Origin of the sequence: Actinomadura verrucosospora (genome assembly GCF_039540335.1) — a bacterium.
GTDB classification, from domain to species: Bacteria; Actinomycetota; Actinomycetes; order Streptosporangiales; family Streptosporangiaceae; genus Spirillospora; species Spirillospora verrucosospora.
In genome coordinates, this window is sequence record NZ_BAABEV010000035.1 from 1 (window position 1) to 55,246 (window position 55,246).

Below are 55,246 nucleotides of genomic sequence, written 5' to 3' on the forward strand. Positions count from 1 at the left end.
CCGGGGCGGCGCCGCCCGCGCCCGCGCTCTCGGCGGCGGCGCCCCCGGCGGCGGTGCCGGCCCGCGGCGAGATCCCCGCGGCGGCGAGCGGGAACAGCATGGACAGCCCCGCCGCCGCCGCGGCCAGCGTGCGGACGCCGCGGCCCTCCCAGTCGTCCCCGTAGGCCGCGCGGGCGATGCTCTCGAGCTCGGCGACGAACTCCATGGCCCCGGCGTGCCGCTCCGCCGGGTTCTTCGCCAGCCCCCGGGCGACCAGCGGGCGCAGCGGGACGGGGAAGTCCTCCAACGGAACGGGTGCGGTGAGGTGCTGCCCGCGCAGCCCCACGACGCTGTCCGCGCCGAACGGACGCCGGCCCATGACGCACTCGTAGAAGACGCAGGTCGCCGCGTACACGTCGGCGGACGGGCCGGCCTCGCCCGCCTGCCACTGCTCCGGCGCCATGTACGACGGAGTGCCCGACCGCGACGCCGAACCTGCGGCCGACGCGATGCCGAAGTCGATGAGCTTGCTGCGCCCGTCCTCGGGCACCACCACGTTGGCGGGCTTGTAGTCCCGGTGGACGACGCCCACCGCGTGCGCCGCCGCCAGGCCGAGCAGCGACCCCTTCAGGACGGTCAGCGCCGCCTGCGGATCCAGCCGCCCGTGCTCGGCCAGGACCACCTTGAGCGAGACGCCGTCGACCGCCTCCATCACGAGGGCGGCGCCGTGCTCGCCCTCCACCAGCTGGTAGAGCCGGGCCACGTGCGGGCTCTCCACCCGGGCCAGCATCTCGGCCTCGCGCCGCAACGCCTCCAACGGGGCCGCGTCCGGCCCGACGACGACGTACTTCACCGCGACCGGGAACCCGGTCTGCTCGTGCCGCGCCAGAACGACGCGTCCCTGCGCCCCCGCCCCGAGTTCGCGCACCTCGCGAAAACCGGAGATCTTCCACTCGCCCACGTGCTCTCCTCGCCGCCCCGGCCGTGTTGATCATGTGACGCGACCGCCCGCGAGGATGTTCGGACGCGATCGTCTCCGCGCGGGCATCACATTTCGGGCCGCTGCTCCGTCATAGGGGAGAAGGCCGAGGTTCCGCACTGATCGAAGGGGTGGGTGTCCATGACCGCGCAGCACGAGGTCGACGAGGCCGGGATCCGCGGGCAGGTCGGCAAGATCGTCGAGGGGATCCGCGCCAAGGACCTGAAGGCCCTGGAGCGGCTCTACGCGGAGGACGTCGTGTCCTTCGACGTCGAACCGCCGCTCCAGCACGTCGGGATCGCCGCGAAGCTGAAGAACTGGACGAACGTGTTCACGTTCTTCGAGGAGGTGGACTACGAGGTCCGCGACCTGGCACTCACCGTGGGCGGGGACGTGGCCTTCGGGCACTGCTTCGGCCGGCTCAGCGGCACGCTGAAGAACGGAACGGCGACGAGCGGCATGTGGGTCCGGGCCACCTTCTGCTTCCGGAAGGCCGGCGACGACTGGCTGATCGCGCACGACCAGGTCTCCGTCCCCCTCGACATGGCGAGCGGCAAGGGCGTGACCGACCTCCACCCCTGAGACGCGTTGACCGGCCCCGACCCCGCCGGCCCCGGCCACCGCTGGGGCCGGTCCGTCTCGCGGGGACGTCGGCCTCGCCCGGTGTCTCACGGGACGGGCATCATTGCGGGCATGACGTTTCAAGCCAGCGGCAGCTTCGACATCGAGGCGTGGGACGCCGACAAGCCCTACGACGAGCAGGGCGGCAACCGGATGACCCGGGTCCACGTGGGCAAGACCTTCCACGGCGACCTCGTGGGGACGAGCTCCACCGAGCTGATCACGGTGGAGTCGCCGGCGGGGCCGGTCGCCTATGTCGGGATCGAGCACGTCCAGGGGATCCTGCACGGCCGGGAGGGGACGTTCGTCCTCCAGCACAGCGCGGGCAGCGAGGACGGGACGGCCGACACCCAGTGGCTGCGGTGGCTGATCGTCCCCACCTCGGGGACGGGGGAGCTCGCCGGGATCCGCGGCGTCGGCCAGATCTCCGTCACCGAGGACGGCGGGCACACCTGGGCGCTGGAGTACACGCTGGACTGAGCGCCGACCGGCGGCCGGTAATGTTCGGGTCATGCCCCCGGTCACCGGCGACGCCACGCGCGAGCGCATCATCGACGCGGCCGAAGTGTGCTTCGGCCGTTTCGGCGTGGCCAAGACCACGGTCGAGGACATCGCCGCCGCCGCGAAGCTGTCGCGGGCGACCGTGTACCGCAGCGTCACCGGCGGGCGGGACGAGCTGATCCTCGCCGTGGTGGTGCGCGACCTGCGGCGGTTCCTCGACCGGCTCGCCGAGCGGCTGCGCCGGGAGCGGTCGGTCTCCGAGGCGATCGTCGAGGGGACGCTGGACGCGCTGAACTACGTCCGCGAGGAGCCGGCGATCGCGCACTTCCTCGTCCCGGAGGCGGCGGGGCACATGCAGGCGGCGGTGGCGGGGGCGGCCGAGCACGTGCTCGCGCTGTGCTGCGAGTACGTGCGGCCCCATTTCGAGCAGGCGCAGCGCCAGCGGACGCTGCGCGCCGACATCGAGGTGGAGGGCACGGTCGAGTTCCTCTTCCGCATCATCACCTCGCTGATCGTGATGGACCGGGACCGGGACGCCGACGGGCTGCGCCGCTTCCTGCGCACCTACGTCGTGCCGGTTATCGCGGCGCCGGCATGACGACCTGGGACGGGACGCCGCGGAGACGGCGCGGCGAGAGGGGCCGGGAACGATGAATGGCACTGCGCGCGAGAGCCGGGGAGGCGCGGCGGTCCGGCCGAGCCCGGTGTTCCTCGCGGTCGTGGGGGCGACGATCCTGTGCGGCCTGATCGCCTGGCGCTACGGGACGATCCTGGACAGGCCCGGCCGGATCGCGGTGTTCGGGTTCGTGATCGCGGCGTGGGTGCTGTCGCTGTCCCTGCACGAGTTCGGGCACGCGTACATGGCGTTCCGCTCGGGCGACCGCAGCGTCGCCGACAAGGGCTACCTCACACTGAACCCGCTGAAGTACTCCGACGTGACGCTGAGCTTCCTCATCCCCGTCGTGTTCATCGTGCTCGGCGGCATCGGCCTGCCGGGCGGCGCCGTGTGGATCGACCGGCACGTGATCCAGGGCCGGCTGCGGCACAGCCTGATCTCGGCGGCGGGCCCGCTGTCGAACGCGCTGTTCGCCATCATGCTCGCGGTGATCTTCAAGAACTTCGCCGACGCCGACCACGCGCTGTTCTGGTCGGGGCTGGCGTTCCTGGCGTTCCTGCAGGTCACCGCCACGATCCTGAACCTGCTCCCGATCCCGGGGCTGGACGGCTTCGGGATCGTCGAGCCGTACCTGCCGCGCCGCCTGGCCGACCAGGCGAACGCCTACGGCGGCTACGCGTTCCTCGTCCTGATCGCGCTGCTGTGGCTGGGCCCGATCAACCAGGGCTTCTTCAACGTCATCTACTACCTCACCGACGCGATCGGCCTCGGCGAGTTCCCGTTCCGCGTCAACGGCTCGGTCGACCACTTCCCGATCGAGCTCGGGCACTACCTGTTCCAGTGGTGGAAGAGCTAGCCCGTCAGCCGGCGGACGATGCGGCGGAGCTGCTCGGTGTAGTGCTCCTGGAACTCGGGTGACTCGGGGTCCATCCCGAAGACGTGGCGGACGGCGAGCGGCTTGGTGACCGGCGCCGACACCAGCGCCATCACGGCGAACATGATCGCGGCCGGGTCCAGGTCGGCGGGCAGTTCCCCGGCGGCCTGGCGGCGTTCGATGTCGGACAGGTCCTCGCGGGGGCCGGGCGGGATGTCGTCCAGGTCCTCGGTGAGGGCGCGCCAGGCGTTCAGCCGCGTGCCGCGGGGGTCGTCCAGGACGTGCCGCAGGTACCGGACGACGATCTCGTCGAACGGGGCGGCGGGGTCGTTGAACTCGGCCTCGCGCTCCAGCCAGCGGTGGTGGAGCGCGCAGTACAGGCCGTCCTTGCCGCCGAAGTAGTAGTTGATCAGCTGCTTGTTGACGCCGGCGCGGTCGGCGATGTCCTGGACGCGGGCGCCGGCGTAGCCCTTGGCGGAGAACTCCTCCAGCGCGGCGTCCAGCAGCAGGCGCCGCGAGCGTTCGGCGTCGAGCGCGCGCTCCTCGGGGGCGGGGGCGCGGCGCGCCCGCCTCGTCGCCGGCCGCTTCGTCGGTTCCGTCACGTTCCCCATGGTAGCCGGGCTGCTGAGAAGTTCAACCATCCGACTGTTTGACAACTTCATCCATCTGGTTGAAGCTGGCCGCATGATCCTCGTAACCGGAGCGACCGGCAACGTCGGACGCCATCTCGTCGGCGAACTGCTCACCGCGGGCGCCGCCGTCCGCGCCCTGTCCCGGGACCCCGCCACCGCCGACCTGCCCAGCGAGGCGCAGGTCGCCCGCACGGACGAGATGCCGCTGGACGGCGTCACGTCGCTCTTCCTCAACCCGGCCGTGTTCTGGAACGGCCTCGGCGACGTGCTGGCCCGCGCGGTCGACCACGGCGTCCGGCGCGCGGTGATGCTCTCGTCGGCCGCCGCGCTGGACGACGACCCGTCCAACCAGCTGGCGGTGCACCACCTCGCGATCGAGCGGGCGATCGAGGAGACCGGGATGGAGTGGACGTTCCTGCGTCCTGGCGAGTTCGCCTCCAACGCGCTGGCGTGGCGGGAGGCGATCGCCGCGGGCGAGCCCGTCCGCGAGCCGTACGCGGCGGCGCGCAGCACGCCGATCCACGAGCGCGACATCGCGGCCGTCGCGGCGAAGGCCCTGCTCACCGACGCCCTGGTCGGCGCCAGGCCGGTGCTGAGCGGTCCCGAGCTGCTCTCGCATCCGGAGATGGTCGAGCTGATCGGGGAGGCCGCCGGCCGCCCGGCGCGGTTCGAGGAGATCTCCCCCGAGCTGGCGCGGGAGGAGATGCTCGGCCGCCCCTACATGCGCGAGGGCCTGGTGGACGTCCTGCTCCGCCTGCGCGCCCGCGCCGTCGACCGTCCGATGGAGCCGTCCGGCGAGGTCGAGCGGATCACCGGCCGTCCCGGCCGGACGTTCAAGGAGTGGGCCGCCGACCACGCCCACGACTTCCGCTGACCGCGTCCCGCGGGGCCGCGAGCCTCAGTGCTCGCGGCCCCGCCCGCGCTCGGCGCCGCGCTCGCCGAGAGACTCGATCTCGCGCGAAGCCCACTCGAACCAGTCGCGGCGCATCGCGGCGAACCGCTTGCCGTACTCGATGACCAGCCGCCCGTAGACGGACAGGTCGTCCTCACCCCAGTCGACGTTCTTCTCCAGGGCGGTCAGCTCGTCGAGGTACTCACCGACCCCCGCCGCGTGCCCGCGCATGTAGCGCTGGGCCTCCTCCGGCTCGACCATGCCGAGGAAGAAGACGCGCAGGAGCGACTCGTCCTTGCGGCTCCCCTTCGAGGGGACGTCCACCAGCCAGTGGCGCAGCTCCGCGCGCCCGGAATCGGTGATCCGGTACGCCCGGCGGCCGCGGGGCCCCTCCTCGGCGACCTCGATCAGCCCGGCGTCGGCGAGCTTGCCCAGCTCGCCGTAGAGCTGGCTCTGCCGGGCCGGCCAGACGTTCCCCAGCGAGATCTCGAACATCTTCAGCAGGTCGTAGCCGCTGGCGCCGTCCATCTCGGCGATGAGCCCGAGCACCGCATGTCGCAAACTCATGCCCCGTACCCTAACCCTTCACAGTTGACATGTCGAAATTGGAATGTCTATCTTCGACATGTCAAAGTTGGAATGTGAAGCCAGGAGCCCCGGCCATGTCGAAGTACTACGCCCGTACCTTCCTCCCCTGGATCCTGCTCGCGGTCGTCAGCGGCTTCGACGACCGCGCCGGGGCCGCCGCCGGGCTCGTCGCCGCGCTGGCCCTGCTCGGCCAGGACCTGCGCCGGGGCCGCCGCGCCGACTCGCTGATCCTGGAGATCTCGACCTCGGCGTTCATGGCCGCGCTCACCGCGCTCGCGTTCGCCGTCCCCGGCTCGCCGGCGCTGGACTACGGCGCCTCCCTGGCGATCGGGTGGCTGGCGCTCACCGCCTGGGCGACGCTGCTGTTCGGACGCCCCTTCACCGCGGGCGTCGCGCGCCGCCAGGTCACCGCCGAGATCGCCGCGACGGACGTGTTCCGGAGCGTCAACCGCGTGCTCACCTCCGTGTGGGCGGCGAGCTTCACCGTGCTGGCGGCCGCCCTCGGCTGCGTCCAGCACTGGACACCGGACGCGACGGCGCTGCTGGTCGCCGTGAAGGTCGCCGGTTTCACGGTCCCCGCCGTCTTCACCGCGCGGTACCCCGGGTTCGCGCGCAGGCGCCACCTCGACCGGGTCGGGCTACCGTGGGCGGAGGCGCCCGCCACGTCGCAGCCCGAGCCGTCCTCTCGCTGACCCCTCGCCGAGGAGCGGCCCGGAAAGGAGCACCGAGATGGGCGAGAACATCACCGAGCGCCCCGCCACCTGGCTGGACGGTCACCTGGCCCCCGTCCCCGACGAGACCGACGCCCGCGGCCTGGAGGTCACCGGCGCGCTGCCCCCCGAACTGACCGGCCGCTACCTGCGCAACGGGCCGAACCCCAAGCCCGGCGAGCCGAGCGGGCACTGGTTCACCGGCCACGGGATGATCCACGGCATCCGGCTGCGGGACGGCCGCGCCGAGTGGTACCGCAACCGGTGGGTGCGGACCGACGCCTACCTGAACGGGACGCCGTTCGTCCGCGACGACCTCACCTTCGACCGCCGCTCGGTGCAGGCCAACACCCACGTCGTCCCGTACGCGGGCCGGATCTGGGCGCTGGTGGAGGCCGGGTTCCCCTACGAGGTGACGCCCGAGCTGGAGACCGTCGGCGCCTGCGACTTCGGCGGGCGGCTCACCACCGCCATGACCGCGCACCCGAAGGAGGACCCGGTCACCGGCGACCTGCTGTTCTTCGGGTACGGGGCGTTCGCGCCCCACCTCACCTACCACCGGCTGACGCCGGACGGGACGCTCGCCGAGAGCCGCGAGGTCGAGGTGGCGGGCCCGACGATGATGCACGACTTCGCGATCACCGAGAACCACGTCGTCTGGCTCGACCTGCCGGTGGTGTTCGACGTCGACCTGGCGATGTCCGGGTCGACCGGCATGCCGTACGTCTGGGACGACGCCTACGGCGCCCGGCTCGGCGTGATGCGCCGGGACGGCACGGCCGAGGTCACCTGGTACGACATCGACCCCTGCTACGTCTTCCACGTCGGCAACGCCCACGAGGACGCCGCCGGACGGATCGTGGTGGACGGGGCGCGCTACCGGCCCGAGAACTTCGCCACCCTCTGGGAGGACATCGGCGGGACCGTCGACCCCGCCACCGGCGCGGCGCGCTCGCAGAAGGCGCACCTGCACCGCTGGGTCCTCGACCCCGCGACCCGCCGCGCCACCGAGGAGCCGCTCGACGACCGCGGCGTCGAGTTCCCCACGCACGACGACGCCCGCACCGGCAGGGAGCACCGCTACCTCTACACGGTGGGCGGCGAGTCGATCGTGAAGTACGACCTGCGCGGGCAGGGGACGTCCGCGCACGAGCTCGGCGACGAAGCGCACGTCGGCGAGGCGGTCTTCGTCCCGGCGGCGGGCGCCCGCGCGGAGGACGAGGGCTGGCTGCTGTCGATCGTCACCCGCGGCCAGGCGTCCGAGCTGCTGGTGCTGGACGCGGCGGATCTGGCGCCCGTCGCGAGCGTCCGGCTGCCGCGCCGCGTCCCGGCCGGATTCCACGGAAGCTGGATCCCCGACGCCCGACCCGGCACATAGGGTGGTTTACTAGCCGGTACTGCTGTGCAAGCAGTCACTTACCAGGCCCTCCCGGGAGGTTCCCCATGTCCGTGGCCACGGAGAACGCCGAGACCTTCGCGTCGCTGAACCCGGCCACCGGCGAGGTCGTCGCCGAGCACCCCGTCCAGGACGGCGCCGCCGTGGCCGCGGCGGTCGAGCGCGCCCGCGAAGCGGCCGGCTGGTGGCGCGCCCTCGGCTGGAAGGAGCGCCGGCTCCGGCTGCTGAACGTCAAGGGGTCGCTCACCCGCAACCTGAACCGGATGGCCGAGCTCATCCACCAGGAGACCGGCAAGCCGGTCCAGGACGCCCAGCTTGAGACGATCATGGCGATCACCCACCTGGACTGGGCGGCGCGCAACGCGCAGAAGGTCCTCGGGCCGCGCAACGTCTACCCCGGGCTCATGGCGATCAACCAGCGCTGCGTGCTGGAGTACCAGTCGCTCGGCGTCGTCGGGGTCATCGGGCCGTGGAACTACCCGATCTTCACCCCGATGGGCTCGATCGCCTACGCGCTCGCCGCCGGCAACGCCGTGGTGTTCAAGCCGTCCGAGTACACGCCGGGCGTCGGCGTGCTCCTCGCCGAGCTGTTCGCCGCGGTGATCCCCGAGCACCCCGTCCTGCAGACGGTCACCGGGCTCGGCGAGACGGGGGCGGCGCTCGCCTCCTCCCCGCACGTCGACAAGATCGCCTTCACGGGCTCGGCCCGCACCGCCAAGCGCGTCATGGCGGCCTGCGCCGAGAACCTGACCCCGATCGTCGCCGAGTGCGGCGGCAAGGACGCCTGCATCGTCGACACCGGCGCCGACCTCGACGCCGCCGCCGACGCCGCGCTGTGGGGCGCCATGTCGAACGCGGGCCAGACCTGCATCGGCGTCGAGCGGATCTACGTCGTGGACGAGGCCTACGACCGGTTCCTCGGCAAGCTGACCGAGAAGGCCCGCGACCTGCGTCCCGGCTTCGACCGCGAGGCCGCCTACGGCCCCATCACGATGCCGTCCCAGCTCGACGTCATCGAGCGCCACATCAAGGACGCGCTGGACAAGGGCGGCAAGGCGGTCGTCGGCGGCGCCGAGTCCGTCCGCAAGCCCTACGTCGAGCCGGTCGTGCTGACGAACGTCCCGGACGACTCGGCGGCCGTGTGCGAGGAGACGTTCGGCCCCACGATCACCGTCCACCGCGTGAAGGACATGGACGAGGCGGTCGAGAAGGCGAACAGGACCGGCTACGGCCTCGCCGGGACGATCTTCTCCGGCGACAAGTCCCGCGCGATGGACGCCGCCCGCCGGATGCGGTCGGGCATGACGTCCATCAACGCGTTCGCCGCCTTCGCCCAGGTCGCCGCCCTGCCGTTCGGCGGCGTCGGCGAGTCCGGCTTCGGCCGCATCCACGGCGCCGACGGCCTGCGCGAGTTCGCCCGCCCGAAGGCCATCACCCGCCAGCGGTTCGCGACCATGAACCTCACCACGTTCGCCCGCACCGAGAAGGAGATGGCGCGCGTCCTCGGCATGATCAACATGATCCACGGCCGCCGCTACAAGCGCTGACCCGGCACCGCCCCCGCCGGTCCCCGGCGGGGGCGCCGCCTAGACTCGGAGCATGAACGACCCCGCGCGGAGCCGCCTGGAGGTGGCCCTGGGCGCGCCGCCCCCGCCCCCGCCCGGTTTCCGGCCGTTCACCGACGCCGACGTCCCGGCCCTGGCCGCCCTGATGTGGGACGCCTACCGCGGCACTCCCGACGAGGCCGACGTGGGGAACGTCCAGGGCGCCGTCCGCGAGATCCACCTCACCATGGCCGGCGAGTACGGCACGTTCCTTCCCGAGGCGTCCTTCGTGGCCGACCATGAGGGCCGCCCGGTGGGAGGGGCTCTCGTCACCCTCTACAGAGCCGTCCCCTTGCTCGCGTTCCTCTTCACCGCCCCGGCCCACGCGGGCCGCGGCCTGGGTCAGGGGCTCGTCCAGGCCGTCATGCACGCCCTGGCCGGGCAGGGCCACGACACCCTCGCCCTGGCCGTGACCCGCCGCAACCGCCGCGCCCGCCGCCTCTACGACCGCCTGGGCTTCATCGAGACCGCCTGACCCAGAGGCGGCGCTCAGTCGGCCACGAGGCGCGAGCCCCAGCCGCCGGGGGCGTACTCGCGCTGGCGGCGGACGACGTAGCGGCCCGGCGCGCAGCCGGACGCGCCGTGCTCGGGGTGCAGCAGGTAGACGGTCGCGGACGCCTCGAAGACGCCGATCGCCAGGCCGCCGGGCTCCGACACCTGCGTCGTCCAGCGGCAGGTGCCGGGGTCGGCGACCAGCGTGTGCGGGTTGCCGCCCGCCACGCCCCGCAGCAGCTCGACGCCCTCGGGCGGCACGTCCGTCCACGTGGCGTTCTGCCAGGCCGACAGGCCCGAGGTCTCGGCCATGGGGACGACGATCAGATCGCCCTGCGCCTGGATCCCGTCGACGACGGGGATGCTCACCGACCGGTCGAGATGGTCGAGGACGGCGAGCCCGGTCTGCTGGGAGAGGGAGTCGAGAGTCACGCTTTCGAAGACCAAAGAGATCACCTTTCAGGTTCGGCGGACGAGTCGTGCGTACTGGCCGGCGGACAGCCCGTAGGTCCATCCGGCGGCGGCGAGCGGGTCGTCGAAGACGCCCGGGACGGCCAGCCCGTACCGGCGGCGGCTCCCGTCGCGCTCGACGGAGCCGTTGACGGCGAGCAGCACCCTGGCCTTCTCGCTCGGGTCGTCGGCCCCGAGGTCGTAGAGCCGCAGCTCCGAGCCGGGGTTGCCGGGATCCGGCGCGGCCGCGACGAGCCGCAGCCCGGCCCGGTCGATGTACTCGCCCCAGCCGATGTTCTCGACCGCGCACCGCCGGACCTCGATGTTGGCCTCCCGCGCGATCCGCTCGACGCTCGGATCCTCCGCCACCCAGGCCGGCACCCTCGTGCCGTGCCAGGCGTGCACGTCCCAGCCGTCGGCGTACCGGAGGGCGGGACCGTCCGAGCGGTGCAGGCGCACCTCGCCCTCGTCGCCCCAGACCTCCGTATGGATCTCGACGGGCCGCTCGGAGACGACGCAGACGTCCTCGCGCGGCCACCACCAGCCGCACGACCGGGCCGGCGTCGCCCACAGGTCGATCAGCCGGTTCTGTTCGGGCGTGAAGACCACACCGGAGGTCCGGCGGACCGCGTCATAGTTCGCGCTCCAGGAGGCGCACAGGGCCCCGTGCCAGGCGGTGCCCCTCTCGACCCTCTCGTGCGGGGACCGGAGCGCCATCCGGACCGTGTTCCTGGCCGAGCCGACGATCGGCATCCTCACCAGCTGCGACAGCATCGGGCCCAGCGACCGGGAGTTCCGCAGGACCTGAGCCTCCAGCTGCACGGACAACCCGCCGATCAGACGGCGGAAGCGTGCCGGAAGAGGCCATTCGGAAAGCCGGTCCGCGCTCTCGGGGGCCCGCGGCCGGACGCCGGGTGGGACGGTCTCCAGGGCCGCCAGCGGCGACGGGACCCAGTGGAAACGGGGTGGATCGAGACCGATCAGCCGGTACAGCTCGGATATGGCCGCCTCGGCGGCCGGACGGTCGGCGGGCGCGGTGGAGAGCAGATGCCCGAGCCACTCCGCGCGGACGGCGGCAGCTTCCCGCTGCGCGTCGCCGCTCACCGGACGAGGGCGGCAGCGCCCCTTTCATTGATCATGCGCAGGATGGTGACACATCGCGCTCCGCCTGTCCATACCCGGGCCGCCCGGACGCGGCTGAGCGTCCTACGCGGTCCTGCCGGCGGGACGGCCGGGTCTAAGGCGTCCTAGGCATGCCTAGATAAGGCGTCGTCCCGATGCTCAGGGTGGGGCCTTAGGACGAACCTTGTACATGTCGGGCCGAGAGGGCCCGGCGGGAAACAAGGAGAAGCGGATGTTCAGCCAGGAGTTCATGAAGGTCGTCATCGAGGACCGCGTACGAGTGCTGCGGGCGGAGGGGAAGAACAGCCGCCGCGCCCGTATCGTGAAGGCGCTCAAGCGGTGAGCCCCGCAGCCTGCGTCCCAGCGGCCACGCCCCCGTCGTCTCCGACGGGGGCGTTCCTCATTTCCGGGCGCCCGCGGGCGCGAGGGGGGCGCGGCCCCGGATCAGGTCGGCGGCGCGTTCGGCGATCGCGATGGTCGGGGCGTTGGTGTTGCCCCGCGGGACGGCCGGCATGACCGAGGCGTCGACCACGCGCAGGCCCTCGACGCCCCGGACGCGCAGTTCGGTGTCGCAGACGGAGTCGTCCGCGCCCATCGCGCAGGTGCTGGTCGGGTGGAACAGCGTCGCGGCCTCGCGGCGGACGAAGTCGGCGATGGCCTCGTCGGAGTCGACCTGCTCGCCGGGGGCCCACTCGCCACCGATCAGGGAGGCCAGCGGCCCGGTGGAGGCGATCTCGCGGGCCTGCCGGACGCCGGCGACCAGGATGTCCAGGTCGGCCTTGTCGGCGAGGTAGGCGGGATCGATCAGCGGCTTGGCGTGGGGGCTTGCGGAGCGGAGGGTCAGCGCGCCGCGGCTCGCGATCGCCACCGCGGTGACCATGACCGACAGCAGGCGCTCGGAGGAGTCGGTGAGGCCCTGGTTGACGAACGGGGTCGGCAGGACGTGGTACTGCAGGTCGGGGGCGGGCAGGCCCTCCACCGTCCGGGCGAACCCCCCGGCCTCGGCGACGTTCGAGGCGTAGGGGCCGCGCGCCAGGGCCTGATAGAGGGCGAAGGAGCGGGCGTTCGCCAGTTCCCAGAGGGGCTTGGTGCGGGGCGTGGCGAACATGACGTTCACGAACGGGTGGTCCTGGAGCCGCTGCCCCACCGGGGAGTCGACCAGGACGTCGATGCCGAGGGAGCGCAGGTGGTCGGCGGGGCCGACGCCCGAGAGCATGAGGAGCTGCGGGCTGTTCACCGCGCCGCCCGACAGGATCACCTCGGCCTCGGCGCGGGCCGACATCGTCTCGCCGCGCGCCTCGTAGCGGACGCCGACGGCGCGGCCGTCCTCGATCACCACGCGGGTGGCGAGGGCGTCGGTGACGACCGTGAGGTTCGGGCGGTGCTCGATCGGGTGCAGGTAGCCGGCGGCGGTCGACCAGCGGCGGCCGCGCTTGTGGGTGACCTGGTAGAAGCCGACGCCGTCCTGGTCGGCGCCGTTGAAGTCGTGGTTGGCGGCGAGGCCGTACGCCTTGGCCGACTGCACCCACGCCCGGGTCAGGGGGTGCCGGTAGCGCAGGTCCTCGACGCGCAGCGGGCCGCCGACGCCGTGGTAGGGCAGCTCGCCGCGCTGCTGGTCCTCGGCGCGGACGAAGTAGGGCAGCAGGTCCTCGTAGCCCCAGCCCTCGCAGCCGTAGGAGTCGCGCCAGGTGTCGTAGTCGTGCCGGGCCCCGCGGATGTAGATCATCGCGTTGGTGGACGAGCTGCCGCCGAGCGTGCGCCCGCGCGGCCAGTACACGCTGCGCCCGGCCGCGTGCTCCTGCGGGACGGTCGCGTAGTCCCAGTCGTACGGGCCCTTGATCAGCGCGGCCACCGCGGCCGGGATGTGGATCTCGGGGGCGTCGTCGGGCGGGCCCGCCTCCAGCAGCAGGACCTTCACGGAGGGGTCCTCGGTCAGTCGGGCGGCCAGGACGCAGCCCGCACTGCCCGCTCCCACGATGATGTAGTCGTACACGGCGGCCTCCGGGGTCTTTCCGAAACCCTACCGAACGGGCTTCTGCCAGCGGCAGGGCTAGGCTGCCCCCATGGCGAAGAACAGGGACAATCCCGTCGTGCTCTCCCGGATCTACACCCGCACGGGAGACGACGGCACCACCGCGCTGGGGGACGCGTCCCGCACGTCCAAGACCGATCCGCGCCTCGCCGCGTACGCCGACGTCGAGGAGGCCAACGCCGCGATCGGCACGGCGATCGCGCTCGGATCCCTGCCCGAGGGGCTGGTCGCGCTGCTGACCCGCGTCCAGAACGACCTGTTCGACGTGGGCGCCGACCTGTGCGCGCCCGTCGTCCCCGACCCGCAGTACCCGCCGCTGCGCATCGAGCCGTCCTACGTCGAGCGGCTGGAGGAGGCCTGCGACGAGTACAACGCCGACCTTCCGACGCTGCGCAGCTTCATCCTCCCCGGCGGGACGCCCGGCGCCGCGCTCCTGCACGTCGCGCGGACGGTGACGCGCCGGGCCGAGCGGTCCGCCTGGGCCGCGATCGAGGCCCACGGCGACGCCGGCGACACGCCCGAGGGCGGCGTGAACGCGCTGACGGCCAAGTACCTCAACCGGCTGTCGGACCTGCTGTTCATCCTCTGCCGCGTCGCCAACGCCGAGACCGGCGACGTCCTGTGGAAGCCCGGTGGCGAGCGCTGAGGCGTCACGGGGGTGGGGCTAACCCCACCCCCGGTTGACCGGCTCCCCTCCTGGCGGGCGCCGCCGCGCCTGGAGCAGGCTTGCCCTTGACGGGCCGTACGCCGACGACGGGGAGAGACCACGTGAGGACTCTGACAGCCACGGCCGCCGCGGCCGCCACGGCGCTGACCGCGGCGGCGCTGACGGGCTGCGGCAACGTGAGCGTCGGCCGGCACCAGCAGGACCACTCCTACTCCGCGCCCGCGGGCACCACCGGGTTGAGGATCACGGCGCACGGTGGGCGGGTCGAGGTCACCGCGTCCGACTCCCCCGGCATCAGGATCACCGAGCGGCTGCGCTGGTCCAACGACAAGAACAGGCCGAAGGCACGGCACGTCTCCGAGGGCTCCACGCTCGCCCTGTCGTCCTCGTGCGGCCGGAACGTGATGGGGTTCTCCGCGTGCGGGGTCTCCTACCGCGTCCAGGTCCCGCGCAGCACGCCCGTGCAGGTCGACAGCGGGGACGGGGCGATCGAGGTGTCCGGCCTCGCCGGGACGGTGCGGCTGCGCAGCGCCAGCGGCGCGATCAGGGCGACGGACCTGCGGGCCGCGACGGTGTCGATCAGCGCCGACGACGGGGCGGTGCGCGTGACGGGCCGCGTGGCCACCGCCGACCTGCGCAGCGGCAGCGGCGCCGTCACGGCCGGGAACCTCACCGCCGACCGGCTGAAGGCCCGCGCGTCCGACGGCCGGATGGAGGTGAGCGGGCGCGTCCGCGTCGCCGACCTCCGCACCGGCAGCGGCTCGATCACCCTGGACGGGCTCGCCGCCGACCGGATCACCGCCCGGAGCGACGACGGCGGGATCACGATGCGGCTGGACTCGCCGCCCGCCGACGTCCGGGCCGTCGCCGGGAGCGGCCCGATCCGGCTGCGCCTGCCGGGCGAGGAGGGCTACGCCATCTCGCTGTCCGCCCAGGGGGCCAGGCGGATCGACCCGGGCGTCCGCCAGGATTCGCGGTCCGCGCGGCGCCTCGACCTGCGCACGCGCGACGGCGACATCGCCGTGACGCCAAACTAGGGCATCACCGTCATACCGGACTAACGGTCACGCCGAACTTGACTCGGTCCACGGTCTCCGGACGGTCATCCATGGCGCTCGCAGCCAGTAGCCCGATGGAGACGCATCATGACCGACTCACCCGACGGCCTCGCCGAGGACCTCGCCGACCTGCGCGCGGTCGTCGAGATCCATGGTCACGGTCTCGCCAGGCACGCGGAGGTCATCAAGGGACTCCGCGATCGGCTCGCCTCGCCCACGTCGATCGACGCCGAGGACCCCGCCGCCCGGCCCGAGGACGAAGGCCCGGTCGTGCCGACCTTCCTCCTGTACCTGGACGGCCCAGAGCACACCCTCGAACTCGAGACCATGGCCACCTGGGTCAACGTCCTCCTGGTCCCCGTCTACGTCACCCAGGTGAGCCCGCTCCGGCCGTGGTGCTCGCGCTGGTGGGAGCATCCCGAGGCGCTCGCCCGCCTCCACGCCCTCTGGATGGCCTGGCAGGGGCTCACCGACGCGCCGGCATGCGGGCACACCGGCCCGAGCACCTGGCACCGCGACCATCTCGACCCCACGCTCGCACGCCTCCGCGCCCCCGACGGCCCCTTCGCGGGGTGCATGACCGATCCCGAGCGGCCCGTCCACAACGCGGGCCCCGCCACCCCGGTCGAAGACTTCGGGTTCCCTTCGGTGTGACGCCGGGCCGGCCGGGCCCGCCCGCCCTCAACGCAGCAGGTACGGGCCCTGCCACAGCGGGGCGTAGGACGGGTCCACGGCCGCCGGGCCGAAGCGGGCGCCGCCGTTCACCGCGACCGTCGTCCGGGCCAGGTGCTGCAGCACGTGCGCGATCCCGTCGGCGTTGCTGTCGAGCATCCTGAGGTTGACGTTCTTCAGGCGGTCGCACCTCGCGTGATAGCACGGGTCGTACGCCTTGCCCGCCCTGCCGCCGAACACCTTGGCCTCGGCGGCGGTCTTCACCCCTTCGGCGCCGGTGTCCATCCCGCCCGCCGGGATGCCCCGCTCGACGAACGGCCCGTAGTCGGAACGCCCGTCGAACCGGCTCTCCGTGACCGGCAGGCGGCGGCCCTGGAAGTACTGCCGGAACATCCGCTCGATCGCCCCCGACCCGGCGGGCGCCCGCGTGCCCGCGCCGGTCGAGTGGTCGCCGTCGTAGACGCCCCGGGTGCCGTTCGGCGAACCGAGCATGTCGAAGTTCAGGTTCAGCGCGATCCGCGCCCGCTGCGACACGGGCAGCGACCGCAGGTACTGCTCCGACCCCTGCAGGCCCTCCTCCTCGGCCCCCCACCAGGCGAACCGCACCCGGTTGCGCAGGCCGTCCCGGCCGAGCTGCTTGATCTTGGCGGCGACGGCGAGCAGGACGGCCGCGCCGGTGCCGTTGTCGTTGATCCCCGGGCCCGCCGGGACGCTGTCCAGATGCGCGCCGGCGACCACGACGTTGTCGGCCCGCCCCTGCGGGGTGTCGGCGATGACGTTGGCCGACGCCCGCCTCCCGTGCACGGCGTCGGTCCTGACCCGCAGCTTCAGGCCGCCCTTCCGCGCGGCCTTCACCAGCGCGGCGCCCACCGCGTGCGTCGGCCCGACGACCGGGACCGCGGCCGGCCGCGACAGCGTCCCGTTCAGCGGCCCCCGCTCCCCCGGCTTGTTGAAGATCACCACGGCGGACGCTCCGGCCGCCCGCGCGTTGGCGGCCTTGGCCGCGAACGTGCAGGTCCCCCGCTGGACGAGCGCGATCGAGCCCTTCGCGAAACCCTTGAAGTCGCCGGCCTCGCAGCCGCTCGTCCCCTCACCCTTGGACGGGACGTCCACCGCCGCCGCCGGCGCCGTCACATCGCCCGAACCCGAGTACGCGAGGGTGAGGAAGTCGGCCTCCCGCCTGTAGGACGCCTTGGACGGCGCCGTCCGCGCGAACGCCGCGGGCGTCCGCTCCCGCCAGTACGGATAGGTGAACTTCTGCACCCTCGGCGCGAACCCGTACTTCTTCAGCCGCCCGGTGACGTACCGCACGGACACGTCGTAGCCGGCCCTCCCCGCCGCGCGGTCGCCGCCGTTGTAGTCGGCGATCTCCTGGAACGCGGCCAGGTGGGGCCTGATGTCCCCCAGCGTGACCAGCGCGGCGAGATCGGGACGCGCCGGCGCGGCCCCGGCCGTCGGCAGGGCGGCGGGCAGGAACAGGGCGGGCAGCGCCACGGCCGTGCCGAACGCGAGCCTGCGGACGGCGGGATGCCTGCGGCCGGTGAGGAGCATGCGCACGTGCACTCCAGCGGACGGAGAAGGGAGCGGACCAGCGCGATCCTCACCCCGCGCCCCGGCCGCCTCAAGCAGCGGCGGCACGGCCAGGCCGATTCGATACCGGAGTCTTACCAGCTCATGCCCGGCCCGCCCCAGATCGTGCCCGCCCGTCCCCTCATTCGGAGGAGTGCAGGTCGACCGGGAAGCCCGGCGGAGCCGCCTCCAGCCAGGCCAGGAACCCGGTGAGGGCCGCAGCGCCCATCGCCAGCTCCACCACGAGGTCGCCGTCCCTGACCTCGATGACGCTCACGTCCGGCAGCAGGCCCTCGGCCTCCTCCCGGTCCGGGACGCGCCGGTTGGACACGACGAGGCCCCGGCGGTGGATCACCTGCCGGGGCCTTCTGCGGAAACCGAACACGCGGTGCCAGTGCAGGACATCGCCCTTGTAGCGGCCGATGCCGAGCCTCCACACTCCGGGGGCTCCGCCCTCCCGGGGCAGTTCGCGCAGGCTGCACTCCACGGTGCCGCCGCCGCGCGTGAACAGCCAGCGGCGCACCGCCATGGAGGCGAACAGCAGCGCCGCCCCCAGGACGAGCACGGCGAGCACCCCGCCGACGTCCAGTGCCAGGTGCTCGCCCAAGTCCCCCGCCGTTCGCCCGGACCTAGGCCTCGACGCCCGCCGCGCGCAGCCGCGCCCGGGCGCGCCGCTCCGGCGTCGTGTCCTCGCCCTCGGCGGACAGGGCCTCGTCGAGCGCCCGCTTGGCCTCGTCGACGTCGATCTCCTCGGCCCGCTGGACCTGCTCGGCCAGCACCGACACCTCGTTGGCGGCGACGGAGAAGAACCCGCTGCCGACCGCCGCCAGGACCGGCGCACCGCCGTCCGCGGGCTCGATCTTCACCACGCTGCCGTCGAGGAGGACGCCCAGCACCGGGGCGTGCCCCGGCAGGATGCCGAGCGAGCCCTCGATCGTCTGCGCGACCACCATCTTGGCCTCGCCGGACCAGACCTCGCGCTCCGGCGAGACCAGCCCGACCTTCAGGGTTGCCACGTCTTTCCCTCCGACTACTGGAGCGGATCCGGCGGGCCGGCCCGGGCGCGGAGCCCGGGCGCGGCCCGCCGGAGCGGACTACTTCTCCAGCTCCTTGGCCTTCTTCTCGACATCCTCGATGCCGCCGCACATGAAGAACGCCTGCTCGGGGAGATGGTCGTACTTGCCCTCCGCGAGCGCCTTGAACGAGGAGATCGTCTCGTCCTTCGGCACCGTCTCACCGGGCTGGCCGGTGAACTGCTCGGCCACGTACATCGGGTGCGACAGGAAGCGCTCGATGCGCCGCGCCCGCTGGACGGTGACCTTGTCCTCCTCGGAGAGCTCGTCGATGCCGAGGATCGCGATGATGTCCTGCAGCTCCTTGTACTTCTGCAGGATCCGGATCACTTCCTGGGCGACCTCGTAGTGCTCGTTCCCCAGGATCTGCGGGTCCATGATCCGCGAGGTGGAGTCGAGCGGGTCCACCGCCGGGAAGATGCCCTTCTCGGAGATGCTCCGCGACAGCGTCGTGGTGGCGTCCAGGTGCGCGAACGTGGTGTGCGGCGCCGGGTCGGTGATGTCGTCGGCGGGAACGTAGATCGCCTGCATCGAGGTGATCGAGTTACCGCGCGTCGACGTGATCCGCTCCTGGAGCACGCCCATCTCGTCGGCCAGCGTCGGCTGGTACCCCACCGCGGACGGCATGCGCCCGAGCAGCGTGGAGACCTCCGAACCGGCCTGCGTGAACCGGAAGATGTTGTCGATGAACAGCAGCACGTCCTGGTTCTGCACGTCGCGGAAGTACTCCGCCATCGTCAGCGCGGACAGCGCCACCCGCAGCCGGGTGCCCGGCGGCTCGTCCATCTGGCCGAACACCATCGCGGTGTCCTTGAGGACGTCCGCCTCGTCCATCTCCACCCAGAGGTCGTTGCCCTCACGGGTGCGCTCGCCCACGCCGGCGAACACCGAGGTGCCGCCGAAGTTGCGGGCGACGCGGCGGATCATCTCCTGGATGAGGACGGTCTTGCCCACACCCGCGCCGCCGAACAGACCGATCTTGCCGCCCTTGACGTACGGGCACAGGAGGTCGATGACCTTGATGCCGGTCTCCAGCATCTCGGTCTTGGACTCCAGCTGGTCGAACGGCGGAGCGCTGCGGTGGATGCCCCAGCGCTCGTTGACCTCCAGCGAGGCGGTCGGGACGTCCAGCGCGTCGCCGAGGGCGTTCCACACGTGGCCCTTGGTGATGTCGCCGACCGGAACCATGATCGACTCGCCCGAGTCGAACACCGGAGCGCCGCGGACGAGGCCGTCCGTCGGCTGCATCGAGATCGCCCTGACCATGTTGTCGCCGAGGTGCTGCGCGACCTCGAACGTCAGGGTCTTCTCCTCGCCGCCCAGGGTGACCTGGGCGTTGAGGGCGTTGTAGATCTCCGGAATGGCGTCGGCGGGGAACTCCACGTCGACGACCGGGCCGATGACACGGGCGACGCGCCCGGTCGCGGTCGCCGTCTCTACCTGAGCAGTCATACCCTTCTCACTCCCCGCCAGAATCGGCGAGCGCGTCAGCGCCACCGACGATCTCGCTGATTTCCTGGGTGATCGCCGCCTGCCGCGCCTGGTTCATCTGGCGCGTGTAGACCCCGATCAGTTCGTTGGCATTGTCGGTCGCCGACTTCATGGCCCGCCGGACCGACGCCTGGAAGGACGCGGCCGACTGCAGCAGCATGTGGAAGATGCGGCTCTCGATGTAGTTCGGCAGGAGCAGGTCGAGCGCGGCCTGGGCGGACGGCTCGAACTCGTACGCCGGCGGGACCTTGGCGGCCTCGGTCTCCGAGGTCTCCTCGATCTCCAGCGGCATCAGCCGGGTGACCCGGACGGTCTGGGTCAGCATCGAGACGAACTCGGTGTAGACCACGTGGATCTCCCCGACCCCGCCCTCGGCGTCGGTCTTGAGGAAGTCCTCGGCCAGCCGCCGCCCGATCCCCTCGGCGTTGCCGAAGTTCGGGCGGTCGCTGAACCCCTTCCAGGACTCGGCGAGGTCCCGGCCCCGGAACCGGTACCAGGTGATGCCCTTGTTGCCGACGACGTAGGGGACCGGCTCGCGGCCCTCGTCCCGCAGCGCCTTGATCAGCGACTCCGCCTCGCGGATGACGTTGGCGTTGTAGGCGCCGCAGAACCCGCGGTCGCTCGTGATGATCAGCACGGCGCTGCGGTTGTCGGCCGGCTGCTCCTCCAGCAGCGGGTGGTCGATCCCGACGTTGTGACTCACCAGCGCGGTCAGGGCCTGCGTGATCTGGTCGGCGTACGGCTTGGAGGCCGCCACCGCCTGCTGGGCCTTGACGATCCGCGACGTGGCGATCATCTCCTGGGCACGAGTGATCTTGGCGGTCGACTTGACCGTCTTGATCTTCTGCCGGAGTTGACGAAGCTGTGCGGCCATGGCCGTCAGCCCTTCTTGACGCGGGTGATCGTCTCCTGCTTGACGTCCTCGTCGTCGATCGCCTCGACGGGCTCCTCAGCGAGCAGCTCGCCCTCGCTGGTCTGGAAGCCCTTCTTGAACTCCGTGATGGTGTTCTTGAGGCTGGTGAGGCCGTCGTCGGACAGCTTGCCGGTCTCGCGGATGGAGGTCAGCAGGCCGCCCTCCTCACGCTCGACGTAGTCGAGGAACTCGCGCTCGAAGCGGCGGACGTCGGCCACCGGGACGTCGTCCAGCGCGCCGGAGGTGCCCGCCCACACGGACACGACCTCCTGCTCGACCGGGAACGGGCTGCCCTGCGGCTGCTTCAGCAGCTCGACCAGCCGGGCGCCGCGCTCCAGCTGGGCGCGCGAGGCGGCGTCCAGGTCGGACGCGAAGGCGGCGAACGCCTCCAGGTCGCGGAACTGCGACAGCGCCAGGCGCAGCGTGCCGGCGACCGTCTTCATCGCCTTGATCTGCGCGTCGCCGCCGACCCGGGAGACCGAGATGCCGACGTTGATCGCCGGCCGGACGCCCTGGTTGAACAGGTCCGTCTCCAGGAAGCACTGCCCGTCGGTGATCGAGATGACGTTCGTCGGGATGTAGGCCGACACGTCACTGCCCTTGGTCTCGATGATCGGCAGACCCGTCATCGAGCCGCCGCCCATGTCGTCCGACAGCTTCGCGCAGCGCTCCAGCAGGCGCGAGTGCAGGTAGAACACGTCACCGGGGTAGGCCTCGCGGCCCGGCGGGCGGCGCAGCAGCAGCGACACCGCGCGGTAGGCCTCGGCCTGCTTCGACAGGTCGTCGAAGATGATCAGGACGTGCTTGCCCTGGTACATCCAGTGCTGGCCGATCGCGGACCCGGTGTAGGGGGCGATGTACTTGTAGCCCGCCGGGTCGGACGCGGGAGCAGCCACGATCGTGGTGTACTCCAGCGCGCCGGCCTCCTCCAGGGAGCGGCGGACGTTGGCGATCGTGGAGCCCTTCTGGCCGATCGCGACGTAGATGCAGCGGACCTGCTTCTTCTCGTCGCCGGACTCCCAGTTCTCCTTCTGGTTGATGATCGTGTCCACGCAGACCGTCGTCTTGCCGGTCTGCCGGTCACCGATGATCAGCTGCCGCTGGCCGCGGCCGATCGGCGTCATCGCGTCGATGGCCTTGATGCCGGTCTGCAGCGGCTCGCTCACCGACTGCCGCTGCACGACCGTGGGGGCCTGCAGTTCGAGCGCGCGGCGCTCGGTCGTCTCGATCGGGCCCTTGCCGTCCAGCGGGTTGCCCAGCGCGTCCACGACGCGGCCGAGGAAGCCGTCGCCGACGGGGACCGAGAGGACCTCGCCGGTCCGGCGGACCTTCTGGCCCTCTTCGATCTTGCTGAAGTCGCCAAGGACAACGGCGCCGATCTCACGCACGTCCAGGTTCAGAGCCAGGCCACGGGTACCGTCCTCGAACTCAAGGAGTTCGTTCGCCATCGCGGAGGGCAGGCCCTCGACGTGGGCGATACCGTCGCCGGAATCGACGACGGTGCCGACCTCTTCGCGCGCGGCGGCCTCGGGCTCGTACGACTGGACGAAGCGCTCCAGCGCGTTCCGGATCTCGTCCGGACGGATCGTCAGCTCCGCCATGATTCCTCTCTTGCTCCCTATGGGGTCAGCTAGCCGGCGGGTCAGCCGGTGCCGAGCCGCCGGCGGACGTCGTCCAGCCGTCCGGCGATCGTGCCGTCGATGATCTCGTCCCCGATCTGGACCGAAAGGCCGCCGATCGCGGTGGGGTCGATCTCGATGTTCAGATGTACTTCGTGGCCGTAGGCGGCGGCGAGCACCGCGGCGAGCCGGGTCCGCTGCGCCGCCGACAACGGCGCCGGCGAGCGGACCAGGGCGACCAGCCGCTGCCTGCGCTGGGCGACCAGCTTGCCGTAGTCGGCGAGCCCGGTTTCCAGGCTACGTCCTCGCGGACGCAGCACGAGTTCCGTGAGCAGCGCCAGTGTCGCGTCGGTGACCTTGCCGTCCACCAGCGCGTTGACCAGCCCGGTCTTGCGCTCGGCCGGCAGGCCGGGGTCGGCCAGGGCGCCGCGCAGTTCCGGCTCCCCCTCGACGACCCGGGAGAACCGGAACAGCTCGTCCTCCAGGTCGTCGATGCGGCCGGCGGCCTCGGCGCGGGCCGCCTCGGCGGTGACCGCGAGGATCTCCAGCGCGTCCGACATCTCCGACGGCGTGGACCAGCGCAGCCGGGCGACGTCGGCGACCAGCCCGAGAGCGGCCGGCGACACCTTGCCCTCCAGCAGGATCTGGACGAGCTGCGCCTTCTCGGCCCCGTCGCGCGACGGGTCGGAGACCGCCCGCCGCACACCGTGCTCGCGGTCGATCAGGTGCAGCACCGCGAACAGGTCGCCGCCGAGCCGCGCCAGGTCGGCGGAGGGGATCACGGCCTCCAGCCGTTCCTTGGCCTCGGCCAGCGACGCCCTGCTCACCGCTCCCGTGATGGTCATGATGTGATCTGCTCCTGGGTGCGAGCGCGTTCCTCGAGCTCCTCGAGGAACCGGTCGACGACCCGGCTCTGCCGCGCGCTGTCCTCAAGGGACTCGCCCACGACGCGCCCGGCCAGCTCGACCGACATGGCCCCGATCTCGGCGCGCAGCGACTGCAGCGCCTGCTGCCGCTCGGCCTCGATCTGCGCCTTGGCGTTCTCGACGATGCGGCGCGCCTCGACCTGGGCCTGCTCCTTGGCCTGGGCGATGATCTGCGCGCCCTGCTCCTCGGCCTTGCGCCGCTCGTTCGACGCCTCGACCGCGGCCGCCTTCTGCTGGGCCTTGTACTGCTCGAGGACCTGCTGGGCCTCCTTCTGCGCCTGCTCGGCCCGCAGGAGGCCGCCCTCGATCGCCTCGGTCCGCTCCTCCAGCGTCTGCTGGATGCGCGGCGTCAGGATCTTGCCGAGGACGATCAGCACGACCAGGAACGAGAAGATGCCGACGACCAGCTCGAACGGGTGCGGAATGAGAGGGTTGTTCTCCTCCGCCGCCAGGACGGAAGCTGCTGTGATCATGTCTGCAGCCCTTCCTCAGGTTCGGACGGCTACTACTTGATGCCCTGGAAGATGAACGGCGCGACCAGGCCGATCAGGGCGAGCGCCTCGGTAAGGACGAAGCCCAGCAGCATGTTGGTGCGGATCACACCGGTCAGCTCGGGCTGGCGGGCGATCGCGTTCACGCCCTGGCCGAAGATGATGCCGACGCCGATGCCCGGGCCGATCGCCGCGAGGCCGTAACCGATCGAGGTGACGTTACCGCTGAGGGCAGCGAGGTCTCCCATGTTCTTTCCCTTTTCTGTCGGCCGGCGGAAGCTCCGCCGGTCTGGGCTTACGAGGTTGTCCGATGGGGTCCGCGGAGCCGGGGCGTCGCGTGCCCCGCGGGTCTTAGTGGTCCGCTTCCAGGCCGCTCGAGATGTACATGGCGGCCAGCATGGTGAACAGGAACGCCTGCAGGAACTGGATCAGCAGCTCCAGCGCCGTCATGGCGATCGTGACGATCACACCGATGATGCCGACGCCGAACCCGGCGACCGTGGGCTTCTCGAAGAGGAACCAGAAGCCGACCAGGCTGAAGAACGCCAGGATCGTGTGGCCCGCGAACATGTTGGCGAAGAGCCGGACCGCGTGGGTGAAGGGGGCCAGGACGAAGGTCGAGAGGTACTCGATCGGCACCAGCAGGAAGTAGACCGGCAGCGGGAGGCCACTGGGGATCATGTTCGAGAAGTACCGGATGCCCTGGTGCCGCAGCCCGAGGTAGATCTTGATGATGTAGACGAAGAGCGCCAGGACGATCGGGAACGCGATGTGCGAGGCGATCGGGAACTGGATGATCGGGACCACCGCGAAGATGTTCCAGACCCAGATCAGGAAGAACATCGACATCAGCATCGGCATCCACCGGTCGGTGTTCTTGCCGAGGAACGGGCGGGCGATCTCGTCCCGCACGAACATGTAGCCGACCTCGCCGAGGTTCTGCACGCCCCGCGGCACGAGCTTCGGCTTGGCGAAGGCGCTCCAGAAGAAGACGCAGATCACCAGCGACCCGACGACCGCGAAGACGACCGGCTTGGTGAGCCACGCGGGGCCGCCGGCGAACAGGGGCGGGAAGTCGAACAGCTCCGGTCCGGGGGCCTGGAACTCTTCTCCGCCGGAGGCGAGGACCGTCAGCGCGTTCACGCGGCGTTCCCTTCATCAATGTGGTGATGTTTCACGAAGGCTTCCTCGGCGGCGGGGCCGCTCAGGAGGAGTGGCGACCGAACTTCACGTAGACCAGGTAGACGGCGAGCACGACGCCGATGACCAGGCCGATCGGGACCAGCCAGGTCTGGTGCGTCCATTTGGACAGCAGCCACCCGAGACCGCCCCAGATGAGCATCCCGGAAAGGAGGTAGCTGGGCACGGACCAGGCGGCGTCGGCGAATTCCCGCTGGCCGTCTTCCGGCCGGCGTTTCTGCTCGCTCATCGCGCTCCGGACGATAGCAGGCCATGCCTGCGGTGGTCATATTGGAGTAGTCCGTCATGGTGGCCGGTACCGTCCGCGAGCGCTTCATCACGGACTCCGGTCCAGCACGTTCTCGGGGTCGTCAATGTAGGGCCTCCGCTGCAGGACGACGCGGAACTCGGCTCCGATCCACAGCAGCGCGAGCCCGATGACCGTCCAGCCGAAGACCTGGGTGTTGAAGATCGACACGCCGTCGATGGCCGTGACCAGCACCATCACCGCGAGGATCTTCACCGCGTAGCTGGCGAGGGCGGCCAGCATCATCGTCTGGGCCGAGAGGCGGGAGGCCCAGGAGACCACCAGCGCGCTCACCGAGAAGAAGGCGATCACCACGACGGAGGCCAGCGCCGCCGCGAGGGCGCCCTGGGCGCCCGCGGTCAGCAGGCCGATCACTACGGCACCCACCCCGACGACCGACGTCGGGATCGCGGCGCCGCGGAGCATCCGGGCGTCGGAGGTATGCATGAGGGCTCCGGCTGGTCACGTTCAGTGGTCGTCTCTTGTTCGTGAAAGGTATCACAAGCGTCCGGAATGTCCACAATTACCCTAGAGGTAATGCGATCCGGCGTGCGCGGCGCTACCGCGCGCGACACCCGCACGAGGGACTGTAGCCGAGCCCGCCCGGTGCCCACGCCCGTTCGGGGCCCGCGGAGCGGTCGGCGCCGCTCCCGCCCGAAGGCGTCCCGGCGCAGGTCAGACGGGCATCGAGGGGCGCTCGGCGGGCTGGTCGCCGGTGCCGGCGTCCGCGGCCTTCCCCCGGGCGGACCTGCGGCGACCGGGGATGCGGAGCATCAGCAGCACGCCCGCGACCGCCACCAGCAGGGTGACACCGAGGGTGATCCAGGCGGCGTCGAACAGCGCGAGGCCGACCAGCCCGGAGGCCAGCAGCCCGACCCAGAAATACATGATCAGCACGGCGCGGCGGGTGGAGTGGCCGAGCTCCAGCAGCCGGTGGTGCAGGTGCTGCTTGTCCGGGGCGAACGGGGAGCGGCCCTGGTTGGTGCGCCGCCACACCGCGAGCAGCATGTCCATGAACGGGACCGCCGCCACCGCCGGGATGAGCAGCACCGGGACGAAGAACGGGAAGAGCCCGTTGGCGAGGACGGCCGCGTCGAACTGCCCGGTCAGCATGATCGTGGAGGCGCTGAGCAGGAGCCCGATCAGCATCGAGCCGGTGTCGCCCATGAAGATCTTGGCCGGGCTGAAGTTGTGCGGCAGGAAGCCCGCGCACATGCCGAACAGGACCGCGGCGGTGAGGGTCGCGGCGGACAGCGTGGTGAGGCCGTGCGCCTTCGACAGCAGGTAGGCGTAGGAGAACAGCGCCAGCGCGGCGATCCCGACGACGCCGGCGGCGAGGCCGTCCAGCCCGTCGATGAAGTTGACCGCGTTGATCGTGGCGACGACGAGCAGGACGGTGAGCGGGACCCCGTAGGCGGGCGGCAGGGACAGCGAGTCGCCGGTGGGCAGCGGGATCACGTAGACCTGGATGCCCTGCATGATGAAGATCCCGGCGGCCGCGACCTGCCCGGCGAACTTGGTGAGCGCGTCCACCTCCCAGCGGTCGTCGGCGATGCCGATCAGCACGATCAGCCCGCCCGACAGCAGGAGCGCCTTGCTGACGCTGATCCCGCCGTCGCCGAGGACCTTGCGCATCTCGGGCAGGCCGGTGGAGACCACCAGCGCCGCCACCATCCCGCCGAACATCGCGAGGCCGCCCAGCCGGGGCGTCGGGATCACGTGCACGTCGCGGTCGCGCGGGACGGCCTGCGCCCCGAACCACACGGCGAACCTGCGCACCGACGGGGTCAGCAGGTAGGCGACGAGAGCGGCGACCAGGATCGTGAGCAGGTACTCCCGCACTCCCCTGCGCCTCCCTTCGCCGATCAACGATGCCTACGTGCCCCGTCCGGGGCTGAGTTCACCTAGGTAGACGACCCGCCGGAACGATCAGTTCACGTCGCGACCGACCAACTGTAGTCCTCCCGGACGGTCTTCCGCCGCAAATCGGGCACTACCGGTCCGCTGAACGCACATGATCCCGACTCCGACGATCACGAGCGCGAGGCCGGCGAGGCACCGGTCGCCCAGCGAGAACGCCCACGGGCCGCTCGCCGCGACGTCGTCCCCCGCGTCGGCGACGACGAGCAGCGCCCCGGCGGCCGCCAGGCCGGCGCCGGTCCCCCGCCGCGGCGCCGGACGGCGCGCGAGCAGGGGCACGGCGGCGAGCGCGAGGGCCAGCACGGCGGTGCCCGTCCAGTGGCCCGTCCATCGCGGCGGGACGTACCGGGGCGGCGGGACGGCGATCGCGCGCTTGGGCAGCCGGACCCGGATCCGCATCCCCTCGTGCGGGGCGAGCGCGTTCTGGACGAAGTCGATCGCGTACGGGCCGTCGCGGTCGCGCAGGCACCGGGTCGTCGCCCCGGTCGCGCCCGCCCGGCAGGTCGCGTGCCGCAGCGGCACCGGCGCCTGCACCCGGACCGCCGCGTTCCCGATGGGGACGTCCCAGCTCGTCCCGATGGCGTCCCACAGCAGGTCGTCGTGGTCGGCGCGGGGGGTGAACGCGCGGCGCACCTCGTACTCGATCACGTAGGCCTGGCGGCCGCGGACCTCGCGGTGCCGGTCGCCGACGCTGATCCGCACGTCGCGCAGGAACCGGGTCGTGCGGACGCGGGCCGGGGCGCCGGTGGAGGAGCTGCTGCTGACGTTGCGGACCTCGTAGAGGCGGTCGCCGCGGCGGAACGGCACGTGCCGGACGATCCCGTGCTCCCCCGCCTGGTCGAAGTCGTAGGTGATCGTCTCCCGGACGTACAGCACGCCGTCGGTGCCGATGGTGAGGACGACGTCGTAGGCCGGGATGCTCTCGCCGCGGTAGGCCGGCTCGGGGGGCGGCGCGACGCCCGAGGACCCGGGCGCGGGCTCGGCGCCGGCCGGCCGGCCGGCGCAGGCGGGCAGGCCGAGCACGAGGAACAGCAGCAGCACCCCCGCGATGGTCGCGGAGCGCCGGACACGGCCACGCACGTCGGGCATGTTTCCACCGTTGCCATGATCGTGGCGGCGTAACGCGGTCGATGCGGCCGACCGGTAAGCCCTTTGCCCCTCGCGCGGACGCTCGGGGGCGTCTTGGACGCCTCCGGCGCCGGATCGGTTCGCCGGACGGCCGGATCCGTCCTGCCCCGGTCAAATGGACGTCCCTACAGAAAACCGCTGGTAAGGGGCTGCTAGGTTATCGCTCGCTAACCCCCCCAATCCGAACACGGAGGGACCTATGCGGCGAATCGCTGCAGTCGCCCTGACCGCCGGCACGCTGATGGCCGGCATGGCCGCCGTCGGAGCCCCCGCCGAAGCCGCCACCGGCAGCTGGAAGCCCTACAACTCCTACAGCCACGTGGCCGCATGGGGCTCCTACACCCGCAGCGGCGGCAGCACCGCCGTCACGGGCTACCTCGCCGACGACAAGAAGAACGGCTGGACCTCCTGCGTCCGCTTCAAGTTCACCGAGGGCTCCAAGGTGTACTGGTCACGCTTCAAGATCATCGGCGTGGCGCCCGACGGCACCAAGTACAACTTCGACGGCAAGGCCACCGTCAAGATCAGCGTGAAGTCGTCCTACGGCAGCCACATGTGGGTGCAGGAGTGCGGCCGGAACAAGAAGACCGGCAAGTACTACTACGGCAAGGGCAAGAAGATCTTCTGATCCCCTCCCCCTTCCGCCTGACGACACAGGCCCCGCCCGGCCCGGCGGGGCCTTCGCGCTTTCCCGGCCCCCTGTCGGCCCGGCTCACCAGTCCAGGTCGTAGAAGTCCCCGCCCACCTTGATCCGCGAGATCCCGTCCGGCTTTCCGAGATCGACCAGCCCGTAGCCGGTCACCAGGAACCTTCCGGTGGCGTCGCCCTTCATGGCGGGGTCGCCCGCGAACGAAGCGCTCCGGCGCCGGGTCGACCGCAGGACGCGGCCGTCGCCCGCCGACACCTCCAGAACCTCGAACCCGGCGTCGGCGGTCACCTTCGGGGCGTCGCCCCCGCCGGCGGAGACCGACCCCGCCGCGCCCTCGATCACGAAGACGCGCCGACCGTCCGGAGCGGCCGCGACTCCCTCGAATATCCGCGGCGAGGTCACGGCGCGGACGGGGCGGGCCGTGGACGGCGGGGCGCCGTCCCCTCCCAGCGGCAGGAAACGGATTTCCTGCACGGTCTTTTCCGGCCCCCTGTACCAGGAGCGCACGAAGAACAGCCGGTCCCCGGATCCGTCCCAGGAAAGCCGGTCGGCCAGCGCCACCCGCGATTCCCGCCATTCATGCCGGTCTCCGGTCGCCGAATTCACTATCGCGATTCTGGCGTTCGAGGCGATCCGCGTGATCGGCGGGTCGCCGCAGTCGACCAGGCCGTAGGCCAGCCGGCGGCCGTCGGGGGTGACCGCGAGAGATCCCTGCCCCGCAGGCTCCCCGGAAACGGCCGAACCGCCCACCTCCGTACTCCGGACGATCTTTCCCGACCCGTTGATCGAGAACTTCTCGACCCTCGTCACGCACCTCGTTCTCGCTCGTTTCAGAACGAAGAGCGTCCGCCCGTCGCCGGTGGCGGCGATGCTCAGGAAATTCGTTCCCGCGGGGGCGGATCTCGTGTCCAGGAGGCGGCCGGTGCGGGATTCGCGTACCTCGACGCGGGAGAGCTCCCCGCCTCCGGCCAGGTAGCTGGCGAAGTAGAAGCGGGGCATCGTGGGGACCTTCTGGAGGCGCCGGTCGGGCTCCATCATCTTGCGGACGCCGACGATCCCCGCGGCCAGGGCGAGGACGGCCAGCACCGCGCAGACCGGGACGGCCCACCGCCGCACCGGGGCGCCCCGCCGCGGCCTGCGCTCGGGAAAGGGACGCGGCTTGTCCGCGTCCACCCTGCCGGCCGAAGCGTGCAGGGCGTCCCGCAGGCGGTCCTCAAGCCCGCTCATCGCACCTCCTCCCCCAGTTCGCGGGCCAGCGCGGCGAGCGCCCTGGCCATCGTGGACCGCACCGTGGCGGGCCGGATGCCCATGGCCGCGGAGACCTCGTCGTCGCTCAGATCGAGGTAGTAGCGCAGCACCACGGCCTCGCGCTGGCGGCGCGGCAGCCTCTGGAGGGCCCGCATGACCGCCCGGCGGTCCTCGCCGAGCATCGCCGCCGACTCGGCCGACCAGACCGGCGGCTCGTGGGGCTCGGTGTGCCGCCGCATCATCCTGCGGCGGCGCAGGACCATGCGGCAGCCGTTCAGCACCGCCGCGCGGACGTAGGCCAGCAGCTTGCCCTCGCCGTCCAGCCGGGGGGACCTGTCCTGCATGCGCAGGAAGACGTCCTGCACCACGTCCTCGGCGGTGGCCTCGTCCCCGACCAGCAGGACCGCCATCCGCACGAGGCGGAGCTGGTGCTCCTCGTACAGCGCGACGAGATCGCCGGTGCGGGGGATGACCACGGGGCGCGATCTTAACCGCGGCCGCCCGCGGGACGCCCGCGCACGACCCGCCCGCCGGACGGCCGGTTGAGGCCAGCGCCGCCGCCGGTCATGACACGAGCGTCCGGCCGTGCCGCTCCAGGAGCCTCCGGAACGCGGCGCTGGGCTGGAGCCCCATCTCCTCGTCCAGCAGCCGCCGGTAGCGGGTGAACACCCGCCACGCGCTCACCTGGTCCTCCCGCACCAGGTGCGCGGCGGCCCTGATCCGGTGGGACGCCTCGGCCAGCCCGTCCACGCGCGCGGCCGCCTCCGCCAGGTCGATCGCACCGGTCGCGTCGCCGGCCGCCAGCGCGTGCTCGGCGAGCCGCTCCAGCGCGAGCAGCCGCAGCAGGTTCCACCGGTCCCGCGCGGCCCACACGTCCTCTTCCGGCCAGCAGGGCAGCAGCTCGCCGCCGAGCAGCCGCACCTCGTCCGGCTCCGCGGCCGTGACCGATCCCCCGGCCACCAGCCGCGCTAACCGCTCGCCCCGGCGCAGGTCGACGTCGACGTGGTCCGCGAGCGCGACATGGGACGGGGTCACGGCGAGCAGCCGCGCCCCGGTGTCCCGCCGGACGCGCCACAGCGACTGCCGCAGCCGCTTCGCCGCCTCGGCGGCGCCCGCGTCCGGCCACAGCCGCCCCTGCAGCGACTCCCTGCCCAGCCCGCCCGGCTCCAGCGCCACCGTGACGATCAGACGGCGGGGCGCCGGGGCGAGCCGGACGTCCCGTCCGTCCACCCGGCACCGGAAGAAGGAGAGGAGCCCGAGCCCGGCGTCCTCCGCGGGGACGGCACTTTGATCACCATGCATGCACGGTTGATGCACGCGCCCCGCCGCTCGCTGCTTCCTCGGCCGAAAATTTCTACAGATTCCGCACAGGGATGTCAGAAGCCCTGGTCATGCGTCCGGCGCACCGGCCGTCCGTCCCCCGGACACGGGAGCGTCCGGCCGCGCCGCGCCCAGGGCCGGAGACGTCCGGCGGACCCGCGCCTTAGGGTCGGCGTGTGCGCACGGACGAGAGCCTCGGGCGGTGGCCCCGCACCGCCGACGTGGGCGTCCCGCTCGCCGTCGCGGGCGTCCAGCTCTCCGGCACCTGGTTCCTGGCCGAGGGCGGCGGGGAGCCGCTCGGCGGCGCCCGCTGGCCTCTGGTCGCGGGCTCGATCGTCCTGGCGGCCGCGGCGCTGGTGTGGCGGCGCGTGGCGCCCGTGCCGGTGCTCGCCGCCGCGATCTCGCTGAGCGCATCGGCGATCGTCGCCGCGGGCACGGCGGACACCGCCGTCAGCGGGCTCGCCGACGGCGTCGCCCTGTACTCGGTGGCGGTGCACAGGGAACGCCGGGACGCGGTCCTCGGATGCCTGGCCGCCTACGCCGTCGCCTTCGCGGTCTACCTCCCGTACGCGCGAGGACCGGGCGATCTCTTCTCCAACGAGTTCCTGGACGGCGTCCTCTACCTGGGCATCGCCGCGTTCGGCCAGCTCCGCCGTCAGCGCGAGGTGGCGCGGAGCGGCCTGCGGGCGCGGCTGGCCGACATCGAGAGCGAGAGCCGCGCGGCGGCCGAGGCGGAGCGCGAGCGCCTGGCCAGGGAAGTCCATGACATCGCCGGCCACCATCTGAGCGCCGTCGCCGTCCACACGGGGGCGGCGGCCCGCCGAGCCGACTCCGAACTGGTGGCCCAGGCCCTCGCCGTCGCGGCCGAGACAGGCCGCGAGGTGCTGAGGTCGCTGAGCGGGCTGGTGGACGTCGTGGCCCCTCGGGAGGGCCACGGCGGCCTGAAAGAACTGCTGCCTCCCCTGTGCCAGGGCCTGAACCGGCTGGGCATCCCGGTGTCCCTGCGGGTGGAGGGGCGGGCTCGCAGGCTCCCCGCCGAGCTGACGACGACCGCCTACCGGATAGTCCAGGAGTCGCTCACCAACGCCATGCGCTATTCGGCGGGCGCCGAGGTGCGGGTCTCCGTCCGTTACGCGCCGCGCGCGGTGAGACTGACGATCGAGAACGACGCCGCTGCAACCCGCGCGGCCGTCCCCGCGCTGGGAGGGGGCAGAGGCATCCAGGGCATGCGAGAGCGGGCGGCCGGGCTCGGCGGCGTCCTCACGGCCGGCCCCACGGCGGCGGGCGGCTGGTCGGTCGCCGCGCACCTCCCGTCGGGTCCGCGCCACCGGCGGGGATGGCCGGAGATCCTCGACGGCGTGGCGGTCGCCTTCTGCGCGTTCCTGCCGCTCCTGGGCTTCGTGCCGCCGGATCCTCTGGTCACGGGGCGGCCCGGGGCGGAGCTCCTCCTGCTCGGCGTCGCGCTCACGCTCAGAGCCGTCCCGCTGTGGTGGAGGCGGCACGCGCCCCGCGCCGTGCTCGCGCTGATCGTCTCGGCGGACGCCGCCCTGGCCGTCGCCTGGGGACTGTGGTCACGGGACCTGCTCGGCCTCCTGGTCCTGGGAAGCGCCGCGGAACTGGTCGCCGTCTACTCGCTCGCCTGCTACAGGCCGGACGGGGCGCGCACCTGGCCCGCGGCGCTCGCCGCTCCCCTCCCCTGGGGGCTCGGCCTGGGCTTCCTGCTGGTCGCCGACCATGAGGTGGCGGCGGACGGCCCGACACCTGTCGCGTTCGCGTTCGGGCTGGTGACCGCCGTCGTGTGCACGGCGCCCCTCACGCTCGCGGCCTGGACGCTGGGCGTCACCACCGCGTCCAGGAGCCGCCGGTGGGGGGAGTCCGCGCTCGACGCCGTCTCCGCACGGGCGGGGGACGCCGTGCAGGCCGAACGCGACCGCGTCGCCGCGGGACTGAACGGGACCGTCCTGCACCACACCGTCAGGCTGGTGACGGTCGCCGAGGCGGGCCTGGGCGGTACGGACGGCGACGCGCACGAGGCCGTCGCCCGTGCGGCGGAGCTCGCGCGGGCCGCCCTCACGGAGATGCGCGCGCTACTGGACGCATGGGAGAGGACATGAGCATCCGGGTGCTGGTGGTGGACGACCAGGCCGTCGTCCGCGCGGGCTTCACCGCGATCATCAACGGCGAGCCGGACCTGGAGGTCGTGGGGCAGGCCGGGGACGGCGCCGAGGCGCTGCGCGCCGTCCCCCGGTGCCGCCCCGACGTGGTGCTGATGGACATCCGGATGCCCGGCGTCGACGGCCTGGCCGCCTCCCGGGAACTGGCCGCCACCGGGTCGCTCGCACGGGTGCTGGTGCTGACGACGTTCCACCGCGACGAGTACGTCTTCGGCGCGCTGCGCGCCGGGGCCTCGGGCTTCCTCCTCAAGGACTGCGACCCTCAGGAGCTCGTGGACGCCATCCGCACGGTCGCCGGCGGCGAGGCCCTGCTCGCCCCGGCCGTGACCCGCCGCCTCATCGACGCCTTCGTCACCGGCGCCATCAGCCCGCCGTCGGTCCCCGACGGCCGTCTGAAGGCGCTCACCCCCCGGGAACGCGACGTCCTCGTGCGGATGGCGAGCGGCCTCAGCAACACCGAGATCAGCGCCGCGCTGGGAATCGGCACCGCGACCGTGAAGACCCACGTCAACGCGATCCTCGGCAAGCTGCGGCTGCGGGACCGGGTGCAGGCCACGATCTTCGCCTACGACGCCGGCCTCGTCCGTCCGGGGGCCGCCCCTCCACCCGGGGGTTGAGGCGGCGGCCGACCGCCCGGCCGACCGCGGTCCGTCCCGCCGCAGGACGCGCGGGCGGCACGCGGCGCGCTTTCCTTGATCCATGACCTGCGAACACGACCGGCCGGACGGCGAGGCCACCACCGGAGAGAAGGCGGCCGTCCCCGCGCCGGACGAGGGACTCGACCCGGACGAGGGACTCGATGCGGCATGGATACTTCCGGCACTGCTCATCCTGGCGGCGAAGGGCGTCCGCGCCGGCGGCGAGGGCGGACCGTGGGACGTCCTGGCCATCGGGCTGGCGGCGTGCGCGGCGCTCGCCACCGTCGTCGTCTTCGTCAAGGCCGTCAGGCGGCGCGCCTACGAGACCATGACGACGATCGCGGTCGCGACGCTGTTCGTCGGGGCCGTCGCCTACGCCAGGGGCGACGTCCCCTGAGCGCCCGCCCGCGCGAGGAAGAGGCGAGAACTTCCAGGCCGGGTCCCCCACCTCGGAGGAGGACAAGTCGAAGACCTGGTGGAGACGCCGGGGAGACGTGCACGAGAAGCCGGGAAGACGCCGCGGAGACCCCCTCTTGTTGATCTGATCCCGCGGGCCAGGGCGGCTCGCGGCGGACACCCGTTCCGCCGGATCGATCTGGAGGAAACCTCCCATGAACAAGCAGCGGTTCGCCGCGAAGGCGGCGGGCGTCTCCCTGGCCGCGGTACTGGGCCTCGGGGTGGCGGGCCCCGCCTTCGGCGCCACGGCGGAGGCCGGCCGCACGGCCGCGCCCGTCACGGCGGTCCAGCAGCCCGCCCCGTCCCGGTTCAGCGCCGCCGACACCGCCGCGCTCCGGCAGATCGGCTTCTCCGGTCGCGAGATCCAGCAGCTCCAGCAGGACCTCGCGCGGAAGGGCGGCCTCAGCACCCTCCTGAAGATCCTCAAGAAGGCGGGCAAGCTCAAGTCGGCGATCAAGGCGGCGAAGAAGGGCTGGAAGGCCTTCAAGAAGTGGTACAGCAAGCTGCCGCGGCCCCTGCGGTGGGCCCTGAAGGCGGCCGGCTGGAGCACCAACGCCTGGGACCTCTACAAGCTGCTCCGCGGCTACTAGGAGCACCGGGGCCCCGAAGGGCGCACGGGGCCGGCTCCTCCACGGGAGCCGGCCCCGTGCCAGCGGGGCGGCGGCATCACCCGAACCGATCTCTGGGGACATCATCGTGACCAAGACGCGCGAGCCCGTGCCGGAAGCCGCATGGGTGTTGACCTTCATTCCCGCGGCGGCGTCGTCGCTCGTCCGGACCCTGCTCGACGGCGATCCGGCGACGTACACGGCCGACGCGCTGCTCTGCGTGGCCGCTCCGGCGGCGCTCGTCCTGCTGGTCCGCTCCGCAAGGTCCGGCGCGGGGTCGTGGTCGTGGGCCCTGATCACTCTGGCCTCGGTGGCCCTCGGGCTGGCGACCGCCCTCAGGTGACCCGGAGGAAGGCACGACAGTGATCAGAATCGAAGAACTGACCAAGCGCTACGGACGCCGCACGGTGGTCGACCACCTGTCCTTCACGGTGCGCCCGGGGGTGGTGACCGGCTTCCTCGGCCCGAACGGCGCGGGCAAGTCCACGACGATGCGCATGATCGTCGGGCTCGCCAGGCCCGCGTCGGGCCGGGTGCTGATCGACGGGCGGCGCTACCACGACCTGCCGAACCCCTCCGGAACGGTCGGCGCGCTCCTCGACGCCGGCTGGGTGCGCCCGCATCTCACGGCCCGGAGCCATCTGCGCTGGACGGCGTGCCTGACGGGGGCGGAGCCCGGCCGCGTCGACGAACTCCTGGAGACGGTCGGGCTGGCCGGCGTGGCGGGCAGACGGGTCGGCGGCTTCTCACTCGGCATGCGCCAGCGCCTGGGCATCGCCGCGGCACTCCTGGGAAGGCCCAGGGCGCTTCTGCTGGACGAGCCGATGAACGGCCTCGACCCCGAGGGCATCCGCTGGATGCGGCACCTGCTCCGGCGGGCCGCCGGCGAGGGCTGCGCCGTCCTGGTCTCCAGCCACCTGCTCGCCGAGATGGCCCTGACCGCCGACGACGTCGTCGTGATCGGCGCCGGCCGGCTCATCACGCAGGCCCCCATGCGGGCGTTCGTCGAGCAGGCGGCCGGCGCCGCCGTGATCGTCCGGACCCCGGAGGCGCGGCGGCTCGCGGCCCTGCTCGGCCGGGCGGGCCTCGACGTCCGCCACGGACCCGACGGCGATCTCCGGGTGCACGGCGGCACCGCCGCCCAAGTGGGCGGGATCGCCGCGGCGCACGGCCTCGAACTGCACGAACTGCGCACCGACCACGGCTCCCTGGAGGACGCTTTCATGGAGATGACCCGCGACGCCGTCGAGTACCAGGCGTCCTCCCCGGTCGACTGCGCGGGAGGGCGGCGATGACGGCGCTGCGCCGGGCGCTCGCCGCCGAGACGGTCCGGTTGTCCCGCAGCCGGTCCACGTGGTGGTGCCTCGGCACGGCCGCGGCCCTGGCGCTCGCCTCGGCGGTCCTCGCGGCCCGCGTCCCGGAGGAGGGAGGCGCCGTCACCGTCGTGGACGTCCTCGCCGGGCTGTCGTTCGGCGAGATGATCCTTCTCGTCCTCGCGGCCCTGTCCGTCACCGGCGAGTACAGGCACGGCACGATCCGCCTCGCCTGCCAGGCGGTGCCGCGACGCTGGCCCCTGACCGCGGCGAAGGCCCTCCTGCTGGCGGCGGCCGGCGCGACCGCGGCCGTCTTCCTGGCCTTCGCGAGCCTGCTGGTGGCGGCCCTCTGCGCGGCGGGGCCCGGTCCGAGCCTCGACACGGCGGCGGAATGGCGCCAGGTCCTGGGGACGGGCGTCCTCTGGGCCTTCACGGCCGTGGCCGGAGTCGCCGTGGGCGCTCTCGTCCGCAACGGAGCCGCCGCCGTCGGCGTCCTGCTCCTGTGGTCGCTGGCGGGAGAGAGCGCCGCCGGGATGCTGCCGCGCGTGGGAGGCGCCCTGGCCGGGTGGATGCCGTTCACCGCGGTCGGCGGACTCGTGGACCCGGACGCGGGGTCGCGCGTCCCCTACGGCGCGGCCGGGCAGGTGGCGTACGCGATCGTCGCCGGGCCGGCGCTGCTGGCCCTCGGCATGGTCGCCGGCCGCCGCAGGGACCCCTGACCGGGCCGTCGCCGGAAGCCCGGGACGGCTCCGGCGCTAGGCGGCGCCGGGGTCGTCCTCGTCCTTGCGGAGCGACGGCTTGGGGTTCGGGGCAGGGGCTTCCTGGAGGGGCTCAGAAGGCTCTCGGGGAGTCTGCGGAGGCTCTTCCTTGGTGAGGGAAGGCTTGGCCGCCTCGGTGATGGAGGGGGCCTCTGCGGGCTTCTCGGGCTCGTCCTCTTCGGTGAGCAGGACGCCGACCACGGCGCGGAGTTTGTCCTCGGAGATGGCGCCGGCGCGCAGGAGCCGGGGCACCGGCCCCGTCAGGTCGATGATCGTGGAGGGGTCGGCGTGGCCGGAGGTGCCGCCGTCCAGGTAGACCGCGACCGAGTCGCCCAGCATCTTCTCGGCCTCGTCGGCCGTGCGGGCCGCCGGACGGCCGGACAGGTTCGCGCTGCTGACGGCGAGAGGCCCGGTCTCCTTGAGCAGTTCGACGGCGAGCTCGTGCATCGGCATCCGGATCGCGACGGTGCCCTTCGTCTCGCCGAGGTCCCACATGAGGTTGGGATTGGCGCGGCAGACCAGGGTCAGCGCCCCCGGCCAGAACTCGTCGATGAGGTCCTGCCCGTAGGTGCCGAGGTCGTCCACGAGCGCCGTGGCGGCGCGGACGGAGCCGACCAGCACCGGCGGCGGCATCTCGCGGCCCCGGCCCTTGGCGTCCAGGAGGGCGGTCACGGCGGGCGGCATGAACGCGTCCACGCCGACCCCGTACACGGTGTCGGTCGGCAGGACGATCAGCTCGCCGCGCCGGACGGCCGAGAAGGCCTCGGCGATCCCCCGGCTGCGCTCCATCGGCTCAGAGCAGTCGTAACGTCGGCTCACGGTCGCCCGTCTTCCCATCTGCACAGCGCTCGCGGGTATGGCACCGACCAGGATAGCGGGGCTAGTCGGCGGCCAGGCGCGCGGTGACGAAGCGGTCCCGGTTCGCCAGGTCGCGCCGGTTGCGCACGTCGCGCCAGCCGTGCTCCTCCGCGAAGACCCAGTACACGCCGTTGCCCTGCAGATCGCTGTGCTCGACCGCCGCGTAGCCGCCGGGGCGCAGGAGGCGCCGGGCGGTGCGCTCCACCACGCGGATCGCGTCCAGGCCGTCGTCGCCGCCGCCCCACAGCGCGTCGGCGGGATCGTGGTCGCGGACGTCGCGCGGGACGTACTCCCACTCGCTCATCGGAATGTACGGGGGGTTGCTGACGACGAGGTCGACGGTGCCGTCCAGCTCGGTGAGGGCGGTCCCGAAGTCGTCCAGGTGCAGGCGGACGCGGCCCCGCTCGTCCAACTCCTCCACGTTGCGGGTCGCGTGGACGAAGGCGGTCGGGTCCTTCTCGACGGCGTGCACGCGGGCGCGGGGCGCCTCCAGCGCGATGGACAGCGCGATCGCGGCGGAGCCGGTGCCGAGGTCGACGACGAGGGGGTCGCGCACGTCCATGTCGCGCAGCGTCTCCAGCGCCCAGCCGACCATCACCTCGGTCTCCGGGCGCGGCACGAACACGCCGGGCCCGACCTTCAGCTCCAGGTACCGGAAGAACGCGCGGCCGGTGATGTGCTGCAGCGGCTCCCCCGCCTCGCGCCGCGCGACGAACTCCCAGAACCGGGCGTCGAACGCGCTGTCGGGGACGCCGTGCAGCTCCGAGCGCCGCACCCGGTGCACGGCCGCCGCGAGCTCCTCGGCGTCGGCGCGGGGCGAGGCGGCGCCCGCGTCGGCGAGCCGCGCGGTCGCCCTGGCGATCTCGTCGAGCAGCAGGTTCATGATCCTGCCTTCCGAGGGGGGACGACCCCCCACGCCCCCCGGTTCGCTGCGCTCATGCGTGCCTTCCGAGGGGGGACGACCCCCCACGCCCCCCGGTTCGCTGCGCTCATGACTTCTGGGCTTCGGCCAGGCGGCGTTCCATCTCGGCGTCGACCAGCGCCTGAGTGACGTTGTGGAGGTCGCCGTCCAGCACCTGGTCGAGGTTGTAGGCCTTGTAGCCGACCCGGTGGTCGGAGATCCGGTTCTCCGGGTAGTTGTACGTGCGCACCCGCTCGGACCGGTCCACGGTGCGGACCTGGCTCTTGCGCTCGGCGGAGGCGGCCGCGTCGGCCTCCTCCTGCGCCATCGCCAGCAGCCGGGAGCGCAGGATGCGCAGCGCCTGCTCCTTGTTCTGCAGCTGGCTCTTCTCGTTCTGGCAGGAGACGACGACGCCGGTCGGCAGGTGCGTGATGCGGACCGCGGAGTCGGTCGTGTTGACGCTCTGCCCGCCCGGCCCGGACGAGCGGTACACGTCGATGCGTAGGTCGTTCGGGTCGACCTGGACGTCGACGTCCTCGGCCTCGGGCGTCACCAGGACGCCGACGGCGCTGGTGTGGATGCGTCCCTGCGACTCGGTCGCGGGCACCCGCTGCACCCGGTGGACGCCGCCCTCGAACTTCAGCCGCGTCCAGACCCCCTCCTCCTGGGCGCCCTTGGCCTTCACCGCGACCGTGACGTCCTTGTACCCGCCGAGGTCGGAGGGGTGGGAGTCGAGGATCTCGGTCTTCCAGCCGACGCGCTCGGCGTAGCGGAGGTACATGCGCAGCAGGTCGCCGGCGAACAGCGCCGACTCCTCGCCGCCCTCGCCCGCCTTGACCTCCAGGATGACGTCCTTGCCGTCGCTCGGGTCGCGGGGGACGAGCAGCCGCCGCAGCCGCTCCTCCAGCTCCGTGCGGCGCTTCGCGAGGTCGTCGGCCTCGGCGGCGAACGCGGCGTCCTCGCCGCCCAGCTCGCGGGCCGTGGCGAGGTCGTCCTCGGTCGCGGACAGCTCGCGGTGCGTCTCGACGATCGGGCGCAGCTCCGCGTAACGCTTGCCGAGCTTGCGCGCCAGGCTCTGGTCGGCATGGACGGACGGGTCGGCGAGCCGTTCCTCGATGCCCGCGTATTCGCTGATCAGATCGTCGAGATTCACGCTGTGTCCTGGCCCGTTGCGGTGCGGGGACGGCCGCCCCCGCACCGGTTTCGGACGGCCCGGGGACCGTGGGTCCCCGGGCCGCCCCTGATGTCCGCCGTGCGGCTCGCCCTACTTGTCGGCCTTCTTCTTGCCGAAGCGCTGCTCGAAGCGCGCGACCCGGCCACCGGTGTCGAGGATCTTCTGCTTGCCCGTGTAGAACGGGTGGCAGTTCGAGCACACGTCCGCGTGGATCACGCCGTTCTCGGCGGTGCTGCGGGTCTCGAAGGTGTTGCCGCACGTACACGTCACGGTCGTGACGACGTAGTTCGGGTGGATGTCGGGCTTCATCGGTTCTCCTCGCCTCAGGCGGTCGCCGGGCGCCCCCGATCCGCATGGCGAAGCCATGGGAGATGTGGGAGGCGTGAACCGGTACCGCAGCGGTTGCACACCAAGTGTGCCAGATACCCGAACGTCGCGAGGTCACCGGGCATTCCCGATCCGGGGCGGGAGGCGCGGGGCCCGCCGCCCCCGCCTAGTGCAGCCCCAGGTAGGCAAGGACGGCCATGACGCGCCGGTGGCCGCCCTGGGCGGGCTGCAGGCCCAGCTTCATGAAGATGTTGGAGATGTGCTTCTCCACGGCGCCCTCGGTGACGACGAGGTCCGCGGCGATGGCGCCGTTCGAGCGCCCCTGCGCCATCAGCCCGAGCACCTCGCGCTCGCGCGGGGTCAGCGCCTCCAGCGGGTCGCCGGTGCGGCGCCGGCCGAGCAGCTGGCCGATCACCTCGGGGTCGATGACCGTCCCGCCCGCGGCGATGCGGCGCACCGCGTCGATGAACTCCTCGACGTCCGACACCCGCTCCTTCAGCAGGTAGCCGACCCCCTGGGCGCCGCCGCCGATCAGGTCCGTGGCGTAGCGCTCCTCCACGTACTGCGACAGCACGAGGATCGGCGTGCCCGGGCGGCGCTCCCGGACGCCGAGGGCCGCGCGCAGCCCCTCGTCGGTGAACGACGGCGGCATCCGGACGTCCACGATGGCGAGGTCGGGGGCGTGCTCCTCCACGATCCCGAGGAGGCCGGGGCCGTCGCCCACCGTCGCCACCGTCTCGATCCCGGCGTCGGCGAGCAGCCGGACGAGCCCTTCCCGCAACAGCACCGAGTCCTCGGCGATCACTACCCGCATCCGGCCATTATCGTGCCCGGCGCGCCGCCCCGCGCCGCGATCACCACGTGCAGGGCAGATCCGCGCGGACGATCGTGGGGCCGCCGGGCGGGCTGTCCACGATCAGCATGCCGTCGATCGTCGCCGCCCGGTCGGCCAGCCCGGCCAGGCCGCCGTCCGGCCGCGCGACCGCGCCGCCCACCCCGTTGTCGACCACCTCGACGACCACCCAGCGGTCCTCGCGCGCCACCCGGACGGACGCGCGGGTCGCGCGGGCGTACTTGGCGATGTTGGCCAGCGACTCGGCGACGATGAAGTAGGCGATGCTCTCGACCGCGGCCGGCGGGCGCTCGGGCAGGTCGACCTCCACCTCGACGGGGACCGGGGCGCGCCCGGCCAGCCCGGACAGCGCCGGGTCCAGGCCGCGGTCGGTGAGGATCGCCGGGTAGATCCCGCGGGCGAGGTCGCGCAGCTCGGAGATCGCCTCCCGGGTGCCCGCGTGCGCCTGCTCGATCAGCGCCCGCGCGCCCTCGGGGTCCTCGTCGAGCTTGGCGCGGGCGCGGCCGATGTCCATCGCCACGGCCAGCAGCCGCTGCTGGGCCCCGTCGTGCAGATCGCGCTCGATGCGGCGCCGCTCGAACTCGGCCGCGTCCACCCCACGGGCGCGGCTGGCCCGCAGGTGCTCGGTCCGCTCGCGCAGCGCCGCGTTCTCCCGCTGCGACGGGCTCGGGCCCAGCATCAGCGCGGCGAACGCCGCGTGCCCCATCGCGATCACGCGCGTCACGTACATCGCCGGGACGAGGAGCACCAGCCCCAGGAGCGAGACCGGCAGCGCCTCCACGGGGTTGCCCGCCCAGTACGAGACCCCGAAGTTGACCTCGGCCCCGCCGGACACCGCCACGATCACCGGGAGGAACAGCAGCGTGCCCGTCCCGGCCCACGCGATCGCCGACACGCCGAACTCGACCAGCGTGATCGGGAACAGCGCGGCGAAGTAGACGAGGTCCTTCCAGGTGCCCGGGTCCCCCGCCATCCCCTTGAGCTTGGTCAGCGGGTTGCGGCCCGCCGGCATGCGCCGGTACGGAGCCGGGATCCGGACGCCGAACGCCGCCAGGACGAAGCGCCGCTCCACCACCGCGCCGAACCGCCACGCGACCATCAGCAGCGCCAGCAGCGGGACGCCCACCCAGATGATCAGCAGCGCCACCGACAGGGTCAGCCCGACGGCGAGGACGACGAACCAGGCCAGCCCCCAGGCCAGGCTGACGCCCAGGTACAGCGCCGAGCGCCACGTCAGTGAGGACCTCACCATCGCGAGCGGATGCCAGGACCGGTTCATGACGGACGCCGACTCCCCGCCGGCCCTCGTCGCCGTCGCCCACCGCGCCGCGGCCCACTGGACGGCGCCGCCGCCCGCGGCGCCGGGGTCCTTGCTCAACTCGCCCACATCGTCCCTCCGTGCCGCTCGGACCTGCGTCGGCCCTCTCCGTCTCGTGTGTCCAAGCGTGCCGGGCGGGACGCGGGGCCGCCATGACGTCCGCCGCCCGATCGGAGGTGGGGCTAACCCCACCCCTTCGCGCGGGGCTCGGACGGCGACGCCCCCGCCCGGAGGACCGGACGGGGGCGTGCGCGGCACTGCTCAGCGATCGCCGGAAGACTCAGCGGTCGTCGGAGACGGTCGTCTTCTGCACCTGGAGCAGGAACTCGGCGTTGGACTTGGTCTCCTTCATCTTCTCGATGAGGAGCTCCAGCGCCTGCTGCGTGTCGAGCGCGTGCAGCACCCGGCGCAGCTGCCAGACGACCCGCAGCTCCTCCGGAGCCATGAGGATCTCCTCCTTGCGGGTGGAGGACTGGTCGACGTCCACCGCCGGGAAGATCCGCTTGTCCGCGAGCGACCGGTTGAGCTTCAGCTCCATGTTGCCGGTGCCCTTGAACTCCTCGAAGATGACCTCGTCCATGCGGGACCCGGTCTCCACCAGCGCGGTGGCGAGGATCGTCAGCGAGCCGCCGTTCTCGATGTTGCGCGCCGCGCCGAAGAACCGCTTCGGCGGGTACAGCGCGGTCGAGTCGACACCGCCGGACAGGATCCGGCCGGACGCCGGCGCCGCCAGGTTGTAGGCCCGGCCCAGGCGGGTGATCGAGTCGAGCAGCACCACGACGTCGTGGCCGAGCTCGACGAGCCGCTTGGCGCGTTCGATGGCCAGCTCCGCGACCGTGGTGTGGTCCTCGGCGGGACGGTCGAAGGTCGAGTGGATGACCTCGCCCTTCACCGTCCGCTGCATGTCGGTGACCTCTTCCGGACGCTCGTCCACCAGGACGACCATCAGGTGGCACTCCGGGTTGTTCTTGGTGATCGCGTTGGCGATCGCCTGGAGCACCATCGTCTTGCCGGCCTTCGGCGGCGAGACGATCAGGCCGCGCTGGCCCTTGCCGATCGGCGACACCAGGTCGATGATCCGGGTCGTCAGGATGCCCGCGTCGGACTCCAGGCGCAGCCGCTCCTGCGGGTACAGCGGGGTCAGCTTGCTGAAGTCGACGCGGCCCTTGGCCTGGTCGGGCTCCACCCCGTTGACGGTGTCGAGGCGGACCAGCGCGTTGAACTTCTCGCGCCGCTCGCCCTCGCGCGCCTGCCGGACGGCGCCGGTGATGACGTCGCCCTTGCGCAGCCCGTTCTTGCGGACCTGCGCCAGCGAGACGTACACGTCGTTCGGGCCGGGCAGGTAGCCGGTCGTCCGGACGAAGGCGTAGTTGTCGAGGATGTCGAGGATGCCCGCGACGGGAATGAGGACGTCGTCCTCGGTGAGCACCGGCTCCTCGTAGCGCTCGCGGCCGCGGCCGCGGTTGCGCTCCCGGAACCGGCGCCCGCGACGGCCCCGGCCGCTGCCGTCGTCGTCGTCGTGCTGGCCGCCGCCGCCCTGACCGCCGCCGCCCTGGCCGCGCTGACGCCCGCCGCCCTGGTCGCCGCGGTCGCCGCGCTCACCCCGGTCACCCCGGTCACCGCGCTCGCCACGCTCACCGCGCTCACCGCGCTCGCTTCGGTCGCCGCGCTCACCGCGCTCACCACGGTCGCCGCGGTCGCCGCGGTCGCGGCCCTCGCCGCGCTCCCGGCCACCGCGCTGCCGCTGGCGGCCGCCGCCTTCGCGGCCCTCACGGCCGTCGCGGTTGCCGTCCCGGCCGCCCTGGGACTCGCCGTCCTCGGAGTTCTGCTCGCGCCCCTGCTCCCGGCCCTGGCGGTCGCCGCGTCCCTCGGAAGCTCCCCGGTCCTGCTTCTCGCCCCGCTGCCGACCGCCCTGCCGCTCGGCCTTCTCCTGCTTGTCGCCCTGGACGGCCTTCTCGGCCGTGCCGGACTGCGCCTCGGGCGCCGCCGCGTTGTCGGACGCGGGCGCGGCCACGGGCGCGGCGTCGGCGATGGTCACCTGCTCGTCGGGCACCTCGCGCTTGGCGGCGGTGCGGCCGCGGCGCGGGCGCTCGGCCGTCACCGGGGCAGCGGCTCCCTGCTCGCCCCCGGCCGAGCCCTGCCCCTGGCCGCCCTGCTTCTCCTGAATGGCGGCGATGAGCTGGCTCTTGCGCATCCCGGTCGTGCCGGTGATGCCGAGGCTGGACGCGAGCGCCTTGAGCTCGGGGAGCACCATGGCCGACAGGCCGGTGCCGCGGCGGCGCCGGGGGGCGGCGGTCTCCGCGCCGGCCGGAGCGGCGGCGGTTTCCGTGCTCGTTGCGTCCGTAAGGAGTTCGCTGGATTCGCTCACTAAGGGTCCTTCCCAGGGCGCGGGCGTTGGCCGGCGTTCGGCCAGTCGACCCGGTGGTGCGGCCCGGCGGGGGCGCCGGATCGGGCTCCGCTGATCACGATGGAACCGGGATCTGCGTGTTCTGGGCACAGCCAGATGGTGGACGGGACGTTCCGCTCGTGCGTGTCCCCGGTACCGCCACGTCCGAAGTTTCGCTGGAATGCCTGACAACGGGAAGTCACGGTGTCGGGGAGCCTGGTACGCGGGACCGGCACGACCGGAGGGCCGAAATGGTGACGCGCGGCTGACGAGCACGCTGCCCCGAACGGGGCATCTGGTGCGGCAATCAGCCTAACATCACCAGGGCACACTGCTATTCCCCAGAGGTCGATGTCTTCGCATTTTACCTAGCCGGATCCTGCCGGACCGGCACCGGCCGGAGCGACGCGCGTCCCCCGCCCACGGCACCGCCGTCAGCTCCGGAACTCCGATTCCGGGGTCATCACGCGTGCGCCGCGGGTCGCGACGTCCAACGGGTGTTCGTGCCACCCTTTACCCACTCCGGCGCCGATCGAATCAACTCGTGATGCGGTTGTGAAGGCCAGGACAGTGGGCCCCGCACCGGAAATCACGGCCGGAACGCCCGCGTCCCGCAACCGCGCGACGAGCGCCGCCGATTCGGGCATGGCCGGGGCGCGGTAGTCCTGGTGGAGCCGGTCCTCGGTCGCGTCGAGCAGGATGCCGGCGTCCAGGCCGCCGGTGAGTGCCGCGACGAGCAGCGCCGCGCGCCCCGCGTTGGCGGCGGCGTCCCCGTGCGGGACGGTCTCGGGCAGCAGGCCGCGGGCCCGCTCCGTCGCGAGCCGCTGCTCGGGGACGAACGCGACGACCCGCGTGACCTGCGACTCCAGCCGCACCGACCGGGGGCCGCCGGGCGTCGTCCAGGCGACCGTCAGGCCTCCGGCGAGGCAGGGGGCCACGTTGTCGGGATGGCCCTCGATCTCCGTCGCGAGGCGCAGCGCCCCGGCGTCGTCGAGGAGCTTCCCGGCGGGGTGCAGCGCCCGGGCCGCGACGATCCCGGCGACGATCGCGGCGGACGAGGAGCCGAGGCCGCGACTGTGCGGGATGCGGTTGCGGCAGCGCAGCCGCAGCCCGTCCGGGCGCGCGGGACCGCTTCCGGCCAGGTCGTCCAGGACGTCGAAGGTCCGCCGCAACACCCGCACGATCAGGTGCCGGTCGCCGCGGTCGGCGACCTCGGCGCCCTCGCCGTCCACCTCGATGGACAGGCCGCCGCCGGTCGCCTCGACCTCGACGTCGTCGTACAGCTCCAGCGCGAGGCCGAGCGAGTCGAATCCCGGGCCCAGGTTGGCGCTGGTGGCGGGGGTCCGCACCAGCACCGGGCCTTCCTGCCAGCCCACCTCAGGTGAGGCCGAGCTCGGACGCGGCCGAGTGCGCGTCGACCTTGATGGTCGTCGGCGCGGGCGCCCCGGAGATGGCCCAGTCGGGGTCCTTGAGGCCGTTGCCCGTGACGGTGCAGACGACCCTGGACCCGGCCGCGACCCCGCCCTGCTCGCTCGCCTGGAGCAGGCCGGCGACGCTCGCCGCGGAGGCGGGCTCGACGAACACCCCCTCCTCCCGCGCGAGGAGCCGGTAGGCGGCGAGGATCTGCCGGTCGGTGACCGAGTCGATCGCGCCGCCGGACTCGTCGCGCGCGGCGACCGCGAGGTCCCACGAGGCGGGGTTGCCGATGCGGATCGCCGTGGCGATCGTCTGCGGCTTCAGGACGGGCTCGCCCTTCACGAACGGCGCCGCGCCGCTCGCCTGGAAGCCCAGCATGCGCGGGGCGCGCGAGGCGAGGCCGTCCTTGGCGTACTCCTGGTAGCCCATCCAGTACGCGGAGATGTTTCCGGCGTTGCCGACCGGCAGGCAGTGGACGTCGGGCGCGTCGCCGAGCGTGTCCACGATCTCGAACGCGGCCGTCTTCTGGCCCTGCAGCCGGTACTTGTTCACCGAGTTGACCAGCGCCACCGGGTAGTCGACCGACAGCTTGCGCGCCAGTTCGAGGCAGTCGTCGAAGTTGCCGTCCACCTGGAGCAGCCGGGCGCCGTGCACCAGCGCCTGCGCCAGCTTGCCCATCGCGATCTTGCCGTTGGGCACCAGGACCGCGCAGGTCATCCCCGCCCGCACCGCGTACGCGGCGGCGGACGCGGAGGTGTTGCCGGTCGAGGCGCAGATGACGGCCTTGGCGCCGTCCTCGGCGGCCTTGCTGATCGCCATCGTCATGCCGCGGTCCTTGAACGACCCGGTCGGGTTGGCGCCCTCGACCTTGAGGAACACCTCGCAACGGGTCATCTGGGAGAGCCGGGGGGCCGGCACGAGGGGGGTACCGCCCTCCAGCAGGGTGACGACGGGCGTCGCGTCCGTCACCGGAAGCCGGTCGCGGTACTCCTCGATAATGCCGCGCCACGCGCGGGCGTTCGCGTTCACTCGGTCTCCTCGGCTGACCTGCGATGTTCGCCCGAAGTCTACCGGGACCGGCCCCGCCTCACTCGTCGCCTTCGACGCGCATGACGCTCGTCACGCCGCGGACGATCTCCAGCTCCCGCAGGCCCGCCACCGTGGCCGACAGCGCGGCGTCCGGCGCCCGGTGCGTCACGACGACGAGCTGCGCCTCCTCGCCCGAGCCCACCTGCCGCACGGCCTGGATCGACACCCCGTGCCTGGCGAACTCCTCGGCGACCGTCGCGAGCACGCCGGCCTCGTCCGTCACGTCCACCTCGATGTAGTAGCGGGTGACGGTCTCGCCCATCGGCAGCACCGGCAGCTTCGCGTACGTGACCTCGACCGGGCCGGGCGTGCCGCCGACCACGTTGCGGGCCACCGCGACGAGGTCGCCGAGGATCGCCGACGCCGTCGGAGCGCCGCCCGCGCCCGCGCCGTAGAACATCAGCGAGCCCGCCGACTCCGCCTCGACGAACACCGCGTTGTACGCCTCGCGGACGCTCGCCAGCGGATGCGACCTCGGGATCATCGCCGGATACACGCGGACCGACACGCCGCGGCCGTTCCGGCCGTCCTCCGAAGGGATCCGCTCGCAGATGGCCAGGAGCTTGACGACGCAGTCCATCCCCTGGGCGCCCGCCACGTCGGCGGCGCTCACCTCGGTGATGCCCTCGCGGTGGACGTCCGCCGCCGTCACCGGCGTGTGGAAGGCCAGTTGCGCCAGGATCGCCGCCTTGGCCGCCGCGTCGAAGCCCTCCACGTCGGCCGTCGGGTCGGCCTCCGCGTACCCGAGCGCCTGCGCCTCGTCCAGCGCCTCGTTGAAGCCGGCGCCGTGCGTGTCCATCTGGTCGAGGATGTAGTTCGTGGTGCCGTTCACGATGCCGAGCACCCGGTGCACGTGGTCGCCGACCAGGGACTCCCTCAGCGGCCGCAGCAGCGGGATCGCGCCCGCCACGGACGCCTCGTAGTACAGGTCGGCGCCGTACTCCCGCGCCGCCGCGAACAGCGTCGCCCCGTCCTCGGCCAGCAGCGCCTTGTTCGCGGTGACGACCGACTTGCCGGCCTTCATCGCCTCCAGCATCAGCGTCCTGGCCGGCTCGATGCCGCCGATCACCTCGATGACGAGGTCGACGTCGTCCCTGGTCACCAGCGTCTGCGCGTCCGTGGTCAGCAGCGCCGGGTCGACGCCCGCGCGCACCCGGTCAGGCCTGCGCACGGCGATCCCGGCCAGCTCCAGCGGAACCCCCACCCGCGCGGCCAGATCGTCCGCCTGCTCGTTCAGCAGCCGGACGACCTCCGTGCCGACCACGCCGCAACCGAGCAGCGCCACGCGCAGTCCGCGTTTCACGCTTCGACCTCCGCATCGAGCCGCAGCAGGTCGTCCGCGCTCTCCCGCCGGACGATCACGCGCGACCTGCCGTCCCTCACCGCCACCACGGCGGGCTTCGGGACATGGTTGTAGTTGCTGGCCATCGACCGACAGTACGCACCGGTCGCCGCCACCGCCACCAGATCCCCCGGCGCAAGATCTTCGGGGAACCACAGGTCCCGCACCACAATGTCGCCGCTCTCGCAGTGCTTGCCGACAAGCCTACTGAGCATGGGGGCGGCCTCGGACGTCCTGCTCGCCAGCACCCCGGTGTACTCGGCGCCGTACAGGGCCGTGCGCAGGTTGTCGGACATGCCGCCGTCCACCGAGACGTACGTGCGCAGCCCCTCGACGTCCTTGACCGTCCCGACCTCGTACAGCGTGACGCCGCCGGGACCGATGATCGCCCGGCCCGGCTCCACGGTCAGCCGCGGCATCGCCAGCCCGTACGCCCGGCACTCGCGCGCGACGATGGCGCGCAGCCCGTCCGCGATCGACTTCGGGTCGTGCGGCTCCTCGCCCGGCACGTACGCGATGCCGTAGCCGCCGCCGAGGTCCAGCTCGGGAAGCTCGACGCCGTGCTCGTCCCGGATGGCCACCAGCAGCTCGGCCAGCCGGTGCGCGGCCACCTCGAACCCGTCCACCTCGAAGATCTGCGACCCGATGTGGCTGTGCAGCCCCACCAGTTCGAGCTGCTCCAGCGCCAGGACCCGCCTGACCGCCTCCAGGGCCGCCCCGGAACTCCGGGAGAACCCGAACTTCTGGTCGTCATGGGCGGTGGCGATGAACTCGTGCGTGTGCGCCTCGACGCCCGTGGTCACGCGCACCATCACCTTGGCCCGGACGCCCATCTCCTTGGCGAGGTACCCCACCCGGGCGATCTCCTCGAACGAATCGAGCACGATCCGTCCGACCCCGACCTCCAGGGCCTTCTCCAGCTCCCAGGACGCCTTGTTGCTCCCGTGCAGCGTGATGCGCTCGGTGGGAAAGCCCGCCGCCAGCGCCACGGCGAGCTCACCGCCGCTGCACACGTCGAGGCCGAGCCCCTCCTCGTTCAGCCACCGCGCGACGGCCGTGCACAGGAACGCCTTGCCCGCATAGTGGACGTCCCCGTCGTGGAACGCCGCCGCGTACTCCCTGGCGCGGCTCCGGACGTCCTCCTCGTCGTAGACGTAGAGGGGCGTCCCGTACTCCTTCGCCAGGTCCCTGACGTCCACTCCCCCGACGGTGAGGGCGCCCTCCTCCCGCTTGGAGTTCCGCGGCCACACGGAGGGCTCGAGCGCGTTCAGGTCCTCCGCCGGCCCGGCCGGATGATCCTCCGGCAGGACGTCGGCATGCCGCGGCCCGGCAGGGTGTACTCGACTCATATCCGCTCTCTAGGTGTTTCACCGATCATGTTCAGCCCGTTGCCGAGGACGACCTTCACGGCCTCCGCCAGGCCGACCCGTCCCGCGTGCACCGCCCCGGGCTCCTCATCGCCCACGGGCAGCGCGGGACAACGCTCGTGCACCTCGTGGTACGCCCCGGCAACGCTCTCCAAGCACAACATCAGGGGCCTGGCGTCGCCTTCCCGCTCCGCCTGCGCGGCCCGTCCGGGAACGTCCCCGAGCGCCCCCACGAGCTCCTCCGCACCACCCTCGAACGGCCCGGCCCCGACCCCGAGTTCCCGCGCCCAACGCCCGACCCAACAGGCCCGCGCATAGGCGTAACGCACCGAGAACCCCGGATTCTCGAACGTCCGGGGCCATTCGCTCCACCCGCCCGACGGCACCCGCGCGACCCCGTAACGAGGATCACGCCGGATGACCTCCACCAGCTCGGGCCCCACCACGATCCTCACGAACCCGGGCCCGGAGACGCTCCCGCCGACCCGACGCGCGATCACCTGCGGATCGACACCGAGCCTCAGCGCCACCGGACTCTCGAAGACCCCGCCGCCCCGCCCGAAGACCACGACCTCCTCGGGAACCGCGACATCGATCTCCCCCGCGTCCACGGCGTCCCGCACCGCCCGCGCGAGAGCATCCCCTGGAGTCACCCTGGTGAGACTAGCCGACCACTATCTGGACACCGCGGCGAGTTTCCGCACCGTCTGGATCAGCTGGTTGGGGTCGAACGGCTTCGTCACGTACGCGTCGACGCCGATCTCGTGCCCCCGCCGCACGTCATGCTCCTGCGCCCGCGCCGTGATCATCACGACCCTGATGTGCGCGGTCCCGGGGTCCTCCCGCAGCCGCACCGCGGTGACCCACCCGTCCAGCCGGGGCATCATCACGTCCAGCGTGATCACGTCCGGCCCGACCTCCGCCACCTTCTCCAGGCAGTCCTGGCCGTCCACCGCGGTCGACACCTCGAACCCCTCCAGTTGCAGGTTCACGGCGATGAGCTGGCGGATCACCTCGTCATCATCGACGACCAGCACGCGTCCCAGTGGCTCGGTCACGGCCTTGAAGTTAGCCCACCGGACCCCCTGAACGCACGGCGAACCTCCCGGTGCGCGTCACCCCGCCAACCCTGGTAACCTCATACCGCGTCGCGCCCCCTTAGCTCAGGGGATAGAGCAACGGCCTCCGGAGCCGTGTGCGCAGGTTCGAATCCTGCAGGGGGCACCTCAGACGACCACCACAAACCCCGGCAGACCAGGCACTAAGCCTGTCGCCGGGGTTTGTCGCATACGCACCCAAGCACCAGCGAAGCCGCTGATTGTCGCGCTTCCCGGAACATACGCGGAACGCGTCAAGGGGCGGCGGCCCTCAGGCCGCTGCGCGGCCCCGCGCCAGGCCGCCCGGAGCGTGCGGCGTGGGCGCCGGTCACCGGGCAGCCGCGCCGGACCGCCACACCTGCCGGCCCCGCCCCGATCGCTCACCCCAGGGGCGCGCCACCGCCCCACCCAATCGCCGGGACCTCTACACCCGTTCGGCGACGAGCCACCATTACGCAGGCGGGAAGCTCGGGCGTATGAGGCGTGCGCTAGTCGCGCCAGTGGAACCAGGCATCAAAGATCGTCTGCGCTGAGTCTGCAAGGTTCGTCTCGACGGCAAGCCCCATAGGCAGCGGTCGGATAAGGAGATCTGCGCCGATCAGGGCTATACCGTGTCGGTCTAGAACGTCCCTGATCTGGCGATATTCGCTGGCCCACGACCGATCGGGAGCGGTGACGGCCCGATCGGATTCGGGCAGCACTGAGGAACCATTGTCACCAGGGCCTCGCCATCGATTGGCCGGACGCAGCACACAGGCCACCGGAGTCAGACGACATAGGAGAACGTTCAGGCACTCGACGCTGACCTGGCCGCCGCCCTCATTTCGCCGGGTGGAACCATCACGCTTAGTGACAGACACATCAGCGTAGGAGGCGTACCCGGAGCCATAGTGATCGAACTCGGCATGCTCCACCACGACCAGCGGCAGGGTGTTCAACGAAGCGGTGACTCCTCGAAGCAGCCCTTCAACGTCCAGCCCATGAGCCCAGAAGCGTTCGCTGCGGAGCTGCTCGTCACGAACAGCCCGCCGCAGCATCGCAACCTCGGTCAACGACGCGTCCATGTGATCAGCCACTCAACGATCCTCGCGCCAACTGACCAAGATCCGGAACATACCGCGAACCTTCGTCATGGGTCCGATAGTGCCTGTCTGTATGGCTCGAACTCCGCCGTGACCTGGGCGATTCCGTTGGACAGGGTCCACAGGTCGTACCACTTGTTCTCGACCGGGTTGAGCAACCTGTCGAACGTCCGCGCGGCCAGTGACCGAAGATCCTCCGGGCAGAGGAACATGAGGTCTATCAGGTCTTCTTCGGTATCTGGATCCACGACCATGCCCCCGGATCGGACAGCGGTCAACGCCGCAGCCACCAGCGCGTCATCTCCTGAGATCGAATCCACTGGCCCAGGCGCGTCGGCTACCCGCGACATGACCTCGCGGAGGCGATCAACGATGTCGTCCGCCTTCGCCAGATCCTCTAGGAGGTCTTGGGCGTAATCGTTATCGAAAGGCCCATAGCCCCAAGTGCCCAAAGCGACCTCACAGTGATCCAGGTCTCCGACCGACAACTTATAGAGGGTGTTTGTTGATGAGCGCCAGGTTTCGGGTTGGGCTGTCATGGAGTTGTGTACTGGTCGTGCGGGAGCGGTCCTCGGGGCGCGGCTGCAACTTTGAAGCCCGAGGTCTTGTTCCAGGGGACCGCTGACCACAGGTTTTTCAGAGTTGCCCCTATACGTTCCACCAGTGGCCAGTCGGGACGTTCGCCGCTCACCGTGACTCGCGCCATTAGATCGCTGCCCCATACGCCGTGGTCGTCATCAGGGTCTGCTGCGATCACATCTTCGGCGATGAATTGCATTCCTACATGGATTTCCAACAGGAGATAGTCAGCCGCCGGTCTCATGTCTTCGGTCGCTGTGGCCAGCCTGAAGCTTCGTACGGCGTCGGCCTCGGGGCCTGACCACTCACCCGGGCGAGGCTCAGGCGGGCCGAGGTATTCCCCGACCAAAGGGGGTCCGCTCTCTAGAACGGCGTTGAGAACATGCTCCATCGCCTCTGCGCCGGTTGTCTGTCCGGTTGCCCTGGCGAAGAACGTGAGCTGATATTCCATTGCGCATCCCTTACTGCCCTGCTATCTCAGGCGCCCGTGCGCCGCTGCCGCGTTACGGGCAGGCGATCACGATTGCGTCGCCTGGTTGGTCGGCTTCTCGAAGGCTTTGGCTACCTTCTGTCGCACTTGGCCGTAGAGATGTGGATGTTGTGAGGCTTCCATGCCTTCAGCCCGGAAAACCGCGGCCGTGAACTCGTCTACGTCATTTGGCGGCGAGTCGCGCAGTGAATCGTGATCGTCCGGGGGTAGGCAGAAACCGAGTTCGACGCAGAGGTCACGGAGCAGGAGAGTGACTTCCTCGGGAGACAGCTTGGCCGGTTCCATGCTTCTACGGTGGCACACCGCCCCCTAGGTGCTTTGGGGGGTGTGCGGGGCGGCGTGGGTGAGGTGTGTTGGGCTGACCTGGGGGAACTCTGTGTTCGCTCGCCGCGTTTCCGGCAGGGGAGGCAGATGACCAGGGGTTCGGGGGCCGGGGCGCGATGGTGATCCTGCTTTCGTTGGTGCTCGGGGTGCTGGTGATCCTGGGGATCACCGGGGTGACGGGGTACTTCGTCGCGCAGGAGTTCGCCTACATGGCCGTGGATCGGTCCAGGTTGGCGGCTCTCGCGGGGGGCGGGGACGGTGCCGCCCGGCGGGCGCTCGGGGTGACGCGGCGGACGTCGTTCATGCTGTCGGGGGCGCAGCTCGGTATCACGGTCACCGGTCTGCTGGTCGGGTACGTCGCCGAGCCGCTGGTCGGGCGGGCGTTGGGGGACGTGCTCGGCGGCGTCGGCGTGCCGGACGCGACGGGGATCGCGGTGGGCACGGTGCTGGCACTGGGGCTGTCCACGCTGGTGCAGATGCTGTTCGGGGAGCTCGTTCCGAAGAACCTGGCCATCGCGCGGCCGGAACCGGTGGCGCGGGCGCTGGCACGGTCCACGCTGGTCTACCTGAAGGTGTTCGGGTGGCTGATCCGGGTGTTCGACCAGTCGTCGAACCTGCTGCTGCGGCTGCTGCGCATCGCGCCGGTGCACGACGTCGAGCACGCGGCCACCGAGCGGGACCTGGCGCGCATCGTCGCCGAGTCGCGGCGCAGCGGCGACCTGCCGCCGGAGCTGTCCATCCTGCTCGACCGCATCCTCGACTTCCCGCGGCGGGACGTCGAGCACGCCATGATCCCGCGCTCCCGCGTCGACACGGTGGCGGTGCGGCAGCCGCTCGGCGAGGTCCGCCGCGCGATGAGCGCCGGGCATTGTGCTGGACGGCGGGCGCGTCGCCGGTGTGGTGCACCTCAACGACGTCCTGGCCGCCGGGACGGAGGGGACGGCGGCGTCGGTCATGCGGCCCGCGACCGTGCTCGCG

Annotated in this window: 60 protein-coding genes, 1 tRNA gene and 1 pseudogene (1 of these 62 cut by a window edge); 22 read left to right on the forward strand and 40 right to left on the reverse strand. The window is 72.1% G+C overall.

The genetic code is table 11. The features are described 5' to 3' along the window. A partial coding sequence (locus ABD944_RS29965; protein ID WP_345182552.1) for a serine/threonine-protein kinase occupies window positions 1-940 on the reverse strand: 940 nt, incomplete at its 3' end. A 159-nt stretch (window positions 941-1,099) separates the two neighbouring features. Here ABD944_RS29965 and ABD944_RS29970 point away from each other — a divergent pair. From ABD944_RS29970 to ABD944_RS29985, 4 genes are all read left to right on the forward strand, one after another. Beyond that, window positions 1,100-1,540: a YybH family protein gene (locus ABD944_RS29970; protein WP_345182554.1), complete on the forward strand. Its 441-nt coding sequence runs from the start codon at window positions 1,100-1,102 to the stop codon at window positions 1,538-1,540. Window positions 1,541-1,651: 111 nt separating this feature from the next. Continuing rightward, the gene (locus tag ABD944_RS29975; RefSeq protein WP_345182556.1) at window positions 1,652-2,059 is read left to right on the forward strand and encodes a DUF3224 domain-containing protein; all 408 of its coding nucleotides are present in this window, start codon (window positions 1,652-1,654) and stop codon (window positions 2,057-2,059) included. A gap of 31 nt (window positions 2,060-2,090) precedes the next feature. Beyond that, a complete protein-coding gene (locus ABD944_RS29980; RefSeq protein ID WP_345182558.1) occupies window positions 2,091-2,678 on the forward strand; it encodes a TetR/AcrR family transcriptional regulator in 588 nt (195 codons plus the stop codon). Window positions 2,679-2,730: 52 nt separating this feature from the next. Next, window positions 2,731-3,552: a site-2 protease family protein gene (locus ABD944_RS29985; protein WP_345182561.1), complete on the forward strand. Its 822-nt coding sequence runs from the start codon at window positions 2,731-2,733 to the stop codon at window positions 3,550-3,552. Here ABD944_RS29985 and ABD944_RS29990 read toward each other — a convergent pair. Then, the gene (locus tag ABD944_RS29990) at window positions 3,549-4,172 is read right to left on the reverse strand and encodes a TetR/AcrR family transcriptional regulator (RefSeq protein ID WP_345182563.1); all 624 of its coding nucleotides are present in this window, start codon (window positions 4,170-4,172) and stop codon (window positions 3,549-3,551) included. The genes ABD944_RS29985 and ABD944_RS29990 overlap by 4 nt on opposite strands. Window positions 4,173-4,254: 82 nt before the next feature. On the opposite strand from ABD944_RS29990, the gene ABD944_RS29995 reads away from it, so the two are divergent. Further along, window positions 4,255-5,076, forward strand: a complete 822-nt coding sequence (locus ABD944_RS29995) for an SDR family oxidoreductase (RefSeq protein ID WP_345182565.1) — start codon at window positions 4,255-4,257, stop codon at window positions 5,074-5,076. Window positions 5,077-5,100: 24 nt separating this feature from the next. Here the strand turns inward: ABD944_RS29995 and ABD944_RS30000 are convergent, their stop codons facing one another. Next, window positions 5,101-5,661, reverse strand: a complete 561-nt coding sequence (locus tag ABD944_RS30000; protein ID WP_345182567.1) for a PadR family transcriptional regulator — start codon at window positions 5,659-5,661, stop codon at window positions 5,101-5,103. Window positions 5,662-5,756: 95 nt separating this feature from the next. Here ABD944_RS30000 and ABD944_RS30005 point away from each other — a divergent pair, with 95 nt between their 5' ends. From ABD944_RS30005 to ABD944_RS30020, 4 genes are all read left to right on the forward strand, one after another. Then, window positions 5,757-6,374 (forward strand): hypothetical protein, encoded by a 618-nt coding sequence (locus ABD944_RS30005; protein ID WP_345182569.1) that lies wholly within the window; start codon window positions 5,757-5,759, stop codon window positions 6,372-6,374. Between the two features lie 37 nt (window positions 6,375-6,411). Beyond that, entirely contained in the window at window positions 6,412-7,770 is a 1,359-nt protein-coding gene (locus tag ABD944_RS30010) for a carotenoid oxygenase family protein (RefSeq protein WP_345182571.1), read from the forward strand. A 65-nt stretch (window positions 7,771-7,835) separates the two neighbouring features. Continuing rightward, the gene (locus ABD944_RS30015) at window positions 7,836-9,335 is read left to right on the forward strand and encodes an aldehyde dehydrogenase family protein (protein ID WP_345182573.1); all 1,500 of its coding nucleotides are present in this window, start codon (window positions 7,836-7,838) and stop codon (window positions 9,333-9,335) included. Between the two features lie 52 nt (window positions 9,336-9,387). Next, window positions 9,388-9,867: a GNAT family N-acetyltransferase gene (locus ABD944_RS30020; protein WP_345182575.1), complete on the forward strand. Its 480-nt coding sequence runs from the start codon at window positions 9,388-9,390 to the stop codon at window positions 9,865-9,867. Between the two features lie 14 nt (window positions 9,868-9,881). On the opposite strand, the gene ABD944_RS30025 is transcribed toward ABD944_RS30020, so the two are convergent. From ABD944_RS30025 to ABD944_RS30035, 3 genes are all read right to left on the reverse strand, one after another. Then, window positions 9,882-10,316, reverse strand: coding sequence for a hypothetical protein (locus ABD944_RS30025; RefSeq protein ID WP_345182577.1), 435 nt, complete (start codon window positions 10,314-10,316; stop codon window positions 9,882-9,884). Window positions 10,317-10,343: 27 nt separating this feature from the next. Continuing rightward, window positions 10,344-11,438 (reverse strand): DUF6745 domain-containing protein, encoded by a 1,095-nt coding sequence (locus ABD944_RS30030; RefSeq protein WP_345182579.1) that lies wholly within the window; start codon window positions 11,436-11,438, stop codon window positions 10,344-10,346. 418 nt (window positions 11,439-11,856) lie between these two features. Next, window positions 11,857-13,449: a GMC family oxidoreductase gene (locus tag ABD944_RS30035; RefSeq protein WP_345182581.1), complete on the reverse strand. Its 1,593-nt coding sequence runs from the start codon at window positions 13,447-13,449 to the stop codon at window positions 11,857-11,859. Between the two features lie 70 nt (window positions 13,450-13,519). Between ABD944_RS30035 and ABD944_RS30040 the strand changes: the two genes are divergently transcribed. From ABD944_RS30040 to ABD944_RS30050, 3 genes are all read left to right on the forward strand, one after another. Beyond that, a complete protein-coding gene (locus ABD944_RS30040) occupies window positions 13,520-14,134 on the forward strand; it encodes a cob(I)yrinic acid a,c-diamide adenosyltransferase (protein ID WP_345182583.1) in 615 nt (204 codons plus the stop codon). A gap of 122 nt (window positions 14,135-14,256) precedes the next feature. Further along, window positions 14,257-15,192 carry a DUF4097 family beta strand repeat-containing protein gene (locus ABD944_RS30045; protein ID WP_345182585.1) on the forward strand — a complete coding sequence of 312 codons (936 nt, stop codon included), beginning with the start codon at window positions 14,257-14,259 and terminating at the stop codon, window positions 15,190-15,192. Window positions 15,193-15,300: 108 nt separating this feature from the next. Beyond that, on the forward strand, window positions 15,301-15,867 hold the full coding sequence (locus ABD944_RS30050) for a DUF4913 domain-containing protein (protein ID WP_345182587.1): 567 nt from the start codon (window positions 15,301-15,303) through the stop codon (window positions 15,865-15,867). A gap of 27 nt (window positions 15,868-15,894) precedes the next feature. Here the strand turns inward: ABD944_RS30050 and ABD944_RS30055 are convergent, their stop codons facing one another. The 14 genes from ABD944_RS30055 to ABD944_RS30120 all read right to left on the reverse strand — a co-directional run bounded on the left by ABD944_RS30055 (window position 15,895) and on the right by ABD944_RS30120 (window position 28,462). Further along, a complete protein-coding gene (locus ABD944_RS30055) occupies window positions 15,895-17,436 on the reverse strand; it encodes a M28 family peptidase (RefSeq protein WP_345182682.1) in 1,542 nt (513 codons plus the stop codon). A 160-nt stretch (window positions 17,437-17,596) separates the two neighbouring features. Next, complete coding sequence (locus tag ABD944_RS30060; protein WP_345182589.1) at window positions 17,597-18,061, reverse strand: DUF2550 domain-containing protein; 465 nt, start codon at window positions 18,059-18,061, stop codon at window positions 17,597-17,599. Window positions 18,062-18,083: 22 nt separating this feature from the next. After that, the gene (locus tag ABD944_RS30065; protein ID WP_345182591.1) at window positions 18,084-18,470 is read right to left on the reverse strand and encodes a F0F1 ATP synthase subunit epsilon; all 387 of its coding nucleotides are present in this window, start codon (window positions 18,468-18,470) and stop codon (window positions 18,084-18,086) included. Window positions 18,471-18,548: 78 nt separating this feature from the next. Then, entirely contained in the window at window positions 18,549-19,979 is a 1,431-nt protein-coding gene (atpD, locus tag ABD944_RS30070) for a F0F1 ATP synthase subunit beta (RefSeq protein WP_345182593.1), read from the reverse strand. 7 nt (window positions 19,980-19,986) lie between these two features. Continuing rightward, the gene (locus tag ABD944_RS30075) at window positions 19,987-20,892 is read right to left on the reverse strand and encodes a F0F1 ATP synthase subunit gamma (RefSeq protein ID WP_345182596.1); all 906 of its coding nucleotides are present in this window, start codon (window positions 20,890-20,892) and stop codon (window positions 19,987-19,989) included. Between the two features lie 5 nt (window positions 20,893-20,897). Further along, complete coding sequence (atpA, locus tag ABD944_RS30080; RefSeq protein ID WP_345182598.1) at window positions 20,898-22,532, reverse strand: F0F1 ATP synthase subunit alpha; 1,635 nt, start codon at window positions 22,530-22,532, stop codon at window positions 20,898-20,900. 41 nt (window positions 22,533-22,573) lie between these two features. Then, the gene (locus ABD944_RS30085) at window positions 22,574-23,395 is read right to left on the reverse strand and encodes a F0F1 ATP synthase subunit delta (protein WP_345182600.1); all 822 of its coding nucleotides are present in this window, start codon (window positions 23,393-23,395) and stop codon (window positions 22,574-22,576) included. After that, a complete protein-coding gene (locus tag ABD944_RS30090; RefSeq protein WP_345182602.1) occupies window positions 23,392-23,949 on the reverse strand; it encodes a F0F1 ATP synthase subunit B in 558 nt (185 codons plus the stop codon). The genes ABD944_RS30085 and ABD944_RS30090 overlap by 4 nt, the downstream gene beginning before the upstream one ends. Window positions 23,950-23,981: 32 nt before the next feature. Next, a complete protein-coding gene (gene atpE, locus ABD944_RS30095; protein WP_089310093.1) occupies window positions 23,982-24,215 on the reverse strand; it encodes an ATP synthase F0 subunit C in 234 nt (77 codons plus the stop codon). A gap of 103 nt (window positions 24,216-24,318) precedes the next feature. Then, a complete protein-coding gene (gene atpB, locus ABD944_RS30100; RefSeq protein WP_345182604.1) occupies window positions 24,319-25,110 on the reverse strand; it encodes a F0F1 ATP synthase subunit A in 792 nt (263 codons plus the stop codon). A gap of 61 nt (window positions 25,111-25,171) precedes the next feature. Next, window positions 25,172-25,396 (reverse strand): AtpZ/AtpI family protein, encoded by a 225-nt coding sequence (locus ABD944_RS30105; protein ID WP_185027641.1) that lies wholly within the window; start codon window positions 25,394-25,396, stop codon window positions 25,172-25,174. Window positions 25,397-25,483: 87 nt separating this feature from the next. Further along, window positions 25,484-25,900 (reverse strand): Cg1360 family ATP-synthase-associated protein, encoded by a 417-nt coding sequence (locus tag ABD944_RS30110; protein ID WP_345182606.1) that lies wholly within the window; start codon window positions 25,898-25,900, stop codon window positions 25,484-25,486. A gap of 228 nt (window positions 25,901-26,128) precedes the next feature. Further along, window positions 26,129-27,295 carry an MraY family glycosyltransferase gene (locus ABD944_RS30115; RefSeq protein WP_345182608.1) on the reverse strand — a complete coding sequence of 389 codons (1,167 nt, stop codon included), beginning with the start codon at window positions 27,293-27,295 and terminating at the stop codon, window positions 26,129-26,131. An 87-nt stretch (window positions 27,296-27,382) separates the two neighbouring features. Then, window positions 27,383-28,462, reverse strand: a complete 1,080-nt coding sequence (locus tag ABD944_RS30120) for a DUF2207 domain-containing protein (RefSeq protein WP_345182609.1) — start codon at window positions 28,460-28,462, stop codon at window positions 27,383-27,385. A 238-nt stretch (window positions 28,463-28,700) separates the two neighbouring features. On the opposite strand from ABD944_RS30120, the gene ABD944_RS30125 reads away from it, so the two are divergent. Further along, window positions 28,701-29,129: a hypothetical protein gene (locus ABD944_RS30125; RefSeq protein ID WP_345182611.1), complete on the forward strand. Its 429-nt coding sequence runs from the start codon at window positions 28,701-28,703 to the stop codon at window positions 29,127-29,129. Between the two features lie 84 nt (window positions 29,130-29,213). Here ABD944_RS30125 and ABD944_RS30130 read toward each other — a convergent pair whose 3' ends face one another. The 3 genes from ABD944_RS30130 to ABD944_RS30140 all read right to left on the reverse strand — a co-directional run bounded on the left by ABD944_RS30130 (window position 29,214) and on the right by ABD944_RS30140 (window position 31,700). Beyond that, on the reverse strand, window positions 29,214-30,377 hold the full coding sequence (locus ABD944_RS30130) for a beta-propeller domain-containing protein (protein ID WP_345182612.1): 1,164 nt from the start codon (window positions 30,375-30,377) through the stop codon (window positions 29,214-29,216). Continuing rightward, window positions 30,374-30,874: an RNA polymerase sigma factor gene (locus tag ABD944_RS30135; protein WP_345182613.1), complete on the reverse strand. Its 501-nt coding sequence runs from the start codon at window positions 30,872-30,874 to the stop codon at window positions 30,374-30,376. The genes ABD944_RS30130 and ABD944_RS30135 overlap by 4 nt, the downstream gene beginning before the upstream one ends. 88 nt (window positions 30,875-30,962) lie before the next feature. Next, a complete protein-coding gene (locus ABD944_RS30140; RefSeq protein WP_345182614.1) occupies window positions 30,963-31,700 on the reverse strand; it encodes an AfsR/SARP family transcriptional regulator in 738 nt (245 codons plus the stop codon). A gap of 194 nt (window positions 31,701-31,894) precedes the next feature. Between ABD944_RS30140 and ABD944_RS30145 the strand changes: the two genes are divergently transcribed. The 7 genes from ABD944_RS30145 to ABD944_RS30175 all read left to right on the forward strand — a co-directional run bounded on the left by ABD944_RS30145 (window position 31,895) and on the right by ABD944_RS30175 (window position 37,626). After that, complete coding sequence (locus ABD944_RS30145) at window positions 31,895-33,832, forward strand: sensor histidine kinase (RefSeq protein ID WP_345182615.1); 1,938 nt, start codon at window positions 31,895-31,897, stop codon at window positions 33,830-33,832. Next, window positions 33,829-34,509: a response regulator gene (locus ABD944_RS30150; RefSeq protein WP_345182617.1), complete on the forward strand. Its 681-nt coding sequence runs from the start codon at window positions 33,829-33,831 to the stop codon at window positions 34,507-34,509. Before ABD944_RS30145 ends, ABD944_RS30150 begins: the two co-directional genes overlap by 4 nt. 82 nt (window positions 34,510-34,591) lie before the next feature. After that, the gene (locus ABD944_RS30155; protein ID WP_345182618.1) at window positions 34,592-34,927 is read left to right on the forward strand and encodes a hypothetical protein; all 336 of its coding nucleotides are present in this window, start codon (window positions 34,592-34,594) and stop codon (window positions 34,925-34,927) included. A 214-nt stretch (window positions 34,928-35,141) separates the two neighbouring features. Next, window positions 35,142-35,576 (forward strand): hypothetical protein, encoded by a 435-nt coding sequence (locus tag ABD944_RS30160; protein WP_345182619.1) that lies wholly within the window; start codon window positions 35,142-35,144, stop codon window positions 35,574-35,576. A gap of 106 nt (window positions 35,577-35,682) precedes the next feature. Next, window positions 35,683-35,937 (forward strand): hypothetical protein, encoded by a 255-nt coding sequence (locus ABD944_RS30165; RefSeq protein WP_345182620.1) that lies wholly within the window; start codon window positions 35,683-35,685, stop codon window positions 35,935-35,937. 19 nt (window positions 35,938-35,956) lie between these two features. Then, window positions 35,957-36,889 carry an ABC transporter ATP-binding protein gene (locus ABD944_RS30170; RefSeq protein WP_345182621.1) on the forward strand — a complete coding sequence of 311 codons (933 nt, stop codon included), beginning with the start codon at window positions 35,957-35,959 and terminating at the stop codon, window positions 36,887-36,889. Further along, window positions 36,886-37,626, forward strand: coding sequence for a hypothetical protein (locus ABD944_RS30175; RefSeq protein ID WP_345182622.1), 741 nt, complete (start codon window positions 36,886-36,888; stop codon window positions 37,624-37,626). The genes ABD944_RS30170 and ABD944_RS30175 overlap by 4 nt, the downstream gene beginning before the upstream one ends. Window positions 37,627-37,662: 36 nt before the next feature. Here ABD944_RS30175 and ABD944_RS30180 read toward each other — a convergent pair whose 3' ends face one another. From ABD944_RS30180 to ABD944_RS30240, 13 genes are all read right to left on the reverse strand, one after another. Next, on the reverse strand, window positions 37,663-38,484 hold the full coding sequence (locus ABD944_RS30180; protein ID WP_345182624.1) for an L-threonylcarbamoyladenylate synthase: 822 nt from the start codon (window positions 38,482-38,484) through the stop codon (window positions 37,663-37,665). Between the two features lie 61 nt (window positions 38,485-38,545). Beyond that, window positions 38,546-39,406: a peptide chain release factor N(5)-glutamine methyltransferase gene (gene prmC / locus ABD944_RS30185; RefSeq protein ID WP_345182625.1), complete on the reverse strand. Its 861-nt coding sequence runs from the start codon at window positions 39,404-39,406 to the stop codon at window positions 38,546-38,548. Window positions 39,407-39,512: 106 nt separating this feature from the next. After that, entirely contained in the window at window positions 39,513-40,577 is a 1,065-nt protein-coding gene (gene prfA / locus ABD944_RS30190) for a peptide chain release factor 1 (protein WP_345182626.1), read from the reverse strand. A 111-nt stretch (window positions 40,578-40,688) separates the two neighbouring features. Next, window positions 40,689-40,907: a 50S ribosomal protein L31 gene (rpmE, locus tag ABD944_RS30195; protein WP_121434040.1), complete on the reverse strand. Its 219-nt coding sequence runs from the start codon at window positions 40,905-40,907 to the stop codon at window positions 40,689-40,691. Between the two features lie 184 nt (window positions 40,908-41,091). Further along, on the reverse strand, window positions 41,092-41,739 hold the full coding sequence (locus tag ABD944_RS30200) for a response regulator transcription factor (protein WP_345182627.1): 648 nt from the start codon (window positions 41,737-41,739) through the stop codon (window positions 41,092-41,094). A 40-nt stretch (window positions 41,740-41,779) separates the two neighbouring features. Next, entirely contained in the window at window positions 41,780-43,165 is a 1,386-nt protein-coding gene (locus tag ABD944_RS30205; RefSeq protein ID WP_345182628.1) for a sensor histidine kinase, read from the reverse strand. Window positions 43,166-43,376: 211 nt separating this feature from the next. After that, complete coding sequence (gene rho, locus ABD944_RS30210; protein ID WP_345182629.1) at window positions 43,377-45,464, reverse strand: transcription termination factor Rho; 2,088 nt, start codon at window positions 45,462-45,464, stop codon at window positions 43,377-43,379. A 452-nt stretch (window positions 45,465-45,916) separates the two neighbouring features. Next, window positions 45,917-46,837, reverse strand: a complete 921-nt coding sequence (gene thrB, locus ABD944_RS30215) for a homoserine kinase (protein ID WP_345182630.1) — start codon at window positions 46,835-46,837, stop codon at window positions 45,917-45,919. 22 nt (window positions 46,838-46,859) lie between these two features. Next, window positions 46,860-47,927: a threonine synthase gene (gene thrC, locus ABD944_RS30220; protein ID WP_345182631.1), complete on the reverse strand. Its 1,068-nt coding sequence runs from the start codon at window positions 47,925-47,927 to the stop codon at window positions 46,860-46,862. Between the two features lie 58 nt (window positions 47,928-47,985). Beyond that, a complete protein-coding gene (locus ABD944_RS30225) occupies window positions 47,986-49,272 on the reverse strand; it encodes a homoserine dehydrogenase (protein WP_345182683.1) in 1,287 nt (428 codons plus the stop codon). A gap of 14 nt (window positions 49,273-49,286) precedes the next feature. After that, entirely contained in the window at window positions 49,287-50,678 is a 1,392-nt protein-coding gene (lysA, locus tag ABD944_RS30230; RefSeq protein WP_345182632.1) for a diaminopimelate decarboxylase, read from the reverse strand. Beyond that, window positions 50,675-51,349 (reverse strand): DALR anticodon-binding domain-containing protein, encoded by a 675-nt coding sequence (locus ABD944_RS30235; RefSeq protein ID WP_345182634.1) that lies wholly within the window; start codon window positions 51,347-51,349, stop codon window positions 50,675-50,677. Before ABD944_RS30235 ends, lysA begins: the two co-directional genes overlap by 4 nt. Window positions 51,350-51,370: 21 nt before the next feature. After that, the gene (locus ABD944_RS30240; RefSeq protein WP_345182684.1) at window positions 51,371-51,733 is read right to left on the reverse strand and encodes a response regulator transcription factor; all 363 of its coding nucleotides are present in this window, start codon (window positions 51,731-51,733) and stop codon (window positions 51,371-51,373) included. Window positions 51,734-51,848: 115 nt separating this feature from the next. On the opposite strand from ABD944_RS30240, the gene ABD944_RS30245 reads away from it, so the two are divergent. Further along, window positions 51,849-51,920: transfer RNA gene (locus ABD944_RS30245), tRNA-Arg, on the forward strand. 361 nt (window positions 51,921-52,281) lie between these two features. Here the strand turns inward: ABD944_RS30245 and ABD944_RS30250 are convergent. The 4 genes from ABD944_RS30250 to ABD944_RS30265 form a co-directional block, all read right to left on the reverse strand. Next, complete coding sequence (locus ABD944_RS30250; protein ID WP_345182635.1) at window positions 52,282-52,869, reverse strand: hypothetical protein; 588 nt, start codon at window positions 52,867-52,869, stop codon at window positions 52,282-52,284. A 53-nt stretch (window positions 52,870-52,922) separates the two neighbouring features. Then, entirely contained in the window at window positions 52,923-53,363 is a 441-nt protein-coding gene (locus ABD944_RS30255; protein WP_345182636.1) for a DUF4259 domain-containing protein, read from the reverse strand. Window positions 53,364-53,410: 47 nt separating this feature from the next. Further along, window positions 53,411-53,905, reverse strand: a complete 495-nt coding sequence (locus ABD944_RS30260) for a hypothetical protein (protein WP_345182638.1) — start codon at window positions 53,903-53,905, stop codon at window positions 53,411-53,413. A gap of 66 nt (window positions 53,906-53,971) precedes the next feature. After that, complete coding sequence (locus ABD944_RS30265; protein WP_345182639.1) at window positions 53,972-54,229, reverse strand: hypothetical protein; 258 nt, start codon at window positions 54,227-54,229, stop codon at window positions 53,972-53,974. Between the two features lie 155 nt (window positions 54,230-54,384). Here ABD944_RS30265 and ABD944_RS30270 point away from each other — a divergent pair. Then, window positions 54,385-55,246: pseudogene (locus ABD944_RS30270) on the forward strand (hemolysin family protein); it runs 468 nt beyond the window's last position.

What these genes read in the sequence shown, in the direction of transcription:
- ABD944_RS29970 (WP_345182554.1), top strand. Translation starts at nt 1,100, where the DNA reads ATGACCGCGCAGCACGAGGTCGACGAGGCCGGGATCCGCGGGCAGGTC.
- ABD944_RS29975 (WP_345182556.1), top strand. Translation starts at nt 1,652, where the DNA reads ATGACGTTTCAAGCCAGCGGCAGCTTCGACATCGAGGCGTGGGACGCC.
- ABD944_RS29980 (WP_345182558.1), top strand. Translation starts at nt 2,091, where the DNA reads ATGCCCCCGGTCACCGGCGACGCCACGCGCGAGCGCATCATCGACGCG.
- ABD944_RS29985 (WP_345182561.1), top strand. Translation starts at nt 2,731, where the DNA reads ATGAATGGCACTGCGCGCGAGAGCCGGGGAGGCGCGGCGGTCCGGCCG.
- ABD944_RS29995 (WP_345182565.1), top strand. Translation starts at nt 4,255, where the DNA reads ATGATCCTCGTAACCGGAGCGACCGGCAACGTCGGACGCCATCTCGTC.
- ABD944_RS30000 (WP_345182567.1), bottom strand. Translation starts at nt 5,661, where the DNA reads ATGAGTTTGCGACATGCGGTGCTCGGGCTCATCGCCGAGATGGACGGC.
- ABD944_RS30005 (WP_345182569.1), top strand. Translation starts at nt 5,757, where the DNA reads ATGTCGAAGTACTACGCCCGTACCTTCCTCCCCTGGATCCTGCTCGCG.
- ABD944_RS30010 (WP_345182571.1), top strand. Translation starts at nt 6,412, where the DNA reads ATGGGCGAGAACATCACCGAGCGCCCCGCCACCTGGCTGGACGGTCAC.
- ABD944_RS30015 (WP_345182573.1), top strand. Translation starts at nt 7,836, where the DNA reads ATGTCCGTGGCCACGGAGAACGCCGAGACCTTCGCGTCGCTGAACCCG.
- ABD944_RS30020 (WP_345182575.1), top strand. Translation starts at nt 9,388, where the DNA reads ATGAACGACCCCGCGCGGAGCCGCCTGGAGGTGGCCCTGGGCGCGCCG.
- ABD944_RS30040 (WP_345182583.1), top strand. Translation starts at nt 13,520, where the DNA reads ATGGCGAAGAACAGGGACAATCCCGTCGTGCTCTCCCGGATCTACACC.
- ABD944_RS30050 (WP_345182587.1), top strand. Translation starts at nt 15,301, where the DNA reads ATGACCGACTCACCCGACGGCCTCGCCGAGGACCTCGCCGACCTGCGC.
- ABD944_RS30055 (WP_345182682.1), bottom strand. Translation starts at nt 17,436, where the DNA reads ATGCTCCTCACCGGCCGCAGGCATCCCGCCGTCCGCAGGCTCGCGTTC.
- atpD (WP_345182593.1), bottom strand. Translation starts at nt 19,979, where the DNA reads ATGACTGCTCAGGTAGAGACGGCGACCGCGACCGGGCGCGTCGCCCGT.
- ABD944_RS30075 (WP_345182596.1), bottom strand. Translation starts at nt 20,892, where the DNA reads ATGGCCGCACAGCTTCGTCAACTCCGGCAGAAGATCAAGACGGTCAAG.
- atpA (WP_345182598.1), bottom strand. Translation starts at nt 22,532, where the DNA reads ATGGCGGAGCTGACGATCCGTCCGGACGAGATCCGGAACGCGCTGGAG.
- ABD944_RS30085 (WP_345182600.1), bottom strand. Translation starts at nt 23,395, where the DNA reads ATGACCATCACGGGAGCGGTGAGCAGGGCGTCGCTGGCCGAGGCCAAG.
- ABD944_RS30090 (WP_345182602.1), bottom strand. Translation starts at nt 23,949, where the DNA reads ATGATCACAGCAGCTTCCGTCCTGGCGGCGGAGGAGAACAACCCTCTC.
- atpE (WP_089310093.1), bottom strand. Translation starts at nt 24,215, where the DNA reads ATGGGAGACCTCGCTGCCCTCAGCGGTAACGTCACCTCGATCGGTTAC.
- ABD944_RS30105 (WP_185027641.1), bottom strand. Translation starts at nt 25,396, where the DNA reads ATGAGCGAGCAGAAACGCCGGCCGGAAGACGGCCAGCGGGAATTCGCC.
- ABD944_RS30110 (WP_345182606.1), bottom strand. Translation starts at nt 25,900, where the DNA reads ATGCATACCTCCGACGCCCGGATGCTCCGCGGCGCCGCGATCCCGACG.
- ABD944_RS30120 (WP_345182609.1), bottom strand. Translation starts at nt 28,462, where the DNA reads ATGCCCGACGTGCGTGGCCGTGTCCGGCGCTCCGCGACCATCGCGGGG.
- ABD944_RS30125 (WP_345182611.1), top strand. Translation starts at nt 28,701, where the DNA reads ATGCGGCGAATCGCTGCAGTCGCCCTGACCGCCGGCACGCTGATGGCC.
- ABD944_RS30130 (WP_345182612.1), bottom strand. Translation starts at nt 30,377, where the DNA reads ATGAGCGGGCTTGAGGACCGCCTGCGGGACGCCCTGCACGCTTCGGCC.
- ABD944_RS30140 (WP_345182614.1), bottom strand. Translation starts at nt 31,700, where the DNA reads ATGCATGGTGATCAAAGTGCCGTCCCCGCGGAGGACGCCGGGCTCGGG.
- ABD944_RS30150 (WP_345182617.1), top strand. Translation starts at nt 33,829, where the DNA reads ATGAGCATCCGGGTGCTGGTGGTGGACGACCAGGCCGTCGTCCGCGCG.
- ABD944_RS30155 (WP_345182618.1), top strand. Translation starts at nt 34,592, where the DNA reads ATGACCTGCGAACACGACCGGCCGGACGGCGAGGCCACCACCGGAGAG.
- ABD944_RS30160 (WP_345182619.1), top strand. Translation starts at nt 35,142, where the DNA reads ATGAACAAGCAGCGGTTCGCCGCGAAGGCGGCGGGCGTCTCCCTGGCC.
- ABD944_RS30175 (WP_345182622.1), top strand. Translation starts at nt 36,886, where the DNA reads ATGACGGCGCTGCGCCGGGCGCTCGCCGCCGAGACGGTCCGGTTGTCC.
- prmC (WP_345182625.1), bottom strand. Translation starts at nt 39,406, where the DNA reads ATGAACCTGCTGCTCGACGAGATCGCCAGGGCGACCGCGCGGCTCGCC.
- rpmE (WP_121434040.1), bottom strand. Translation starts at nt 40,907, where the DNA reads ATGAAGCCCGACATCCACCCGAACTACGTCGTCACGACCGTGACGTGT.
- ABD944_RS30200 (WP_345182627.1), bottom strand. Translation starts at nt 41,739, where the DNA reads ATGCGGGTAGTGATCGCCGAGGACTCGGTGCTGTTGCGGGAAGGGCTC.
- lysA (WP_345182632.1), bottom strand. Translation starts at nt 50,678, where the DNA reads ATGAGTCGAGTACACCCTGCCGGGCCGCGGCATGCCGACGTCCTGCCG.
- ABD944_RS30260 (WP_345182638.1), bottom strand. Translation starts at nt 53,905, where the DNA reads ATGGAATATCAGCTCACGTTCTTCGCCAGGGCAACCGGACAGACAACC.
- ABD944_RS30265 (WP_345182639.1), bottom strand. Translation starts at nt 54,229, where the DNA reads ATGGAACCGGCCAAGCTGTCTCCCGAGGAAGTCACTCTCCTGCTCCGT.